The organism is Serratia sp. NA_112.1, assembly GCF_052691715.1.
The window spans coordinates 287,820-345,490 of the sequence record NZ_JBQZFO010000004.1; the positions used below are offsets into that span (position 1 = coordinate 287,820).

The 57,671-nt window shown below is 56.0% G+C and carries 47 protein-coding genes (2 of these 47 cut by a window edge); 26 read left to right on the forward strand and 21 right to left on the reverse strand.

Annotated features, from left to right (window positions below; translation table 11 throughout):
* The 5 genes from apaG to lptD form a co-directional block, all read right to left on the reverse strand.
* Nucleotides 1-56 carry the 5' portion of a Co2+/Mg2+ efflux protein ApaG gene (gene apaG / locus ACUTQ5_RS11480; protein ID WP_012005174.1) on the reverse strand. The gene continues 322 nt to the left of window position 1, outside the view, so the window shows 56 of its 378 coding nt (coding positions 1-56); its start codon is at nucleotides 54-56; its stop codon lies beyond the left edge, outside the window.
* 12 nt (nucleotides 57-68) lie between these two features.
* Nucleotides 69-887: a 16S rRNA (adenine(1518)-N(6)/adenine(1519)-N(6))-dimethyltransferase RsmA gene (gene rsmA / locus ACUTQ5_RS11485; RefSeq protein ID WP_445651351.1), complete on the reverse strand. Its 819-nt coding sequence runs from the start codon at nucleotides 885-887 to the stop codon at nucleotides 69-71.
* Nucleotides 880-1,872, reverse strand: coding sequence for a 4-hydroxythreonine-4-phosphate dehydrogenase PdxA (pdxA, locus tag ACUTQ5_RS11490; protein ID WP_445651352.1), 993 nt, complete (start codon nucleotides 1,870-1,872; stop codon nucleotides 880-882). Before pdxA ends, rsmA begins: the two co-directional genes overlap by 8 nt.
* The gene (surA, locus tag ACUTQ5_RS11495) at nucleotides 1,859-3,157 is read right to left on the reverse strand and encodes a peptidylprolyl isomerase SurA (RefSeq protein ID WP_445651353.1); all 1,299 of its coding nucleotides are present in this window, start codon (nucleotides 3,155-3,157) and stop codon (nucleotides 1,859-1,861) included. The genes pdxA and surA overlap by 14 nt, the downstream gene beginning before the upstream one ends.
* Before the next feature lie 65 nt (nucleotides 3,158-3,222).
* On the reverse strand, nucleotides 3,223-5,601 hold the full coding sequence (gene lptD / locus ACUTQ5_RS11500) for an LPS assembly protein LptD (protein ID WP_445651354.1): 2,379 nt from the start codon (nucleotides 5,599-5,601) through the stop codon (nucleotides 3,223-3,225).
* A 228-nt stretch (nucleotides 5,602-5,829) separates the two neighbouring features.
* On the opposite strand from lptD, the gene djlA reads away from it, so the two are divergent.
* Entirely contained in the window at nucleotides 5,830-6,636 is an 807-nt protein-coding gene (djlA, locus tag ACUTQ5_RS11505) for a co-chaperone DjlA (RefSeq protein ID WP_445651355.1), read from the forward strand.
* Nucleotides 6,637-6,828: 192 nt separating this feature from the next.
* On the opposite strand, the gene rluA is transcribed toward djlA, so the two are convergent.
* The 3 genes from rluA to ACUTQ5_RS11520 all read right to left on the reverse strand — a co-directional run bounded on the left by rluA (nucleotide 6,829) and on the right by ACUTQ5_RS11520 (nucleotide 13,072).
* Nucleotides 6,829-7,479, reverse strand: a complete 651-nt coding sequence (rluA, locus tag ACUTQ5_RS11510) for a bifunctional tRNA pseudouridine(32) synthase/23S rRNA pseudouridine(746) synthase RluA (protein ID WP_445651356.1) — start codon at nucleotides 7,477-7,479, stop codon at nucleotides 6,829-6,831.
* A gap of 56 nt (nucleotides 7,480-7,535) precedes the next feature.
* Nucleotides 7,536-10,442, reverse strand: coding sequence for an RNA polymerase-associated protein RapA (rapA, locus tag ACUTQ5_RS11515; RefSeq protein WP_445651357.1), 2,907 nt, complete (start codon nucleotides 10,440-10,442; stop codon nucleotides 7,536-7,538).
* Between the two features lie 266 nt (nucleotides 10,443-10,708).
* Nucleotides 10,709-13,072 carry a DNA polymerase II gene (locus tag ACUTQ5_RS11520; RefSeq protein ID WP_445651358.1) on the reverse strand — a complete coding sequence of 788 codons (2,364 nt, stop codon included), beginning with the start codon at nucleotides 13,070-13,072 and terminating at the stop codon, nucleotides 10,709-10,711.
* A 464-nt stretch (nucleotides 13,073-13,536) separates the two neighbouring features.
* Between ACUTQ5_RS11520 and ACUTQ5_RS11525 the strand changes: the two genes are divergently transcribed.
* The gene (locus tag ACUTQ5_RS11525) at nucleotides 13,537-14,307 is read left to right on the forward strand and encodes a DedA family protein (protein ID WP_445651359.1); all 771 of its coding nucleotides are present in this window, start codon (nucleotides 13,537-13,539) and stop codon (nucleotides 14,305-14,307) included.
* A 27-nt stretch (nucleotides 14,308-14,334) separates the two neighbouring features.
* On the opposite strand, the gene ilvN (ACUTQ5_RS11530) is transcribed toward ACUTQ5_RS11525, so the two are convergent.
* From ilvN (ACUTQ5_RS11530) to sgrR, 7 genes are all read right to left on the reverse strand, one after another.
* Nucleotides 14,335-14,628 (reverse strand): acetolactate synthase small subunit, encoded by a 294-nt coding sequence (gene ilvN, locus ACUTQ5_RS11530; RefSeq protein ID WP_174354249.1) that lies wholly within the window; start codon nucleotides 14,626-14,628, stop codon nucleotides 14,335-14,337.
* A gap of 3 nt (nucleotides 14,629-14,631) precedes the next feature.
* On the reverse strand, nucleotides 14,632-16,326 hold the full coding sequence (ilvB, locus tag ACUTQ5_RS11535; RefSeq protein ID WP_445651360.1) for an acetolactate synthase large subunit: 1,695 nt from the start codon (nucleotides 16,324-16,326) through the stop codon (nucleotides 14,632-14,634).
* A 110-nt stretch (nucleotides 16,327-16,436) separates the two neighbouring features.
* On the reverse strand, nucleotides 16,437-16,553 hold the full coding sequence (ivbL, locus tag ACUTQ5_RS11540) for an ilvB operon leader peptide IvbL (RefSeq protein ID WP_208295193.1): 117 nt from the start codon (nucleotides 16,551-16,553) through the stop codon (nucleotides 16,437-16,439).
* Between the two features lie 87 nt (nucleotides 16,554-16,640).
* The gene (thiQ, locus tag ACUTQ5_RS11545; protein ID WP_445651361.1) at nucleotides 16,641-17,345 is read right to left on the reverse strand and encodes a thiamine ABC transporter ATP-binding protein ThiQ; all 705 of its coding nucleotides are present in this window, start codon (nucleotides 17,343-17,345) and stop codon (nucleotides 16,641-16,643) included.
* Entirely contained in the window at nucleotides 17,332-18,939 is a 1,608-nt protein-coding gene (gene thiP, locus ACUTQ5_RS11550; RefSeq protein WP_445651362.1) for a thiamine/thiamine pyrophosphate ABC transporter permease ThiP, read from the reverse strand. Before thiP ends, thiQ begins: the two co-directional genes overlap by 14 nt.
* Nucleotides 18,915-19,901: a thiamine ABC transporter substrate binding subunit gene (gene thiB, locus ACUTQ5_RS11555; RefSeq protein ID WP_445651363.1), complete on the reverse strand. Its 987-nt coding sequence runs from the start codon at nucleotides 19,899-19,901 to the stop codon at nucleotides 18,915-18,917. The genes thiP and thiB overlap by 25 nt, the downstream gene beginning before the upstream one ends.
* 295 nt (nucleotides 19,902-20,196) lie before the next feature.
* Nucleotides 20,197-21,882 (reverse strand): HTH-type transcriptional regulator SgrR, encoded by a 1,686-nt coding sequence (gene sgrR, locus ACUTQ5_RS11560; protein ID WP_445651364.1) that lies wholly within the window; start codon nucleotides 21,880-21,882, stop codon nucleotides 20,197-20,199.
* A gap of 91 nt (nucleotides 21,883-21,973) precedes the next feature.
* On the opposite strand from sgrR, the gene sgrT reads away from it, so the two are divergent.
* From sgrT to ACUTQ5_RS11575, 3 genes are all read left to right on the forward strand, one after another.
* A complete protein-coding gene (gene sgrT, locus ACUTQ5_RS11565; protein WP_445651365.1) occupies nucleotides 21,974-22,147 on the forward strand; it encodes a glucose uptake inhibitor SgrT in 174 nt (57 codons plus the stop codon).
* Nucleotides 22,148-22,303: 156 nt separating this feature from the next.
* A complete protein-coding gene (locus ACUTQ5_RS11570; protein ID WP_445651366.1) occupies nucleotides 22,304-23,503 on the forward strand; it encodes a sugar efflux transporter in 1,200 nt (399 codons plus the stop codon).
* A 141-nt stretch (nucleotides 23,504-23,644) separates the two neighbouring features.
* Nucleotides 23,645-25,117 (forward strand): DASS family sodium-coupled anion symporter, encoded by a 1,473-nt coding sequence (locus tag ACUTQ5_RS11575; protein WP_445651367.1) that lies wholly within the window; start codon nucleotides 23,645-23,647, stop codon nucleotides 25,115-25,117.
* Between the two features lie 208 nt (nucleotides 25,118-25,325).
* Here the strand turns inward: ACUTQ5_RS11575 and leuD are convergent, their stop codons facing one another.
* Genes leuD through leuA form a run of 4 tightly spaced genes read right to left on the reverse strand, consistent with a single transcriptional unit; the run spans nucleotide 25,326 to nucleotide 30,010 of the window.
* The gene (gene leuD, locus ACUTQ5_RS11580) at nucleotides 25,326-25,928 is read right to left on the reverse strand and encodes a 3-isopropylmalate dehydratase small subunit (RefSeq protein ID WP_445651368.1); all 603 of its coding nucleotides are present in this window, start codon (nucleotides 25,926-25,928) and stop codon (nucleotides 25,326-25,328) included.
* An 11-nt stretch (nucleotides 25,929-25,939) separates the two neighbouring features.
* A complete protein-coding gene (leuC, locus tag ACUTQ5_RS11585; RefSeq protein WP_445651369.1) occupies nucleotides 25,940-27,340 on the reverse strand; it encodes a 3-isopropylmalate dehydratase large subunit in 1,401 nt (466 codons plus the stop codon).
* A 1-nt stretch (nucleotide 27,341) separates the two neighbouring features.
* Nucleotides 27,342-28,433, reverse strand: coding sequence for a 3-isopropylmalate dehydrogenase (leuB, locus tag ACUTQ5_RS11590; protein ID WP_445651370.1), 1,092 nt, complete (start codon nucleotides 28,431-28,433; stop codon nucleotides 27,342-27,344).
* Nucleotides 28,434-28,435: 2 nt separating this feature from the next.
* Nucleotides 28,436-30,010 carry a 2-isopropylmalate synthase gene (leuA, locus tag ACUTQ5_RS11595; RefSeq protein ID WP_445651371.1) on the reverse strand — a complete coding sequence of 525 codons (1,575 nt, stop codon included), beginning with the start codon at nucleotides 30,008-30,010 and terminating at the stop codon, nucleotides 28,436-28,438.
* Nucleotides 30,011-30,897: 887 nt separating this feature from the next.
* Between leuA and leuO the strand changes: the two genes are divergently transcribed.
* From leuO to cra, 5 genes are all read left to right on the forward strand, one after another.
* Entirely contained in the window at nucleotides 30,898-31,845 is a 948-nt protein-coding gene (leuO, locus tag ACUTQ5_RS11600; protein ID WP_445651372.1) for a transcriptional regulator LeuO, read from the forward strand.
* Nucleotides 31,846-32,309: 464 nt separating this feature from the next.
* Nucleotides 32,310-34,118, forward strand: a complete 1,809-nt coding sequence (locus ACUTQ5_RS11605) for an AMP-dependent synthetase/ligase (protein ID WP_445651373.1) — start codon at nucleotides 32,310-32,312, stop codon at nucleotides 34,116-34,118.
* 317 nt (nucleotides 34,119-34,435) lie between these two features.
* The gene (ilvI, locus tag ACUTQ5_RS11610) at nucleotides 34,436-36,154 is read left to right on the forward strand and encodes an acetolactate synthase 3 large subunit (protein WP_445651374.1); all 1,719 of its coding nucleotides are present in this window, start codon (nucleotides 34,436-34,438) and stop codon (nucleotides 36,152-36,154) included.
* Nucleotides 36,155-36,156: 2 nt separating this feature from the next.
* Nucleotides 36,157-36,648: an acetolactate synthase small subunit gene (gene ilvN / locus ACUTQ5_RS11615; RefSeq protein WP_004932806.1), complete on the forward strand. Its 492-nt coding sequence runs from the start codon at nucleotides 36,157-36,159 to the stop codon at nucleotides 36,646-36,648.
* A gap of 216 nt (nucleotides 36,649-36,864) precedes the next feature.
* Entirely contained in the window at nucleotides 36,865-37,869 is a 1,005-nt protein-coding gene (cra, locus tag ACUTQ5_RS11620) for a catabolite repressor/activator (RefSeq protein ID WP_012005200.1), read from the forward strand.
* Nucleotides 37,870-37,902: 33 nt separating this feature from the next.
* On the opposite strand, the gene ACUTQ5_RS11625 is transcribed toward cra, so the two are convergent.
* Entirely contained in the window at nucleotides 37,903-38,343 is a 441-nt protein-coding gene (locus tag ACUTQ5_RS11625) for an L-alanine exporter AlaE (RefSeq protein WP_445651375.1), read from the reverse strand.
* 871 nt (nucleotides 38,344-39,214) lie between these two features.
* Between ACUTQ5_RS11625 and mraZ the strand changes: the two genes are divergently transcribed.
* The 16 genes from mraZ to lpxC all read left to right on the forward strand — a co-directional run bounded on the left by mraZ (nucleotide 39,215) and on the right by lpxC (nucleotide 57,065).
* Nucleotides 39,215-39,673 (forward strand): division/cell wall cluster transcriptional repressor MraZ, encoded by a 459-nt coding sequence (gene mraZ / locus ACUTQ5_RS11630; RefSeq protein WP_135315101.1) that lies wholly within the window; start codon nucleotides 39,215-39,217, stop codon nucleotides 39,671-39,673.
* A 2-nt stretch (nucleotides 39,674-39,675) separates the two neighbouring features.
* A complete protein-coding gene (gene rsmH / locus ACUTQ5_RS11635) occupies nucleotides 39,676-40,617 on the forward strand; it encodes a 16S rRNA (cytosine(1402)-N(4))-methyltransferase RsmH (RefSeq protein ID WP_445651376.1) in 942 nt (313 codons plus the stop codon).
* Entirely contained in the window at nucleotides 40,614-40,934 is a 321-nt protein-coding gene (gene ftsL / locus ACUTQ5_RS11640; protein ID WP_012005204.1) for a cell division protein FtsL, read from the forward strand. Before rsmH ends, ftsL begins: the two co-directional genes overlap by 4 nt.
* A gap of 42 nt (nucleotides 40,935-40,976) precedes the next feature.
* A complete protein-coding gene (locus ACUTQ5_RS11645; RefSeq protein WP_445651377.1) occupies nucleotides 40,977-42,740 on the forward strand; it encodes a peptidoglycan glycosyltransferase FtsI in 1,764 nt (587 codons plus the stop codon).
* Nucleotides 42,727-44,214, forward strand: coding sequence for a UDP-N-acetylmuramoyl-L-alanyl-D-glutamate--2,6-diaminopimelate ligase (gene murE / locus ACUTQ5_RS11650; RefSeq protein WP_445651378.1), 1,488 nt, complete (start codon nucleotides 42,727-42,729; stop codon nucleotides 44,212-44,214). Before ACUTQ5_RS11645 ends, murE begins: the two co-directional genes overlap by 14 nt.
* Nucleotides 44,211-45,572 (forward strand): UDP-N-acetylmuramoyl-tripeptide--D-alanyl-D-alanine ligase, encoded by a 1,362-nt coding sequence (gene murF, locus ACUTQ5_RS11655; RefSeq protein ID WP_445651379.1) that lies wholly within the window; start codon nucleotides 44,211-44,213, stop codon nucleotides 45,570-45,572. The genes murE and murF overlap by 4 nt, the downstream gene beginning before the upstream one ends.
* Nucleotides 45,566-46,648, forward strand: coding sequence for a phospho-N-acetylmuramoyl-pentapeptide-transferase (gene mraY / locus ACUTQ5_RS11660; RefSeq protein WP_012005208.1), 1,083 nt, complete (start codon nucleotides 45,566-45,568; stop codon nucleotides 46,646-46,648). Before murF ends, mraY begins: the two co-directional genes overlap by 7 nt.
* A 2-nt stretch (nucleotides 46,649-46,650) precedes the next feature.
* Entirely contained in the window at nucleotides 46,651-47,970 is a 1,320-nt protein-coding gene (gene murD / locus ACUTQ5_RS11665) for a UDP-N-acetylmuramoyl-L-alanine--D-glutamate ligase (RefSeq protein WP_445651380.1), read from the forward strand.
* The gene (gene ftsW, locus ACUTQ5_RS11670; protein ID WP_037426050.1) at nucleotides 47,967-49,169 is read left to right on the forward strand and encodes a cell division protein FtsW; all 1,203 of its coding nucleotides are present in this window, start codon (nucleotides 47,967-47,969) and stop codon (nucleotides 49,167-49,169) included. Before murD ends, ftsW begins: the two co-directional genes overlap by 4 nt.
* A gap of 3 nt (nucleotides 49,170-49,172) precedes the next feature.
* Entirely contained in the window at nucleotides 49,173-50,237 is a 1,065-nt protein-coding gene (gene murG / locus ACUTQ5_RS11675) for an undecaprenyldiphospho-muramoylpentapeptide beta-N-acetylglucosaminyltransferase (RefSeq protein WP_445651381.1), read from the forward strand.
* 83 nt (nucleotides 50,238-50,320) lie between these two features.
* Nucleotides 50,321-51,799 carry a UDP-N-acetylmuramate--L-alanine ligase gene (gene murC, locus ACUTQ5_RS11680; protein WP_445651382.1) on the forward strand — a complete coding sequence of 493 codons (1,479 nt, stop codon included), beginning with the start codon at nucleotides 50,321-50,323 and terminating at the stop codon, nucleotides 51,797-51,799.
* A complete protein-coding gene (locus tag ACUTQ5_RS11685) occupies nucleotides 51,789-52,709 on the forward strand; it encodes a D-alanine--D-alanine ligase (RefSeq protein ID WP_445651383.1) in 921 nt (306 codons plus the stop codon). Before murC ends, ACUTQ5_RS11685 begins: the two co-directional genes overlap by 11 nt.
* A gap of 1 nt (nucleotide 52,710) precedes the next feature.
* Complete coding sequence (gene ftsQ / locus ACUTQ5_RS11690) at nucleotides 52,711-53,562, forward strand: cell division protein FtsQ (protein ID WP_099063078.1); 852 nt, start codon at nucleotides 52,711-52,713, stop codon at nucleotides 53,560-53,562.
* Entirely contained in the window at nucleotides 53,559-54,815 is a 1,257-nt protein-coding gene (gene ftsA / locus ACUTQ5_RS11695) for a cell division protein FtsA (RefSeq protein ID WP_445651384.1), read from the forward strand. Before ftsQ ends, ftsA begins: the two co-directional genes overlap by 4 nt.
* 74 nt (nucleotides 54,816-54,889) lie before the next feature.
* Entirely contained in the window at nucleotides 54,890-56,044 is a 1,155-nt protein-coding gene (gene ftsZ, locus ACUTQ5_RS11700) for a cell division protein FtsZ (RefSeq protein ID WP_004950150.1), read from the forward strand.
* A 103-nt stretch (nucleotides 56,045-56,147) separates the two neighbouring features.
* Nucleotides 56,148-57,065 (forward strand): UDP-3-O-acyl-N-acetylglucosamine deacetylase, encoded by a 918-nt coding sequence (gene lpxC, locus ACUTQ5_RS11705; protein ID WP_017891607.1) that lies wholly within the window; start codon nucleotides 56,148-56,150, stop codon nucleotides 57,063-57,065.
* A 139-nt stretch (nucleotides 57,066-57,204) separates the two neighbouring features.
* Here lpxC and ACUTQ5_RS11710 read toward each other — a convergent pair whose 3' ends face one another.
* Nucleotides 57,205-57,671, reverse strand: partial view of a DUF721 domain-containing protein gene (locus ACUTQ5_RS11710; RefSeq protein ID WP_445651385.1) — the 3' portion only. Its footprint extends 58 nt past the window's final position; 467 of the gene's 525 nt are visible here — the last part of the coding sequence; its start codon lies off the right edge, out of view; it ends in the stop codon at nucleotides 57,205-57,207.

The following is a 57,671-nucleotide window of genomic DNA, read 5'->3' on the forward strand; positions in this document are numbered from 1 at the left end:
TGTGATTCCACATAGACACTTTGTACCTGAATACATACGCGGGGCGAATCAATCATGACCACTACTCCTTATTGCTGCGGCGCGGGATTGGCTGAAAGCCAGTTGGCCAGCTTACAGTATTGCGCCACAGAAATATTCTCTGCTCTCAGTATCGGATCGATACCCAACTCCGTCAGTTGCTCTGGGGTGAACAGGTCGCCCAGGCTGTTACGGACGGTTTTCCGGCGTTGGTTGAACGCCTGAGTGGTAATACGGCTCAGCATGCGCACGTCGCCAACCGGGTTCGGGTTCACCCGATGTGGCACCAGACGCACCACGGCGGAATCCACTTTCGGTGCCGGGGTGAAGGAGGTCGGTGGCACTTCCAGCACCGGAATAACGTTGCAGTAGTACTGTGCCATTACGGTCAAACGCCCGTAGGCCTTGCTGTTCGGGCCGGCAACCAGGCGGTTAACCACTTCTTTCTGCAACATAAAGTGCATGTCGCGAATGGCCTGAGTATAGCTGAAAAGGTGGAACATCAGCGGCGTCGAAATGTTATACGGCAGGTTACCAAACACACGCAGCGGCTGGCCAGCCTGTTCGGCCATTTCGGCAAAGTTCACCGTCATGGCATCTTGCTGGTGAATGGTCAGTTTGTCTTTCAGCTGTGGGTGATTTTCCAGGCGGGCCGCCAGGTCGCGGTCCAGCTCAATCACCGTCATGCGATCCATACGTGCGCCGACCGGCTCGGTCAGTGCGCCCAGGCCGGGGCCGATTTCAACCACCGCCTCACCCGGCATCGGGTGAATGGCGGAGACAATGCTGTCGATGACAAACTGATCGGTTAAAAAGTTCTGTCCAAAGCGTTTGCGGGCAAAGTGCCCTTGGTGGACTTTATTATTCATTACAATTAATTATCATTTTAATGGCGAGATTCAAGGCCGTTTTAAAACTGCCTGCATCGGCGGTGCCGGTGCCGGCCAGTTCCAAAGCGGTACCGTGGTCGACCGAGGTACGGATAAAAGGCAAACCGAGGGTAATATTTACCGCCCGGCCGAACCCTTGGTATTTTAGCACCGGCAGACCTTGATCGTGATACATCGCCAGCACCGCATCGGCATGTTGCAGATACTTGGGCTGGAACAGGGTGTCTGCCGGCAGTGGGCCGATAAGAGTGATACCTTCAGCACGCAGCGCGTCGAGCGCCGGGATGATGGTGTCAATCTCTTCACGCCCCATATGGCCGCCTTCCCCGGCATGCGGGTTCAAGCCGCAGACATAGATCTGCGGTTGGGCGAGGCCAAATTTGGTTTTCAGGTCGTGGTCGAGAATGCGGATGACTTCATGCAGGCTTTGCCGGGTGATAGCGCCAGGCACCGCCAGTAAAGGCAGGTGGGTGGTCGCCAGCGCCACGCGCAGCTCTTCGGTCGCCAACATCATCACCACGCGATCGCAACCGCTGCGATCGGCAAAGAATTCGGTATGGCCAATGAACGGCACGCCGGCGTCGTTGATTACGCCCTTGTTCACCGGGCCAGTTATCAACGCGGCGAATTCACCGTTCAGACAACCGTCGCAGGCACGCGCCAAAGTTTCTACCACATAGGCGCTGTTGCCTACGTTCAACTCACCAGCGACTACCGGATAAGCGGTAGTGACCGGTAATACCGTCAAGGTACCCGCACGCTGCGGCTGAGCAGGTTGTTGTGGCTGATAGGTGCGCAGTTGCAGCGGCAGGTCTAACTGCCGGGCGCGTTCAAGCAACAAGGCCGGATCCGCGCACACCACCAGTTCAACAGGCCAATCCTGTTGCGCCAGCGCTGCCACCAAATCCGGCCCAACCCCGGCAGGCTCGCCGGGGGTGATTACGATGCGATTATTGTTGTGCATTACCGTCAAGGATCTTCACGTAAGCCTGAGCACGTTGTTCCTGCATCCAGGTCTGCGCTTCTTCAGCAAACTTGCGATTAAACAGCATGCGGTAAGCGCGATCTTTCTGCGCCGCATCGGTTTTGTCTACCTGACGCGTATCCAGCAACTGAATCAGGTGCCAGCCGAAGGAAGAGTGAACCGGTTGGCTGACTTCGCCTTTGCTCAGTTTCATCAACGCGTCGCGGAAGGCCGGATCATAGATATCTGGAGAAGCCCAGCCCAGATCGCCGCCCTGCAATGCAGAACCCGGATCCTGAGAAAGCTGTTTGGCTTCGTCAGCAAACTTGGCGCGGCCGTTCTTGATGGCTTCGGCCACCTCTTGCAACTTGGCACGTGCCTGATCGTCGGTCAGCACCACAGAAGGTTTCAGCAGAATGTGACGAGCGTGAATTTCGGTAACTGATACCGACTGGCTGGCACCACGGATATCATTCACTTTCAGGATGTGGAAGCCGACGCCGGAGCGGATTGGCCCAACCACGTTGCCTTTTTTGGCGTTAACCAGTCTTTCGGCGAACAGGGTCGGGATTTCCTGCAGCTTGCCCCAGCCCATGTTGCCGCCTTTCAGCGCCTGGGAATCGGCAGAGTAGGAGATTGCCAGTTTGCCGAAGTCGGCACCGCCGTTGATTTCGCCCATCAATTTTCTAGCCAGGGCTTCCGCGTCGTCTACCTGCGCCTGCGACGGGTTTTCCGCCAGCGGGATCAGGATGTGACTGATGTTCATTTCGGTATCGCTACCGTTCTGAGCGCCAACCTGAGCGGCCAGTGAGTCCACTTCCTGAGGCAGGATAGTGACGCGGCGGCGCACTTCATTGTTACGCACCTCAGAAATCAGCATTTCCTTGCGGATCTGCGAACGGTAGGTGTTGTAGTTCAGGCCTTCATACGCCAGACGGCTGCGCATCTGATCGAGGCTCATTTTGTTCTGTGCGGCGATGTTGCCGATGGCTTTGTCCAGATCGGCGTCAGAAACGTTGATCCCCATTTTCTTGGCCATCTGCAGCTGGATGTTATCCATAATCAGACGCTCAAGGATCTGGTGACGAAGCGTTTTGTCATCCGGCAATTGCTGGCCGGCCTGCTGTGCATTGAGTTTCACCGACTGCAACAGGGTGCTTACGTCGCTCTCAAGGACCACGCCGTTATCCACGACGGCGGCGACTTTATCCACTTCTTGGGGTGCTGCGAACGCGGTATTGGCACAAACCACCAATCCGAGAATAAGCGTTCTCCAGTTCTTCATACATTTCCCATTATGTAATCCGCAAATGCGGGTTAAAGTTCTCGTTTTCAAAGTGTTACAAAGCATCAAAATGCACGCTGGTAAGGCAGAATGCCGGAACGCAACATTTCCGCGGAGCCCAGACTGTGATCGCTGCTCAGGCCACGCAGTTCGACGTTGAACGAAACTTTGTTGTCATAAACGCTGGTATTGTTGCTGCCATTCCAGTCGGTGATCTTACGCTCATAACCCAAGGTCACTGCCCAGCAGCAGGTGTTGTACTTCACACCGAGCAACTGATCGGCAGACTGTTTGGCTCGGGTGTCGTAGTAATAAGCCCCAACGACGGCCCAACGATCGGCGATTGGCCAACTGCCGGTGACGCCCACCTGCGAAATGCCGTCCTGATAGGCCGGAACCTGCTTGGTGTTCAGTGCCGTTTCAATATACTCCGGCGTGGCATAACGGTAGTTCAACTGCAGGACGCGTTCAGAATCCTGACGGTATTCCAGTACGCCGTTGCCCAATGAAATGCTATTGAGGCGCGTGTCATACTGCAGGCCGCCACGTAGGCCCCAACGATCGTCAATCTTCCAATAGGTATCGCCGGCCCATGCCAGGCTACCTGTATCGTCATTGTTATCGTACCTGCTTGCCTGGTCGCCGGTGCGTGAACGGCTGAAGTAGTAGATTTGACCCACGGAAGCGTTAAAACGTTCAACCAGCGCGTCATCATAAATTCGCGTGGTTAAACCGGTGGAAACACGGTTTTGCGAAGCGATGCGATCCAGGCCGCTGTAAGTACGGTCGCGGAACAGGCCGGAGTAGTCGGTTTGCAGCAGGGTGGTGTCGTAGGTGTAGATGTTGCTCTGGTCGCGATACGGCACATACAGGTACTGCACGCGCGGCTCCAGGGTTTGGGTCGCACCTTCCGACCAGACCATCGGGCGTTCGAACACCAGCTTGCCGTCGACCTTGAACTGCGGCAATACGCGGTTGACCGAATCCTCGAGATCCGGCGCGGTAACAACGTTACCCGGAGGGCTTTTACGAGCTGAGTAGTTAGCTGCGAAGCCGTCAGGAATATCCTGCTGATAATGGGTAGCCAGCAGTTTGGCTTCGGTGTTCAGGCTGGCCCAGCCGTTGGTCAACGGCAGGCTGAGCGTCGGTTCCATATGCAGACGAGTGGCGTCCGGGCTGTACGGGTTGACGCTGGTGAACTTGGCCGCCTGGCCGTAGATGCGGAAATCGAACGGGCCAAGATCATCTTTATAGTAGTTCAGGTCCAACTGTGGCTGAACTTTATACGAATCTGACTGGCTGCGATCGGTATCGCCGTAGATCTGGAACTGCTTGGAGCTTAAGGTGGCATCCCAGTTGTCAATGGCGTAGCCGAGGCTGAATTTCTGCGTTGCGTAACCGTCGGTGGTAGAGCCATATTTCGAGTCCAGATCGGTAAAGTATTTGGAATCGCTGACTTTGGTGTAATCGGCGTTAAAGCGCCACACCTGGTCCATCACCCCATTGTGGTTCCAGTAGAACAACCAACGTTTACTGTCGTCAGGGTTGTCCTTGCTGTATTCCTTGTCGTTCGGCAACCAGTCGAACTCCATCAGGCCCAGGCCCGGCTGCACCAGATAGCGGAATTCGTTCTGCAACTGCAGGCCGCGTCGAGACATGTAGTGCGGTGTGATGGTGGCGTCGAAGTTCGGCGCAATGTTCCAGTAATACGGCAGCATAAATTCAAAGCCATTGCTGCTGCCATATTTTGCGTTCGGGATCAGGAAACCGGAGCGACGTTTATCACCGACCGGCAATTGCAGATACGGGCTGTAAAAAACCGGCACGCCGCCAATTTTAAAGCGGGCATTCCAGATTTCCGCCACCTGCTCCTCGCGGTCGTGGATCACTTCGGTACCGACCACGCTCCAGCTGTTGTCGCCCGGCAGACAGGAGGTAAAGGTGCCGTTTTCCAAAATGGTGTAACGGTTGGCACCGCGCATCTTCATCTTGTCGGCGTCGCCGCGCCCCTGACGGCCTACCATTTGGTAGTCGCCTTCATAGACGTCGGTATCTTTGTTGTTCAGGTTCGACCAGGCTTTCGGGCCTTTCAGCTTGATCTGATTGTCGCTGTAGTGAACGTCACCGGTAGCGGTCACGGTGCGCACTGGATCGGTCTGCCCCGGATTTTGCGTCTGGTTCAGTTCCACTTGCTTGGCGGTCAGGGTGCTGTTGCCTTGTTCGATATTCACGTTGCCGGTGAACAGGGCGCTTTTCGGATAGTCCGCTTTGGAGTCATCCGCATGGATGGTGACCGGCAGGCTGTTCGGATCGCCGCTGACCAGCGGTTTGTCATAAACAGGAACGCCAAGCATACATTGCTCAGCAAGGTCAGCCAGGGCGTGCTGGCTGTAGAGTGCCGTCCAAATTAGTGTGGCCAGCAGTGTTGGGAAACTTTTTTTCATACGCGGTTTTGGTGTTCCGTCATCAGAGGCGTCATGTCCGGCAAACGGTCAGAGACTATATTACTCATCTGCGTTGCGCTAGTGTTAAATCCGGCCGTTTACTTGCGTCGTCGATAGGCGCAAAGATAAATGACAGGTATGATAATCCAAATCCTGAGAAAAATCGCCTTAACCCTTACCTAAGACGAAAGGGAGCAGTCGGCTTTCGGCATGATAATTGAGGAGTATATGCAGTATTGGGGAAAACTGCTCGGGGTCATCGTGGCCATTTGGGCTGGCGCGGGATTCTGGGGTGTAGTTTTGGGGCTGATTGTCGGTCATATGATCGATACTGCGCGCAGTAATAAGCGTAGCCGGGGCTTTTTCGCCGGTCAGCAAACGCGGCAAACGCTGTTTTTCCGCACCACTTTTCAGGTGATGGGTCACCTGACCAAATCAAAAGGACGCGTTACCGAGGCGGATATTCAGATCGCCAGCCTGTTCATGGATCGTCTGCAGCTGCACGGAGAAGCCCGTACCGCGGCGCAGCAGGCATTTCGTGAAGGCAAACAGAGCCAGTTTCCGCTGAGAGAAACGCTGCAGCAGTTCCGCAGCATTTGTTTCGGCCGTTTTGACCTGATTCGGATGTTTCTGGAAATTCAAATCCAGGCGGCATTCGCCGACGGTTCGTTGCATCCCAACGAGCGGCAGGTGCTGTATGTGATTGCTGAAGAGCTGGGTATTTCGCGTGCGCAGTTCGATCAATTCCTCAGCATGATGGAAGGCGGGCGCCAGTTTGGCGGCGGTCAGCAGGGTGGTTTCCAGCAGGCGCAACGTGGGCCAACGCTGGACGATGCTTGCAAAGTGCTGGGTGTCAGCAGCAGCGACGATGCCACCACCATCAAGCGCGCTTACCGCAAGCTGATGAGCGAACACCATCCGGATAAGCTGGTGGCGAAAGGCTTGCCGCCGCAAATGATGGAAATGGCCAAGCAGAAAGCGCAGGAAATTCAGGCGGCGTACGATCTGATCAAACGCGAGAAAGGCTTCAAATAACCTTCCCCGTCATACTTGGCGCTGCCTCTTTGTTGGCTGTACCTGCTCACCCCGGTCACATAGTTGCCTATGCTCCCGGGGATTTGCAGGCTTGCCGCCGCGATGCAACCCCAATTATTTAGGGGAAAGAGCGTAAGTATTTCGGGGGGAGTACCCAGGGGCCCGACATGCTGGGCCCGTTTAACAGGCGATTCAGAAATCCGGTTCGGCGCGAAAGTGCATCGGCGTCTGGAACGCCGGGTGGGTAATACGCAGTTCCTGGGCATGCAGCTGCAACCTGTGCGCCATGGCTTTGACTTCCGGCGGGGCGTAGAAACCGTCACCAAGGATCGGGTGACCCAGCGCCAACATATGCACGCGTAACTGATGCGAGCGGCCGGTAATCGGCATCAGTTTTACCCGCGTGCTGCCATCGGCGTCGCGTGACAACACTAGATACTCGGTTTGCGCCGCTTTGCCCGTCTCGAAACACACCTTCTGCAACGGCCGGTTTGGCCAGTCACAAATCAGCGGTAAATCCACCAGGCCTTCATCGTGCTTCAGATGGCCCGATACGCGGGCGATATAAGACTTCTTCGGCTCGCGATCGCGGAACTGGCGCTTAAGCTCACGCTCCGCCGCCTTGTTCAGCGCCACCACAATCACACCACTGGTCGCCATATCCAGGCGATGCACCGATTCTGCCGCCGGGTAATCCGCGAGGATGCGCGTCATCAGGCTGTCTTTATTTTCCGGGGCGCGGCCGGGTACCGACAACAGGCCACTCGGTTTGTTGACCACCATAATGTGCTCATCCTGATACAGAATATGCATCGGGCCTTGCGGGGGATTGTAGGGTTCCATCTTGTTGGCTCCGCTGAAAGTCACAACAGGGGAACCGAAGTTCCCCAATGCGCAGGTTACTGGTGAGTTACTACCACCAGACGGATAGCATCCAGACGCCATCCTGCTTCATTGAGGTTAACCAGCACCTGCTTGCGATTGAACTCCAGCGCTTCGACTTCGTCATCACGGATGTTCGGATTGACCGCCTTCAGGGCTTCCAGACGCGCCAGCTCGGTGCTGAGTTTGTCATCCGCTTCCTGTTTCGCCTGCTCTATCAATGCACGAGCCTGCTCTTCAACCAGGCTTTCCGCCTGTTGCAGCATGGCATGCACATCCTGTTGTACCGCATTGACCAGTTTACTGGAGGTATGGCGGTTAACCGCGTTCAACTGACGGTTGAAGCTTTCGAATTCAACCTGTGCTGCCAGATTGGTCCCTTTGCGATCCATCAGCATACGGATTGGTGTTGGTGGCAGGAAGCGGGTCAGTTGCAGGTGCTTCGGTGCCTGCGCCTCAACCACGTAGACCAGTTCGACCAGCAGGGTACCGACCGGCAGCGCTTTGTTTTTCAACAGGGAAACTGCACAGCTGCCGGTATCGCCGGACAGGATCAGATCCAGGCCGTTGCGAATAATTGGGTGTTCCCAACTGACGAATTGCGCATCTTCACGCGACAAGGCCTGCTCGCGATCGAAGGTCACGGTACAACCGTCCTGAGGCAGACCCGGGAAGTCTGGCACCAGCATGTGGTCGGATGGCGTCAGGACAATCAGGTTATCGCTGCGATCGTCCTGGTTGATGCCGACGATATCGAACAGGTTAAGCGCAAAGCCCACCAGATTGACGTCGTTGTCCTGATTGGCGATGGCCTCTGCCAGCGCTTGCGCTTTCTCGCCGCCGTTGGAGTGCATTTCCAGCAGGCGGTCACGGCCCTGCTCCAGTTGCACTTTCAGGTGGTCGTGCTGCTGACGGCAGTGGTGAATGAACTCATCCAGCCCTTCCTGCTCGGTCGGTACCGCCAGGAAGCCAATCAGTTGCTCGTAACCGTTGTCATAAATGGTGCGGCCGGTCGGGCAGGTATGCTCGAAGGCATCCAGCCCTTCGTGGAACCAACGACCCAGCACCGCCTGAGCGGTGTTTTCCAGATAAGGCACCATGATTTGAATGTCATGCATCTGGCCAATACGGTCCAGACGGCCGATACGCTGTTCCAGCAGATCCGGGTTGAACGGTAGGTCGAACATCACCAGATGGCTGGCGAACTGGAAGTTGCGGCCTTCTGAGCCGATCTCCGAGCATAGCAGCACCTGGGCGCCATCTTCTTCAGAGGCGAAGTAAGCGGCGGCGCGGTCGCGTTCGATAATCGACAGGCCTTCGTGGAATACGGCGGCACGGATCGCTTCACGTTCACGTAGCACTTGTTCAAGCTGCAGCGCGGTGGCGGCATGAGCGCAGATCACCAGCACTTTTTCGTGGCGGTTGGCCACCAGGTAATTCAGCAGCCACTCAACGCGCGGATCGAAGTTCCACCAGGTGGCGTTCTCGCCTTCGAATTCCTGATAGATTTGCTCCGGGTACAGCATATCGCGTGCGCGCGCCTCAACGGTTTTCTTCGCGCCCATGATGCCGGACACTTTAATCGCGGTCTGGTACTGGGTCGGCAACGGCAGTTTGATCTGGTGCAGGAAACGGTGCGGGAAACCTTTGACGCCGTTACGGGTGTTACGGAACAGCACGCGGCTGGTACCGTGGCGGTCCATCAGCATGGTGACCAGTTCCTGACGCGCCTGCTCACTGTTGTCGCTGTCGCTGTTGGCCGCTTTCAGCAGCGGTTCGATATCCTGCTCGTCGATCAGCTCACCCAGCAGGTTCAGCTTGTCATCGGCCAGGCGTTCACCGCTCAGCAGCAGGGTAACGGCATCGGCTACCGGGCGATATTTCTGCTGTTCGGCGACAAAGTCCTGGTAGTCGTGGAAACGGTTCGGATCCAGCAGGCGCAAGCGGGCGAAGTGGCTTTGTTGGCCGAGCTGTTCCGGAGTGGCGGTTAGCAGCAGCACGCCGGGAATGTGCTCAGCCAGTTGCTCGATGACCTGATACTCGCGGCTGGGTGCCTCTTCGCTCCAGGCCAGATGGTGGGCTTCATCGACCACCAGCAGGTCCCACTGGGCGTCGGCCAGTTCTTCCAGACGCAGCTTGTTACGACGGACGAAGTCCAGCGAGCAGATCACCAACTGTTCGGTTTCAAACGGGTTGCTGCTGTCGAGCTTGGCCTCGGAGTAACGGCTGTCGTCGAACAGTGAGAAATACAGGTTGAAGCGGCGCATCATTTCGACCAGCCACTGGTGCTGCAGGGTTTCCGGCACCACGATCAGTACACGCTCGGCGCGGCCTGCCAGCAATTGCTGGTGAATGATCATCCCGGCTTCGATGGTTTTACCCAGGCCCACCTCATCCGCCAACAGCACGCGCGGCGCATGGCGCTGGCCGACTTCATAGGCGATGTGTAACTGATGCGGGATCAGGCTGGCTCGCATGCCGCGCAGACCGGCGAACGGCAGACGATACTGCTCGCTCTGGTATTTGCGCGCACGGAAACGCAGGGCGAAACGGTCCATACGGTCGATCTGCCCGGCAAATAGACGGTCCTGCGGCTTGCTGAAGGTCAGTTTGCTGTCCAGCAGCACTTCACGCATAGCCACACCGCTTTCCTGAGTATCCAGGCGGGTGCCAATATAGGTCAGCAGGCCGTTTTCCTCTTTGACCTCTTCCACCTGCAACTCCCAGCCTTCGTGGTTGCTGATGGTGTCGCCCGGGTTGAACATCACGCGGGTGATTGGCGAGTCATTTCTGGCATACAGGCGGTTTTCGCCGGTGGCGGGGAAAAGCAGGGTAATCATGCGCGTATCCAGCGCTACGACGGTTCCCAGTCCTAATTCGCTTTCCGTATCGCTGATCCAGCGTTGACCAAGTGTAAAAGGCATATATTGTCGGCTCGATTCTTTAAGTAAGTCTTGTTACCGGGCGAGAGGGCCGCGGCACCCGTATCAAACGTCTGCTAATCCCGATTTATTTTAATATGGCGGGCAATAGCTATTCATCCCATGCATACATCGTGAGACGGCATGGGTGGAGTGTGGTCCAGAATTTGGGAAGGGCGCTATGGTAATGGAAGGCGGCGCGTTCGTCACCTGCAAAACCCGATGAATTTTCTTAACCCTTCGCCAACGCCCGCAGGGCGGGCTGAATGCTAAAACAGGCCCATCTGCCCGGTCACCAGCGTAGTAAAATCGTCATGCAAAAATGGCAGTATGGCGTCAGCCACCGGTTCCAACTGGCGATCCAGATAATGGGGGTAATCAATCGCCGACTGCTGGGTTTCCAGCGGCTCCGGCCCGGCCACTGTCATCACATAGCTGATCCAACCGCCGTTCTGGTATTGCAGCGGTCGCCCCTGCTGACGATTATAGTCGTCGGCGATGCGGGCTGCGCGGACATGTGGCGGGACATTGCGTTGATATTCGTCCAGCTTTCTGCGCAGGCGCTTGCGGTAGACCAGCCGATCGTCGAAATCGCCGTTAAGCGTTTGGCTAACGTATTCACGCACAAAATCCTGATACGGCTGGCGTTTGAAAATGCGTTGGTAAAGCTGTTGTTGGAACTGCTGCGCCAGCGGTGTCCAGTCGGTGCGCACCGTTTCCAGCCCCTTGTACACCATTTCTTCACTGCCGTCCGGTCTGGCGATCAGTCCGGCATAACGCTTTTTACTGCCCTGTTCGGCACCGCGAATGGTGGGCATCAAGAAACGTGAGTAATGGGTTTCGAACTCCAGTTCCAGCGCATTCTCCAACCCGTACTGTTGCTGCAAATGCTGTTGCCACCATTGGTTTACCTGTTCGACCAATCTCCGGCCTATTTGCGACGCCTGCTGTTCGTCATGCGGCTGTTTGAGCCAGACGAAGGTGGAGTCGGTATCGCCGTAGATCACCTGATAACCCTGAGCTTCGATCAGTTCGCGCGTCTGGCGCATGATCTCATGGCCACGCAGGGTGATTGACGAGGCCAGCCGGGGATCGAAAAAGCGGCAGCCGCTCGATCCCAGTACGCCGTACAGCGCGTTCATAATGATCTTCAATGCCTGGGATAATGCTTTGTTCTGCTGACGTTTAGCCGCTTCGCGGCCCTGCCAGATCTGCTCGACGATCGCCGGCAGGCAGTGTTTGCTGCGCGAGAAACGGGCGTTGCGGAAACCGGGCACCGAATCGGCATCGCCGGGGTGCTGCATGCCTTCCACCAGTCCGACCGGGTCGATCAGAAAGGTACGGATGATCGACGGGTACAGGCTCTTGTAATCGAGCACCAGCACCGAGTCATAGAGGCCGGGCTGTGAATCCATCACAAAGCCGCCGGGACTGTGTTCTTCCGGCTGCTCGCCAAGGTTGGGCGCGACAAAACCCAGCCGGTGCATACGCGGCATATACAGATTGCTGAAAGCGGCCACCGAGCCGCCGCTGCGATCGGCTGCCAGCCCGGTCACCGTGGCGCGCTCCAGCAAGAAGGTCAGCAGATCGGTTTTGGCAAAGATTCGGGTGACCAGCTCGCAGTCCTTCAGGTTGTAACGCGCCAGTGCCGGTTTATCTTCGGCAAAGCGCCGGTCGATTTCCGCCATTCGTTGGTAGGGATTGTCGATCGACTTGCCTTCTCCCAACAGCGTCTGTGACACATGTTCGAGGCTGAAAGAAGGGAAGTTCCAGGTGGCGGATTTGAGCGCCTCGATACCGTCGATAATCAACCGCCCGGCGGCGGAGGCGAAAAAGTGATTTTGCTTGAAGCCGTGTTCACGCCATTCAAGCAGATTGCCCCCGCGACCCAGTTTTAACGGGATCTGGTAACGCTCAGCGTGCTTTTGCAATACCCGTAAATCGAACTGCACCAGGTTCCAGCCGATGATGGCGTCGGGATCGTGCTGCTCCAGCCACTGATTCAGCCGTTCCAGCATTTGCGGGCGGCTGACGCAGTACTTCAGGTCAAAATCCAGCGGTTCATTGCCACCGTTGGCCGGCCCGAGCATGTAGACCTGGCGCTGACCGCAACCTTCCAGCGCAATCGAGTACAGCTCACCGTGGACGGTGGTTTCAATGTCCAGCGAGACCAGTTTCAAGGTCGGGCGGTATTCCGGTGCCGGTTTCATTTGGCCGTTGATCAACGGGCCATTGCCGTTGGCCTGGCCGCTGAACCAGACCGGCGCGGTGATAAAACGTTCCATCAGGTAGCGTTCCGGCGGGCGAATATCGGCCTCATAGAGGTTAACGCCGCCGTCTTTCAGCAGCCTTTCCAGTTTGATCAACTGGCGGTGCTGACGGCAATACAGCCCTAGCACCGGGCGATGATGAAAATCGGTCAGCGGCAGCGGTTTTAGCTCCCATTGCCGCTCTTCCCGCAGCAACAGCTCGGCGCGTTGGCGCTGTTCGGCCGGGATAAAGGCGACCGAAGTCTGCGGTGCCAGGCGAAGTTGCTGCGGGCCGTTCTCAGTCGCCAGCCAAAACTCCACCTCGGTGCCGGTGGGCGTATCACGCCAGTGGCGGGTGAGCAAGAAACCCTGTTGGAGTGACATCTATACCCTTCGTCTTTCAAGCTGCAGCGTTGTTGGCTGCGTGCGTTCACCCCAGTCACTTACTGGTGTAAGCTCCTGGGGATTCTCTTTCTTGCCGCCTAGCTGCAACGTGAAATCCATTGGGTATACCCTTATTTTCGAGCTGCAGCGTTGTTGGCTGCGTGCGTTCACCCCAGTCACTTACTGGTGTAAGCTCCTGGGGATTCTCTTTCTTGCCGCCTGGCTGCAACGTGAAATCCATTGGGTATACCCTTATTTTCAAGCTGCAGCGTTGTTGGCTGCGTACGGGGAAAGCCAACGTACCTACAGCTTAAAGTATGATGAGTATAGTATGGGTTTTTATACAGTAATTGTCCATTGCCGCACAGTTCTGCCAAAAAACCATACAATTCACCGGTTGACTCGTTCCCGGCCGCACCTGACAATCCCACGCCCACGCGCTTTGGATAACCAACAGAGGTTTAATGGAAGCCTATTTACAGCATTTGATTACCCAGTCTTTGGCTTTCACTCTGATGGTCGTCATGTTCGTCGCGTTTCTGGAATCACTGGCGCTGGTAGGGCTGTTGCTGCCCGGTACGGTGATGATGGCCAGCATCGGCGCGCTGATCGGCAGCGGTCAGGTCGACTTCTATTATGCCTGGGCGGCGGGGAGCGTCGGTTGCCTGCTGGGGGACTGGATCTCCTACTTTATCGGCCGCGCATTCAAGGGGCCGCTGCACCGCTGGTCGTTCCTGAAAAAGAACAAGGCGATGCTCGACAAGACTGAGCATGCGCTCCATCAGCACAGTATGGCGACCATTCTGATTGGTCGTTTTATCGGCCCGACGCGTCCGCTGGTGCCAATGGTGGCCGGGATGCTGGACTTACCGCCGTACAAATTCGCATTGCCGAACATTATCGGCTGTATCACCTGGCCACCGGTCTATTTCTTCCCAGGTATTCTGGCCGGCGTGGCCATCGACATTCCTGCCAGTGCCAACAGCGCCTTATTCAAATGGCTGTTGTTTGCCGTGGCGATGCTGATTTGGCTGGCCGCCTGGCTGAGCTGGCGCTGGTGGCGTGAAGGTAAACGCAGCGCCGACCGCTTGAGCAACTTGTTGTCGCCGCTGCGGCTGCGGATAGCCTGCGTGCTGAGCTGGATCCTGGCGATCGGCACCTTTTATTACCTGTCCCAACAGCCGCTGATGCCGGTTTACCGGCATTTACTTTGGAAGGTGCTGGCAGGGCAGTAACAAGGGGGCGTAACGCCCCTTTGTACATTACTGGAAGAATGCTTCCAACTGTTCGAACACCCGCACGTCCTCGCTGTGGCGTTTTACCTGCAGTACATCTTCGAGTTTTTCTACCTGGCTAATCATCTGCACCAGCCGTTGATCATCCGCCACCAATAGCCAGATACGACTTTGTTTGCCGTCTTTCAGCGGCAGACACAAAATACCCTCTACGTTGAAGGCGCGGCGGGCAAACAGACCGCATACGTGAGACATCACGCCGGGATGGTTACGTACCGTCAGTTCCAGGATCACCTGTGGATTATTGAATTGTTCTGACATGGCTTATTCTCCAATCATGTCGATGTTGGCGGCACCCGGCGGCACCATTGGGAAGACTTTTTCATTGATATCAATCAGCGCATGGATCAGACAAGGACCAGGCCGTTGGATCGCCTCGGCCAGCGCGGCTTGTGGATCTTCTGCGGCGTTCAAATCACAGGTGTCCAGCCCGAAACCGGCGGCAATCTTGATAAAGTCGGTACGCTTGGGATAGGCGGCGGCAAAGATGCGCTGCTGGTAGAACAGCGTCTGCTGCTGATGCACCAGCCCCAACGCCTGGTTGTTCATCAGGATAATCTTCACATCCAGATCATGCTCGACGGCGGTGGCCATTTCCTGAATGTTCATCATCAGGCTGCCGTCACCGGAGAAGCACAGTACCTTGCGCTGCGGTTCGGCCAAGGCTGCGCCTATCGCTGCCGGCAGACCGAAGCCCATGGTGCCCAATCCGCCAGAAGTCAGCCACTGACGCGGACGGCTCAGTGGGTAGGCCTGCGCCACCCACATCTGATGCTGGCCCACGTCGGTGGTGATAATGGCGCTTTCGTCCACGCAGCGCGCAGCAGCCAGCACCAACCCGTAATGACTCAACGGATCTTCGGCATCCGGCATGTTGAACGGGAACTCGCGCTTCAGGCCGTTGACGGTGTCCAGCCATTCGCTGCGCGGCTGTGCCTCAATCTGTGGTAACAGCTGTTGTAATACCTGGCCAACGTCGGCATGAATGGCAATGTTGGCCTGTTTTACCTTGCCCAGTTCGGCACGGTCGATATCCACGTGGATGATGGCGGCGTTCGGGCAGAACTGCTCGGTTTTGCCAATCGCCCGATCGTCAAAGCGGGCGCCCAGTACGATCAGCAGATCGGCCTCTTGCAGAATAAAGTTGGTGCTGCGTGCTGCATGCATCCCCAGCATGCCCAGCGACAGCGGGTGCTGCACCGGCATCGCACCTAACGCCATCAGCGTCATGGTGGTCGGCAGGTTGGCGCGTTCCGCCAGCTCAATCGCCTGTTGGTAAGCATTGGCGCAGATGATGCCGCCACCCAGATACAGCACCGGCTGTTTGGCCTGGTTGATCATCGCAGCGGCCTGGGTTACGGCAGCGCCTTCAAAGGCCGGTGCCGCGTCGGGAATAGCGATCGGCGGCAACTCATCCAGAGTGATCACTGCGGTTTGCACGTCTTTAGGTACGTCGATCCACACCGGGCCAGGGCGGCCGGATTCGGCAATACGGAACGCGTCGCAGATCACCTGCGGCAGTTCACGGATATCGCGAACCAAATGGTTGTGCTTGGTGATAGGAATCGAGATGCCGTAGGTATCAACTTCCTGGAAGGCGTCGGTACCGATCATTGAAGAGGGTACCTGGCCGGTGATACATACCAGCGGGATGGAATCGAGCTTGGCGTCGGCGATGGCGGTGATCAGGTTGGTGGCACCCGGACCGCTGGAGGCGATGCACACCGCCGCCTTGCCATTGGCGCGTGCCATGCCCTGCGCCATAAAGCCCGCGCCCTGTTCGTGGCGTGCCAGTACGTGATGAATGCGGGGGCTTTGGCTCAGTGCGTCATACAGCGGCAGCGCAGCGCCGCCGGGAATGCCGGCAACGGTGGTAATACCCTGACGTTCCAACAGATGGACGATCAACTGTGCGCCGGTGAAGCTGTTGCCTTGCTGTGGCGTGCCCGAAATTGCCATGTTCCTATCCTTTCTCAAGGCCGGTTCGCTTTTCTGGGCAGGGGCTGAAACTAAAAACCCCGCCCGGTTTGCGCCGGCGGGGTTTGGGAATCGATGCGTTGATTCGGACCCTACGGCGCATTGCCGACGACCACCACCACACGCACGACGACCATCACCGCGGCTGGTAGCGCGGTAACTAGTAGGGTCGAAGTTAACGAGGATGCGATCACAGGGAACCTTATCATCAGTAAAAAAGTCAGGATTTTATAAAACCACAGGCGCAAAATTCGCACAACAGGTTTATTTGCGCAGCATAAAAAACGCGCTGCAGATCACGGTTTGTGTGAAATGCCCAGTACCCTGGCTTCGGGTGCGCTGCCGTCCAGTAGCGCCTGCGTTGGGCCGTCGTAAAAAATGCGGCCATCGACCACCAGTAGGGTACGCGGGGCGATACGCGCGGCGTCATCCAGATTGTGCGATACCATCAGCAGCGTCAGGTTACGTTGGTCGCACACCTCCTGCAGCAGTTGCAGCATCTCATTGCGTAATGCCGGGTCGAGCGCCGAAAAAGGTTCGTCGAGCAGCAGGATCGGCCGCTGGCGGATCAGACAGCGCGCCAGTGCGGCACGCTGGCGCTGGCCACCAGAGAGCTGAGACGGCAGACGCGGCAGATGCTCTTCCAACCCCACCTGGCGGGCAATCTGTGCCAACTGCAGCTTTTGCTGCTCATTAAGCCGCAGCCCCGGATCCAGACCCAGCCCGATATTCTGTTCTACCGTCAGGTGAGCAAACAGGTTGTTTTCCTGAAACAGCATCGAAACCGGGCGTTTGGCCGGTGGCGTGGCAGTGTGATCGCTGCCGTCGAGCCGCAACCTGCCGCTGGCAGCCGGCAGGAAACCGGCAATCAGGCTGAGCAGCGTGCTTTTGCCTGCACCGCTTGGGCCAAGCACCGCAACACGTTCGCCCGGCGCAATGCGCAGGTCAAAGCGCATCGGCAGGTGTTCATACAGGTAGGTCAGTTTTTCAAGCTCTATCATGGCGGCCCGGTAAGCGTTCGATCAGGGTAAACAGCAGGAAACACAACAGTAGCAACAACAGGGCGGTGACCGCGCCATCATTGCTGCGATAGGCACCGATCTGTTGATACAGGTAGTAAGGCAGAGTGCGGAAGTGCTCGTTGCCAAACAGGGCGACGACGCCGAAATCGCCAATCGACAGTACGCAGGCGAAGGCCAGCGCCTGGGCCAGTGGGCGGCGCAATGCTTTCAGTTCGATCAGCCGCAGTCGCTGCCAGCCGTGGATATCCAGTGACAGGCACAGCGGGTTGTAGCGTTCGGCCAGGTCACGCATCGGATTTTCCAGCACTTTCAGCGCGTAGGGCACCGCCATCAGTGCATTGGTGAGGATCACCAGCGCATACGGCGACTGCGGCAGCCCGACGGTATCGCTCAACAGCAGGAAGAAACCGGTCGCCAGCACGATGCCCGGCATTGCCAGGATCACCATACCGCTCAGCTCAAGTCGCTGGCCCCAGCTCAGCTGCTGTTGCAACTTCAGCTCACGGCTGCTCCACAGCAGCATCATGGTCAGTACCACGCAAAGCGCACCGGCACCGAGAGCAAGACGTAACGAGGTGAATAACGCCTGCCACAGCACCCGTTGTTGCAGCACGCTGACCAGGCTTTGGTTGGCACCGTCGGCAATCACCGCCAGCAGCGGGGGTAACAGCAGCAGCAGGGCGGCAGCAATCAGCAAAAAATCGCTAACGCGGCGCCACAGGCTGTCTTCCGGATCACGCCAGATGTGGGCGTGAGTATTACCTACGGGGAGTGCCTGGCTTAACCGCTGGCTGAGCACCACCAGCCCCAGGCAGCAGACCAGTTGGATCAGCGCCAGCAGCGCGGCGCGGCTGAGATCGTAGTCATAGCTGAGCGCCTGATAGATCGCCAGTTCGATGGTGGTGGCCTGCGGCCCGCCGCCCAGCGACAACACGGTGGCGAAGCTGGCAAAGCACAGCATAAAGATCAGCGCGCCGCTCGGCAGGATCTGGCGGCGAAGCGCCGGCCATTCGACAAAGCGGAACTGCTGTCGCCCGTTCATGCCAAGCTGCGCCGCCAGTTGGCGTTGTTCGACCGGAATGTTTTCCAGCGCCTGTAACAGTAGGCGGGTCGCTAGCGGCAGGTTGAAGAACATGTGCGCCAGCAGAATGCCCTGCAGGCCATAGGGGGAGATACTGTAGTTAATGCCGAGCCAACCGCATAGTGCGGCTAGCCAGCCTTGTCGGCCATACACGCTGAGCAGGCCGAATACCGCCACCAGAACCGGCAGCACCAGCGTCATGGCGCACAGCCGCAGCAGTAACTGGCGGCCTGGGAAACGGCGGCGGAACAGCGCTCGCGCCAGCAGGATAGCGGGCAGCACCGAGATCAGTGCCGACAGCAACGCCTGCCAGAAGGTGAAACGCACCACATGCCACAGGTAGCTGTCCTGCCACAGACCCTGCCAGTCGCTTTCCGGCGCGTGTCGCCACAGCGAACCCATCGCCAGTACGGCGATGGTCAGGATCAGACCGGAAGCCAGCAGCCCCGGCCATAGCCTGCGTGGGATCAGTGGCTGACGGCGGTTTGCCATGCCCGGATCCAGTTGCCGCGTTGTTTGGCCACTTCTTCAGCGCTGTATTGCAACGCAGTCTGCGGTACGGTCATTTGCTCAAACCCGGCCGGTAGTTGGGTTTTGATCACCGGATACATCCAGTTGCCGGTGGGAATGCTGTTCTGGAACGCCGGGGTCACCATAAATTGCATAAAGCGCTCTGCCAATGCCGGCTGTTTGCTGGCCTTGAGTTTGCTTGCCACCTCGACCTGCAGATAGTGGCCTTCGCTGAAGTTAGCGGCGGCGTAGCTGTCTTTCTTCTCTTCAATCAGATGGTAGGCCGGAGAGGTGGTGTAGCTGAGTACCAGGTCGCCTTCGCCTTTCAGGAACAGACCGTAGGCTTCACTCCAGCCTTTGGTCACGGTAACGGTTTTCTTCGCCAGCTTTTGCCAGGCTTCGGTGGCCTTGTCGCCATAGACTTTCTGCATCCACAACAGCAGGCCGAGGCCCGGCGTGCTGGTACGCGGATCTTCGTAAATCACCTTCCAGTTCTGGTTACTGTCGACCAGTTCCTGCAGGCTTTTGGGTGGGTTCTTCAGCTTTTCTTTGTTGTAAACGAAGGCAAAATAGCCGTAGTCATAAGGCACGAAGGTTTTATCCTGCCAGCCACCGGGGACGCTCAGCTTGGTGCTGTCGACGTTGCTCGGCTCGAATAAACCGGTTTGTTGCGCGGCCTGCAGCAAATTGTTGTCCAGCCCCAACACCACGTCGGCGGCGCTGTTTTTTCCTTCCATGCGCAGGCGGTTAAGCAGCGAAACGCCGTCTTCCAGCGCAACAAACTTCAGCTCACAGTCGCACTGGGCTTCAAAGGCTTTTTTTACCGCTGGGCCAGGGCCCCAGTCGGCAGCGAAGGAGTCATAGGTGTAGACCGTCAGCACCGGTTTGGCGAACACCGGTGCAGCGCACAACAACAGTAATAAGGGCAGGTTTTTCTTAACCACTTTGCACTCCTGAAAATTTAGGGGGGCAAGGGTATCTGAGGGGGCGAGCGGCGGCTGCCGGTTCGCTGGGCTCAAATCCCTCCGCCGGTATTGACCGGATCAGGTTCGACGGGTTTATCCCCTTCATACTTGAAGTTGTAGCGGTGTTGGCTTCACTCTCACCCTAGTCACATAGGAATTATATGTTCTTGGGGATTCGTTCGGTTGCCGCCTACCTGCAACTCCAATTATTTTGGGTATATCTCAGCAATAAATCGTTTTTTTGCACCCCGTTGAGACGGCGCCATTGTAAAGACTAACGGGCGTCGGTGAAAGGCGCTTCTGCTTCCGGCGGCGCAAACCAGGCAGATTTAAAATCAAACCAGCCCAGGGTATTCATCCGCACGCCGCGCATGCTGCGCTGGCCATGCAGTTGCAACCAGTGGTGGAACAGCGGGTGTAACTGATGATGGCTGACCAGGCGCTGGCAAAAATCGGCCAGCGGCAGGCTATTGGCGCGCCACAGTGCGGCGTCCTCAGCGAGATCTTCATTCATACAGTGCTGCATCAACGGCAGTTCATACAGGGTGGCGAACAGCGAGAACTCCAGCGGCAGATAGAAGTTGGCGCTGCCGAGCCACAGATCGCTGCTGGCTTCGCCTTTATGCCAGGTGTCGTAATCCACGACTTGTATCTTCAGCTTGATTCCCTGCTGCGCCAGCAGGGGTTCGATCGCCAACTGAATGGCGTGGAACTCCGAGTGCTCGCTGTAGTAAGTCAGCGTCAGTTCGGCCAGCCCGTCAGGTTTGGGTAGTTGCGCCAGTGCGCGGTTGTGATGCCAGCGCGGCAGAAGGCCGTAGGCCGGTGACCAATAGCGTTGATAAACCGGTCCGGCATTGCTCAGCAGCGCAATAGGGTTGATCAACTCGCATAGCCAACTGCGAATGGCCGGATCGGCCGCCAGAGGCGAACGCTGATCGAACAGCAGGAAATAACAGCCTTCTTCCAGCCGGCTTTCCAGTTCGTTTTTACCCGTGTCGTCGGCCTGCAACTGGACGCCGGAATGCACCAGTTCTTCGGTCACTTCCGGCAGTACCCAGATATTCACCTCATCGATCAGCGCGCGGTAGCCAAAGTAATCGTCAAAGGCGTGGATTGTCATCTGGCTGCGGTGGTTGCGTACCACGCTATATGGCCCGGTACCCACCGGGTGGCGTGAGAAATCCGGCAGGCTCTGCCATTCGCGCGGCAGGATCATCGCGGGCACGCTACCCAGCAGCCACGGCAGCCAGTAATCGGGACTGTGCAGATGCACGTCGATCACATAAGGCGTCGGTGAGGTCGCGCGTTCAATATGGGAAAACAACGGCTGCGGCATCAATCGATTGAGCGAACTGATGACATCCTCCATTTCCAGCTCGCGCCCATGGTGAAAATGAATCGCCGGGCGCAGATAAAAACGCCAGTGCAGCGGGGTTAAAGCCTGCCAATGATGCGAAAGGTCAGACTCCAGTTCCCCGTTTTCCTCATTTATGCGCGTCAGGCCGCTGAAAATCTGCCGTGCCAGATGGGTTTCCGAGCGCCGCAGCGCCGAACCGGGCAGCAGGTTATACAACTGGCGATAGTAGAGCACCCGCAGGATGTGTTTCCCCTGACGAAAGCTGCGTCCCAGTTGGGACAACAACATCTGGCGCACGACGTTTTTATCGCCGACCAGTTGCACCAGTTGATCGATATGGTCTTGCTCCAGCAATTCCTCCGCCCGTTGCTGTTGCAGTGCCAGACCGGTGTAGTGAAAGGTGAGCCGCGAACGCTTGCCGCGCCCGGACTCGGCCTGCCAGGTTAACCAGCCCTGGTGCTGCATGGCACCCAGTAGCGAACGCACATGGCGGCGCGAACAGCTGAGCACTTCGGCCAGCTCCTGCAGGGTGGTTTCGGTCGGCTCGCCGTGGCAGCGCTGCCACAGGCGAATGAACTGCAGTTGCAATCTGGAGGTGGACATAAAAGAGGAACGCTCCGGCATCAACCCATCAATTTATCTTTCCCTATATTACGCCGATAATTTTCCTCAATGAAAGGGGGGAGGGCGACGGATGAAAGTTTTCTTGTCAAAACAGTTCTATCAGCGCTATTTCAGCGCGGTACGTCGCCAGCGGGCCGATTGGTTGAAGCTGGTGCCTGAACAGGTGCGGCTGGAGATGCTGGCCCATCTGACCCAGTGGGACATCCACTCCATGACGGATAAGCAATACCGTGAGCACCTGTGAGGCTCAGGTAGAAAAGGTTTCTGAGTAATGGTGTTGTTCACCAGCCAGTGGGGTCATACCCACTGGTTTTTTTATTCTCGGCCGCGGGGATGTTCTTGCAATTTTGTCACCGTAGCCTAAGGTTCTGTCTTCCGCTTTAGGGTCAGGAACGAAGAGATGAAACGTCAGCGCTGGCTGCCACGCCGCTTTAATCCAGTCTTTGCCGCATTCCTGCTGATTGCCTTTCTTTCCGGCATTGCCGGCGCGCTTTTGGCGCCGACGCTGAGCCTGTTCCTGACCACAGAGGTTAAGGTGCGGCCGCTGTGGGTTGGTCTGTTTTATACCGTTAACGCAATTGTCGGCATTGCGGTCAGTTTCCTGTTGGCCAAGCGTTCGGATACGCGCGGCGATCGACGTAAATTGATTTTGCTGTGCTGCCTGATGGCGGTTGGTAACTGCCTGCTGTTTGCCTTTAACCGTGACTACCTGACGCTGATCACCGCCGGGGTCTTGCTGTCGGCGATTGCCAATACCGCGATGCCGCAGATTTTTGCGCTGGCACGAGAATATGCCGACAGTTCGGCGCGCGAAGTGGTGATGTTCAGCTCGGTGATGCGTGCGCAGCTGTCGCTGGCCTGGGTGATTGGCCCGCCGCTGTCGTTTACGCTGGCGCTGAACTACGGATTTACCGTGATGTTCATGATTGCCGCTGCGACCTTCGCGATTTGTGCATTGCTGGTGTGGTTTACCCTGCCTTCGGTGCCACGTGCGGAGCAGAGTAGTACGGCGTTGAACGCTACTGCTTCGGCTCCGATTGCCCCCGTCAGCACCTGGCGCAACCGTGATGTACGTCGTTTGTTTATTGCCTCGATGCTGATGTGGACCTGCAATACCATGTATATCATCGATATGCCGCTGTATATCACCGCCGATCTGGGTCTGCCGGAAAACCTTGCCGGGCTGCTGATGGGCACGGCCGCCGGGCTGGAGATCCCGGCGATGTTGCTGGCGGGTTATTACGTAAAAAAGTTCGGCAAGCGCAATATGATGCTGTTTGCCGTGGTGGCCGGTATCCTGTTTTATGCCGGATTGGTGGTGTTTAAATTTAAGCTGGCGCTGATGGTGCTACAGCTGTTCAACGCCATATTTATTGGCATCATCGCCGGTATTGGCATGCTCTATTTCCAGGACCTGATGCCGGGGCGACCGGGCGCGGCAACCACGCTGTTTACCAACAGTATTTCCACCGGGGTGATCCTGGCCGGGGTGCTGCAGGGGGGGCTGGTGGAGAACCTAGGGCACTATGCGGTTTACTGGTTGGCGACTCTGCTGGCGGTAGCGGCGCTGTGGATGAGTGCCCGCGTGCGGGAAGTGTGAGCTTAAACGTCACCATCCTTGACGCATGTCATTGAGAACATTACGCCAGTCCCCCAAACTGAACGGACCCGGAACGCGATGAGCGCGTTCCCGCCCATCTTGCAGCCAAGATGCCGATCCGTTTAGAAAAGTGGGTATGTTATGGATAAACTAACGCCGCTCAAGTCCGTCCCTTCTCTGTGTGCCGTCGTCGCCGCTTTGCTTATCTGGTTTGTGATCCCCGTTCCCGAAGGCGTGGACCCCAATGCCTGGCATCTGCTGGCGCTGTTTATCGGTACTATCATCGCCATCATCGGTAAAGCCATGCCTATCGGTGCTGTTTCGGTAGTGGCGATCGCGCTGGTGGCGGTAACCGGCGTCACCAACCCCGGCAAACCCGGTGCTGCGCTCAATGATGCGCTCAGCGGATTTTCCAACCAGTTGATCTGGCTGATTGGTTTTTCGATCATGATCTCACTCAGCCTGAACAAAACCGGGCTGGGGGCGCGTATCGGTTATTACTTTATCTCGCTGTTCGGTAAAAAGACGCTGGGGATCGCCTATGCATTGACGCTGGCGGAAACCACACTGGCGCCGGTGACCCCAAGTAACACCGCGCGTGGCGGCGGGATTATCCATCCAATCATGAAGTCGATTGCCGACAGCTTCGGCTCCAAACCCGAGCTCAATACCTCCGGCAAGATTGGTCGCTATCTGTCGCTGGTAAATTACAATATCAACCCGATCACTTCGGCGATGTTTATCACTGCTACCGCGCCGAACCCATTGATCGTCAGCCTGATTGCCAAGGGTACCCATGGCAACTTCGAGCTGTCCTGGTCAATGTGGGCGGTGGCGGCACTGGTGCCGGGATTGTGCTCATTGATTGTCATGCCATTGGTGATTTACCTAATCTATCCGCCGGAGGTGAAAAGCACCCCGGACGCGCCGCGTTTCGCCCGTGAAAAGCTCCAGGCCCTGGGGCCGGTAACGCTGCCGGAGAAAATCACTCTGGCGGTGTTTGCTCTGCTGCTGGTGCTGTGGGCCGGTATTCCGGCGATGTTCTTCGGCCCGGCGCTGGCGGTCAACCCAACCACGGCGGCGCTGATTGGGTTGGCGGTGCTGCTGGCGACCGGGGTGTTGAGCTGGGAAGATGTACTCAAACACAAGGGAGCCTGGGACACGGTGGTGTGGTTCTCCGCGCTGGTGATGATGGCCAGCTTCCTCGGCAAGTTGGGGTTGATCGGCTGGCTGTCACAAACCGTGGGCAGTGGGATTGATCATATGGGGATGAGTTGGGTTGGCGGCACTATCCTGCTGACCCTCATCTATCTGTATTCGCATTACTTCTTCGCCAGCACCACTGCGCACGTCACCGCCATGTTTGCCGCGTTCTTTGCCGCAGGGATTGCACTCGGTGCTCCGCCTGCGTTGCTGGGCCTGATTCTGGCATTCTCTTCCTCGCTGATGATGTCGCTGACCCACTATGGTACCGGCACGGCACCGATTGTCTTTGGCTCCGGCTATGCGACCTTGGGTGAGTGGTGGAAAGCCGGTTTTGTGATGAGCGTGGTCAACCTGCTGATTTGGATATTGATTGGCGGGGCATGGTGGAAGTGGCTGGGGTACTGGTAATCCCCGTCATACTTGAAGCTGCCGCCGTGTTGGCTGCGTAAGTGCACCCCCGTCACTTGGGTTAGCCAAGCTCCGGGGGATTATGAGCCTCGTCCCTGAGGCTCACCCTTCAGGCCAGCGCAAGCGCTGTTCAAATCGGTTCCCGACCGATTTGTCACAAACTTGCCGCCTTGCCACAGCTCCAATTATTTAGGGTATTAGAAGATGATTAGTTCAGAAACGCGGGCTGCTGCGCCTCGTAGCGGGAAATATCCGCTTCGTGCTGCAGCGTCAGGCCGATACTGTCCAGCCCGTTAATCATGCAGTGGCGGCGGAAGCTGTCGATCTCGAACGGATAGCTTTTGCCACCGGCCTTGACCGTCTGGTTTTCCAAATCAACTTCAAATTCAATGCCTTCATTGCCAGCTACCAGCTGGAACAGCGTTTCCACATCCTGTTCGTTCAGCTTAACCGGCAGCAGCTGGTTGTTGAGTGAGTTGCCGTAGAAGATATCGGCAAAGCTGGGGGCAATCACCACTCTAAAGCCGTAGTCGGTCAGCGCCCAGGGCGCGTGCTCGCGTGATGAGCCGCAGCCGAAGTTTTCACGGGCCAGCAAAATGCTGGCACCTTTGTAGCGTGGTTTGTTCAGTACAAACTCCGGGTTTGGCTGCTGGCCGGCATCGTCCAGAAAACGCCAGTCGTTAAACAGGTGTTTACCAAAACCGGTGCGCGTCACCTTCTGCAAAAACTGTTTTGGAATAATGGCATCGGTATCGACGTTCGCCGCATCCAAAGGCACCACTAAACCAGTATGTTGAGTAAATTTAGCCACGGTAGCCTTCCTTAGTGAATATCACGGATATCGGCGAAATGACCGGCAATAGCAGCCGCTGCGGCCATTGCTGGGCTGACCAGGTGAGTACGCCCACCGCGGCCCTGACGCCCTTCAAAGTTACGGTTGCTGGTGGAGGCACAGCGTTCGCCGGGGTTCAGGCGGTCATTGTTCATCGCCAGACACATCGAACAGCCCGGCAGGCGCCATTCAAAACCGGCATCGATAAAGATTTTATCCAGGCCTTCGGCTTCCGCCTGCGCTTTTACCGGGCCGGAGCCTGGCACCACGATGGCCTGAACACCGCTGGCAACCTTGCGGCCTTTGGCGATGGCCGCCGCTGCACGTAAGTCTTCAATGCGTGAGTTGGTGCAGGAACCGATGAAGACTTTATCGATCGGTACCTCTGTCAGTTTGATGCCCGGTTTCAGATCCATATAGGCCAGGGCTTTTTCGGCCGAGGCACGCTCTCCCGGATCGCTGAACGACTCAGGGGCGGGGATGGTCTGGTTGACGGCGATAACCTGCCCAGGGTTGGTGCCCCAGGTCACCTGTGGCGCGATGTCTTCCGCGCGCAGGGTGACAACGGTATCGAATTTGGCATCGTCATCGGATTTCAGCGTGCGCCAGGAGGCAACGGCCTGTTCCCAGTTGTCGCCGGTGGGGGCAAACTGACGGCCCTTCAGGTAATCAAATGTGGTGTCGTCCGGCGCAACCAACCCGGCTTTGGCACCCATTTCGATCGCCATATTGCACAGCGTCATACGCCCTTCCATGCTCAACGCCTGAATGGCCTTGCCACAGAATTCCACTACGTGGCCGGTGCCGCCGGCACTGCCGGTTTTGCCGATCACTGCCAACACGATGTCTTTGGCGGTGATGCCATCGGCCGCGTCGCCGGTTACTTCAATTTTCATGGTCTTGGCGCGGCCCTGCTTCAGGGTTTGGGTTGCCAACACGTGCTCCACTTCGGAGGTGCCGATACCAAACGCCAGCGAACCGAAAGCCCCGTGAGTCGCGGTGTGGGAGTCGCCGCAGACGATGGTCATACCCGGCAGCGTCATGCCCTGTTCCGGACCGATCACGTGCACGATGCCTTGGTACGGGTGGTTCAGGTCATACAGCAATACGCCAAACTCTTCGCAGTTCTTGATCAGTTCCTGCATCTGAATGCGTGCCATCTCGCCGCTGGCGTTGATGTCTTTGGTTTGGGTAGAGACGTTGTGGTCCATGGTGGCAAAAGTCTTGCCCGGCTGACGCACTTTTCGGCCCATGGCGCGCAGACCGTCGAAGGCCTGCGGTGAAGTCACTTCGTGTACCAGGTGGCGATCGATATACAACAGCGGGGTTTCTTCCGGCGCTGAGTAGACCACGTGGGCATCGTATAATTTCTGATATAAAGTTTTAGACATGTTATGCCCCCTGAGCGACAAAGCGGGCGATGATGTCACCCATTTCATCGGTGCTGATAGCTGGGCCGACACCGGCCAGATCGGCGGTGCGGTAACCTTGTTCCAGTGCCTGATTGATGGCTTGCTCAACGGCGTCGGCCGCCTCAGTAGCGCCCAGGCTGTAACGCAGCAGCAGGGTGGCAGACAGGATCTGGGCTATCGGGTTGGCAATGCCTTTACCCGCGATATCCGGCGCTGAGCCACCGGCCGGCTCGTACAGACCAAAGCCCTGTTCGTTCAGGCTGGCGGAAGGCAGCATGCCCATCGAGCCGGTGATCATCGCGCATTCGTCGGACAGAATGTCGCCGAACAGGTTGGAACACAGCAGAACGTCGAACTGGGACGGATCTTTTATTAACTGCATGGTGGCGTTGTCGATGTACATATGTGACAGCGACACGTCCGGGTAATCCTGGGCGACCTGATTAACCACTTCGCGCCACAAAATGGAGCTTTGCAGTACGTTGGCTTTATCAATCGAGGTCACTTTGTTGCGGCGCTTGCGGGCAGACTCGAAGGCGATGCGGGCAATACGCTCGATCTCGAAGCGGTGATACACCTCGGTATCGAAGGCGCGTTCCTGCTGGCCCTGGCCTTCGCGGCCTTTCGGCTGGCCAAAGTAGATGCCGCCGGTCAGTTCACGCACGCACAGAATATCGAAACCGCGGGCGGCGATATCGGCGCGCAGTGGACAGAATTCTTCCAGCCCCTGATACAAACGGGCAGGGCGCAGGTTGCTGAACAATTTGAAGTGCTTACGCAACGGCAGCAAAGCGCCACGCTCAGGCTGCTCCGCCGGCGGCAGGTGTTCCCACTTCGGGCCACCGACCGAGCCGAACAGGATGGCGTCGGCCTGCTCGCAACCGGCGAGGGTGGCCGGGGGCAGCGGGCTGCCATGGCGATCGATGGCGATGCCACCGACGTCATACTCTGCTTCGGTGATGCGGATATCAAAGCGCTGACGCACTGCGTTCAACACTTTACGCGCCTGGACCATTACTTCCGGGCCGATTCCGTCTCCGGGCAAGACGGCAATGTGGTAAGTCTTCGTCATGTTCACACCGTTTCCTGATTATTTTGATGTTTGCTTTGCTGCAGGCGCTGTTTTGCTTTTTCTACTTGCTGGGAGCGCCAAATGTTGTTCAATACGTGCACCATCGCCTTGGCGGAGGATTCCACGATGTCGGTCGCCAGACCCACGCCGTGGAAGCGGCGGCCGTTGTAGGACACCACGATATCCACCTGGCCCAGTGCGTCACGGCCCTGGCCTTTGGCGGTTAACTGGTACTTCACCAGTTCGATGGGATAACCGGTAATGCGGTTGATGGCCTGATAAACTGCGTCAACCGGCCCATTGCCAGTGGCCGCTTCGGCTTTTTCTTCTTCGCCACAGATCAGTTTCACCGATGCGGTGGCCATGATGCTGCTGCCTGACTGCACGCTGAAGTAGTCCAGGCTGAAATGCTCGGGCTCTTCCTGCTGCTTATTAATGAAAGCCAGAGCTTCCAGATCGTAATCGAATACCTGACCTTTCTTATCGGCCAGTTTCAGGAAGGCGGCGTACAGATTGTCCAGGTTGTAGTCTTGTTCTTGGTAGCCCATCTCTTCCATTCGGTGTTTCACCGCAGCGCGGCCGGAACGAGAGGTCAGGTTCAACTGCACATCTTTCAGACCGATGGTCTGTGGCGACATTATTTCGTAGTTCTCACGATTTTTCAGCACGCCGTCCTGATGAATGCCAGAGGAGTGGGCGAAGGCATTGGAACCCACGATAGCCTTGTTGGCCGGGATCGGCATGTTGCACAGCTGGCTGACGATTTGGCTGGTGCGGAAGATTTCCTGATGGTTGATGTTGGTATGCACGTTCATGATGTCCTGGCGCACTTTGATCGCCATGATCACTTCTTCCAGCGAGGTATTGCCTGCGCGTTCACCAATGCCGTTCAAGGTGCCTTCTACCTGGCGAGCACCTGCCTGCACCGCGGCGATGGAGTTGCCGACCGCCATACCCAGGTCGTCGTGGCAGTGCACAGAGATAATGGCTTTATCGATATTCGGTACGCGGTCATACAGGGTAGTGATAATGCCACCAAACTGGTTCGGCGTGGTGTAACCCACGGTATCAGGAATGTTAATGGTGGTGGCACCGGCATTGATGGCGGCTTCTACCACGCGGCACAGGTTATCGATTGGTGTACGGCCAGCGTCTTCACAAGAGAATTCTACGTCGTCGGTGTAATTACGGGCGCGTTTCACCGAGCGGATCGCCATCTCCAGCACTTCGTCGAACGAGCGCTTCAATTTTGATTCAATATGCAGGGTTGAGGTGGCCAAGAACACGTGAATACGGAAGGCTTCGGCTACGCGCAACGCTTCGGCTGCGACGTCGATATCTTTATCCACACAACGGGCAAGGCCACATACGCGGCTGTTTTTAATCTGGCGGGCGATGGTTTGCACAGATTCAAAATCGCCCGGCGAGGAGACCGGGAAGCCGACTTCCATGACGTCGACACCCATTCTTTCCAGCGCCATCGCGATCTGAATCTTCTCTTTCACGCTCAGGCTGGCTTGCAGAGCTTGTTCACCATCACGCAGCGTTGTATCGAAAATAATGACTTGTTGGCTCATCAGGGTGGTTCCTTATCGTGTTTATTTCACGCTAAGCGGGTAAAAAAAAACCCGCGCAGTAGCGCGGGTTTGTTATGAGGTGGGCTGAATCAGTTCTGAACTGCGTCCACCGGCATACCGCGCAAACAAGATGCGTTGAGTAGTAGGCCTAGTAGACGGAAAGTAGAGTTCATGGCGGTTCAGCTCTCTAAAATAGTTTCGTTGCCTAATTTGATACGTTATTGGCTTGGTGATGTCAACACCTGATTGAAAATGAGGGTACTCCTTTACCTTCAGATTAACGGGGATTATGAACAGAGGATAGTTCGGTAAAAAATGGCATTGTCAGATAAAAAGTAAGGAAGGATTTGCGAGCCTGTTAGCATAAATTAAATGAATATATAACGCCGCAATTGCTTCTGATGTTGATTTGGTTAAAATTAAAGATGCAAATCTGCTGAAGGCGTGCTAGCCAAAAACTAAAAGTGTTGGTTTCGTATTCTCGGCGTCAATGTGTTGTTGTAAGTTATGTATTTTATGAATCATTAATAATGCTGACCGGTTGTTGGAAAACTATGGGGTGCTAATAAATAGGGTGTGATTATGCAGGTTGTTTTTTGCCTAACGATTAAATATAAATGATTACGTGCTAAGTGATAGTGTGGTGATGGGCTATTGCACAGGATTTATTTTTATGATGTGCGAAATCACTCGCAGGTAGAAAAAATAAACTTGATATGTATTATAAAAAATATTAACCATGTTTTTATATAGGATGATTCTTGAGCTCGGTTTTAAATGAATGGAGCAAGAGATAACTAATTCTACCGTGCGAAATTTATCTGGCGATGTCTTGTCATTTTATTACACGCGGGGAATTATCTACACAGGACTTAGTGGAGTGGGATATGTCGGAATGTAATTCAGAAGTTGTTATCGATAAAGAAACCAGCGAACTGCATTTGCGCAGTGTCGATCTGAATTTGCTCACCGTGTTTGATGCCGTTATGCAGATGCAGAACATTACCCGGGCGGCGAGCTTTTTGGGGATGTCGCAGCCGGCAGTGAGCAACGCCGTTGCACGTTTAAAGCTGATGTTTAATGACGAGTTGTTCGTCCGCTGTGGGCGTGGGATCCAGCCCACAGTGCGGGCTAAGCAACTGTTTGGGCCGGTTCGTCAGGCGTTGCAGCTGGTGCAAAATGAGTTGCCCGGCGCGGAGTTTGAACCCTTTACCAGTGAGCGAGTCTTCTCCATCGCCATTTGCAGTCCGCTTGATTTGCGTTTGGGGGCTACCATAATCAATCACATGAGGGAAATTGCGCCTCATACCCATTTAAAAATAAAGTCATATATAACCAATAACATCGATAACCAATTGCGCTACCAGGAGGTTGAGTTCGTTGTTGGCTATGCCAGCTTTGAGTCTTCAGAGTTTAAAAGTATGGCGCTTTTTGATGACGAGTTGGTGCTGGTGCTTTCTAGGAAACATCCGAGGATAGAAAAGTCCATCACGCCGGAACAAATCCTGGCGGAGCAACATGCGGTGGTTTCACTCGAGAGTTTTTATTCTTTCAGTAAACCCTACTATATAGAAGAAGCCATGCAACAAGTCGTGGCTCAACAATGTACTGATTTATACAGCGTACTGAATATAGTATCCAGTACTGACATGATCGCCATTGTTCCAGCCTGGCTTGCTCGACAGCAGGCTGAATCCTTGCAGCTGCGTTTTATTCCTTTACCCTGGAATGAAAACAAGGTGACCTGTTATCTGTCCTGGCATGAGTCGGTTGAACGGGATAAGGGACATCAATGGATGAAAGTGATGCTTGGCCAGTCTGATTTGACTGAATAAATCAGCCTATTATTACCCCCGAGGTGGTATTTTTTCCATTGGGGGAATAATTTTTCCGTACGTTTTTTAAGAATTGTCTTGGTTTTTTTCTAAGATAAATCTTGGCTTACCTGTGCTAAATTAACCGCTTCCGAAAGATTTCGATAGTTTCATTAAAAAATATCATTATAAAATTATCTGCTGAGATATTTATTCCATCTGGTTTTTTTATCTGTTTACCTCGCTGCCTGTCGAGCACCCATTTTGTGAGCTAAATAAAACCTTTTCATCGCCCCTCTGTCCAACTGGAGGATGCGGTGAAAATAACCTGATTTTTAGCTCACACTTCTACGCTGAAATCTCTTTTCCCGCCGCCGCGGAGTAGGTAGACTGCGCGAAAAAAAGTAAGCACGTGTAAGCTGAGATGCAGAGCCAGATGTCCTGCTCAACGCTAACTGTTTGATTCATTTCAGGCTCAGGGCGCTATGATCAATAATCTGCTGCAATACCATTTAACTCACCGTATACAGCACCAAATTTCCCAGCGTGCCGACCGCACAGCTTTTCGCCAATGGTCTCCCAGCGGCGAGAGCCAACTGACCTGGCGACAGGTCGATACGCATATCAACCGTATCGTCAGTGCGCTGCTGGCTTTGGGGACCGACGTGCAGGAACGTATCGCGATCTTTGCCAATAACTGCATGGCTTGGTCGTTGGCGGATTTGGCCGTGCTGCGGTTACGTGGGGTCAGCGTACCGCTGTATGCCACCAATACGCCGGCTCAGGCGGCTTTTATCATTAATGACGCCGATATCCGCATTCTGTTCGTTGGCGAGCAGGCTCAAGTGGACGCCGCCATCGCGTTGCGCGGTGTCTGCCCGCAACTGCTCCACATTATTGTATTTGATGACGCCGCCGATCTGCGCGGTTGTGAGATTGCTCAACACCTGAGTACTTTTGAGCGCGAAGCAGATCTGGCGGCGTTTGAATCGCAGTTACAGCAACGCATTGCCGATTGCTGCCTGCAGGATCTGTTTACGCTGATCTATACCTCCGGTACCACCGGCGAACCCAAAGGGGTAATGCTGGATTACCGTAACCTAGCGGCACAGCTTTATCTGCACGATGAGCGGCTGACGGTAAATGAAGAAGATGTCTCTCTCAGTTTCCTGCCGATGTCGCATGTTTTCGAACGTGCCTGGAGCTTCTTCATTATGCATTCCGGCGCGCAAAACGTGTTTTTGCCGAATACCGATTGGGTGCGTGAAGCCATGACGGCGGTACGTCCGACGCTGATGTGCGCGGTACCGCGTTTCTATGAAAAAATCTTCAGTGCGGTGCACGAGAAAGTTGCGCGAGCCCCCTGGTTGCGTCGGGCTCTGTTCCATTGGGCGATTGTCTGTGGTGAACGCAAGTTTTTACAGGAACGCGCCGGTAAACCACTGGGCAAGCTGTTTGATCTTTCCTACCGCTGGGCCGACAAACTGGTACTGAGCAAACTGCGCGGGATCCTCGGTGGGCGGGTGCGCTTTTTGCCGGCCGCCGGTGCCAAACTGGACGACAACGTCATTCTGTTTTTCCAGGCGATGGGCATTAACATCAAATATGGCTATGGCATGACCGAGACCTGCGCCACCGTTTCCTGCTGGGAAGAGAGCAATTTCCGCTTTGGCTCGATTGGTAAACCGCTGCCAGGGGTTGAGGTGCGTATTGGCGAGGAAAATGAAATTCAGGTGCGTGGCCTGGTGGTGATGCGCGGTTATTTCAATAAGCCGCTGGAAACCGCCGCCTCCTTTACTGCAGATGGCTGGTTGAAGACCGGTGACGCCGGTGCCATAGATGAAGGGGGAAATCTGTTTATCACCGAGCGTCTTAAGGATCTGATGAAAACCTCCGGCGGCAAGTATATTGCGCCGCAGATGCTTGAAGGCACGCTGGCGCAGGATCGCTTTATCGAACAGGTGGCGATTATCGCGGATGCCCGCAAATTTGTCTCCGCTTTGATTGTGCCCAGTTTTGAATCGCTGGAAGAATATGCCAAATCCATCAACCTGAAATACCAGGATCGGCTTGAATTGCTGCGCCACAGCCATATTCTGGAAATGTTCGAAAGCCGTCTGCGTGAGATGCAAAAAGAGTTGGCACGGTTCGAACAGGTGAAGAAGTTTACCCTGCTGCCGGCGGCCTTTTCGATGGAGTTGGGTGAGCTGACGCCAACGCTAAAGCTGCGTCGTAAGGTGATTTTGCAGCGCTACCAGAGTGAGATTGACTCGATGTACCAGGATAAGACTTAATTCTTTTGCCGGGGCAGATAATCCGGTTAAAAAATCAACATCATTCTTGCCTGATATAGTTCTGTAATTCTCCACCTGACTGAAACAATGCCTAGCCCGATTTGCCGGCGGCTAGTGCATTGTTTTTGTAAATCCCCGATCCCCAGCCCGTTGCTAGTAACCTTTCTTTTGTTGTGCCATTTTGCCGTTTGCCTGCCTTATCTTCTGACGTTATGTTAATGGGTTATAGTCAATCCATAAAAATTTTGGGGTATTGCCCCACAACAGGTGCCACGTTCCGGTGCCAGATAAGAATAAGTTAGCCTGGAGGCAAACCCATGGAGATGTTGTCAGGAGCCGAGATGGTCGTCCGATCGTTGATCGATCAAGGCGTTAAGCATGTATTCGGTTATCCGGGCGGGGCGGTACTCGATATCTACGACGCCCTGCATACGGTCGGAGGGATCGACCACATATTGGTGCGCCATGAGCAAGGTGCGGTGCATATGGCCGATGGCTATGCGCGTGCGACCGGTGAGGTGGGGGTAGTGCTGGTGACTTCTGGCCCTGGAGCGACCAATGCGATCACCGGTATTGCAACCGCCTATATGGACTCCATTCCGATGGTGGTGCTTTCCGGTCAGGTTCCCAGCTCGCTGATTGGCTATGATGCCTTCCAGGAGTGCGACATGGTCGGGATTTCTCGCCCGGTGGTGAAACACAGCTTCTTGGTCAAACGTACCGAAGATATTCCCGGCATACTGAAAAAGGCTTTTTATCTGGCCTCAACCGGCCGCCCTGGACCGGTGGTGATCGACTTGCCGAAAGACATCGTGGGCCCGGCAGTGAGAATGCCTTACGCCTATCCGCAGGAAGTGAGCATGCGTTCCTATAACCCGACGGTGCAAGGGCACCGCGGGCAGATCAAGCGAGCACTGCACACCATTCTGACGGCTAAAAAGCCTGTTATGTACGTCGGTGGCGGGGCGATCAACTCGGCCTGTGACGCTGAGCTGCTGGAACTGGCGGAGAAGCTGAATCTGCCGGTCACCTGTACCCTGATGGGGTTAGGCGCCTTCCCCGGCACGCATCGGCAGAGCGTAGGAATGCTCGGCATGCATGGGACTTATGAAGCCAACAAAACCATGCATAATTCTGACGTGATCTTTGCCGTCGGCGTGCGTTTTGACGATCGCACCACCAACAACCTGGCCAAATACTGCCCGAACGCTACCGTGTTGCACATCGACATCGACCCTACCTCAATTTCCAAGACGGTAGACGCCGATATTCCGATTGTCGGTGACGCCAAACAGGTGTTGACCCAGATGTTGGAGCTGCTGGCGCAGGAAGATAAAGCGCAGGACCACGATGCGTTGCGCGACTGGTGGCAGTCTATCGAACAGTGGCGTGCGCGTGATTGCCTGGGCTACGACAAAAACAGCGGCACCATTAAGCCGCAGGCAGTGATCGAAACCCTGCATCGGTTGACCAAGGGGGGCGCTTATGTCACCTCCGATGTCGGTCAGCACCAGATGTTCGCGGCACTCTATTACCCGTTCGACAAACCACGCCGCTGGATCAACTCCGGCGGATTGGGCACCATGGGCTTTGGTCTGCCAGCGGCGCTGGGCGTGAAGCTGGCGCTACCTGACGAAACCGTGGTCTGTGTCACCGGCGACGGCAGTATCCAGATGAACATTCAGGAACTGTCCACCGCGCTGCAATACAACCTGCCGGTGATCGTAGTGAATCTTAATAACCGCTATCTGGGCATGGTGAAGCAGTGGCAGGACATGATTTATTCCGGCCGTCACTCCCAGTCTTATATGGATTCCTTGCCGGACTTCGTCAAACTGGCCGAGGCTTACGGCCACGTGGGCATCGCCATTCGCACGCCGGATGAACTGGAAAGCAAACTGGCTCAGGCGCTGGCCGAGAAAGAGCGCCTGGTATTTGTCGACGTGACCGTCGATGAAACCGAACATGTTTACCCAATGCAGATTCGTGGTGGAAGCATGGACGAAATGTGGTTAAGCAAAACGGAGAGGACCTGATCATGCGCCGTATTTTATCTGTATTGCTGGAAAATGAATCCGGTGCGTTATCGCGTGTGGTGGGTTTGTTCTCTCAGCGCGGTTACAACATTGAAAGCCTGACGGTAGCACCGACCGACGACCCCACTCTGTCACGTATGACGATTCAAACCGTCGGCGATGAGAAGGTATTGGAGCAGATCGAAAAACAGCTGCACAAGCTGGTGGACGTGCTGCGCGTTAGTGAACTGGTCCAGGGTGCTCACGTTGAGCGTGAAATCATGCTGGTGAAGCTGCAGGCCAGCGGTTATGGCAGGGAAGAGGTGAAACGCTGCGCCGACATTTTCCGCGGTCAAATTGTTGACGTCACGGCCACGCTGTACACCGTTCAGCTGGCGGGCACCAGCGACAAGCTGGATGCGTTCCTGAGCGCGGTGCGTGAAGTGGCCGAAATTGTTGAAGTGGCACGTTCCGGTGTGGTCGGCGTGTCGCGCGGCGATAAAATCATGCGCTGAGGCGTGATATTGGCATAATCTAAGGGCGCGGCTAGGCTGCGCCCTTTGTTTTTCGGGGTTTTTTGCCCGTTTGCTGGCACCTTTCGGCAAAAGCGGTTGCTAGGTAGTGTTTTCTGCGGTTAGATCGCAGAGGCTGGATTGAATAACCGCACAGGATGCGATGGTTAATCCGAGCATGATTTTCACTTCTATTTTCAGCGTCATTAAGGGGTTAACGTGAAACTGGATGAAATCGCCCGTCTCGCAGGCGTTTCGCGCACCACGGCCAGTTATGTCATCAACGGCAAGGCGAAGCAGTATCGTGTCAGCGATAAAACCGTCGAAAAAGTGATGGCCGTGGTCAGGGAGCACAACTATCACCCGAATGCCGTCGCGGCAGGGCTGCGCGCAGGGCGAACTCGTTCAATCGGTCTGGTGATACCGGATCTGGAAAACACCAGCTACACCCGCATCGCCAATTATCTGGAGCGTCAGGCCCGTCAGCGTGGTTATCAACTGTTGATTGCCTGTTCGGAAGATCAGCCGGATAACGAAATGCGCTGTATTGAGCATCTGCTGCAACGCCAGGTCGACGCGTTAATCGTTTCTACCGCCTTGCCGCCGGAGCATCCGTTCTATCAGCGCTGGGCCAATGATCCGCTGCCAATTATCGCACTGGATCGGGCGCTGGATCGCGAGCATTTCATCAGCGTGGTAGGGGCCGACCAAGAGGATTCCTTCGCACTGGCGCAAGAACTTCGCACCTTCCCGGCGGAGTCGGTACTGTATCTGGGAGCATTGCCGGAGCTTTCCGTCAGCTTCCTGCGTGAGCAGGGCTTCCGCGAAGCCTGGCAGGATGACGAACGACCTGTCGACTATCTGTATGCCAACAGCTATGAGCGTGAGGCGGCCGGCGTGCTGTTTGCCGAATGGCTGAAAACCCATCCGATGCCCCAGGCGTTGTTCACTACCTCATTCTCTTTACTGCAAGGTGTGATGGATGTGACGCTGAAGCAACGTGGCCGTTTGCCGACCGACCTGGCGATCGCCACCTTCGGCGATCACGAGCTGCTGGACTTCCTCGAGTGTCCGGTTCTGGCGGTCGCTCAGCGCCACCGTGACGTGGCTGAGCGGGTACTTGAACTGGTACTGGCCAGCCTGGATGAGCCGCGTAAACCCAAACCGGGTCTGACGCGTATCCGCCGTAATTTGTTCCGCCGCGGCAGCCTTAGCCGGAAGTAAACCCAAACAGGAGCGCCCCGTTGCGCTCCTGCTTCACACGTAGCCCGCCACCCTGAACAACTTTCTGCAGTATTCGAGAAAATAGCCATACACCACGCCCATTCCCATTGATACCACGGCGTTGCTGATCACCGCCGTGATGATTTGTTGCCCATCGGCACCGACGCTCCACAAGATGGCGGCATAGACCGGTGATTGGAAACTGACATAGGCCAACAGATCGGCCAGGTTACGCAGTAAAAAGGGTTGGCGATGGAAGCGCCTGGCGACACGGAGAAACAGATCGCGATAGCGCCCATAAGGCCAGGCGATCAGGATATTTACCGGGATCGACAGCAAACGGGATGAGAGTGATTGTTGAAAGTTCATACCGGACACCAGCATTTCTATCGCCATGCCGGCGATGAAGCAGTACACCACCAGTGCAAAAGTATCGGCAGCGGCGCTGCGCCAGTGAGCAACAGGCGAAAGCATGATGCAATCTCCATGATTTTTTGTTAATGTTTTGTTTATTTTTTGTTTTTTGGTTGTTAATTTTTATTTTTTCTTCTTCTTGTAGTTTACGATTCTGACTTTAATTGGATAAGTAGCTTAATATTTTTATTTAAAGGCGTTGCGTGGTTTTTGTGCTGAGCTCTGGCTGAGGAATATGGCGCGAAGGGATTAAAAGTGGATGATTTCAAACTATTCAATTAAAAACAATGAGTTGCATTATTTTTTGCGAGGGGGCGCTTTTTCACAGTAAAAATTGTGGGAATAAATGATGTAAGGAAATGAAACCATAATTGTAAACAGGTGTTTTGAGAATAATCTCAATAAATTGATTTAAATCGAAATTAGCTCCCTTCGTAATATCCGAGCCATTTATTTTTTCAGTGAACTTATCACCGAGGCTTTAATTGAAGTAAAATAGCGGCCGGCCTGTAGCCTAATAACCGTTGAGTGTTATTAACTCAATGGCTTAAGCCCTGGTTCGGCTTTAGGGCGAGTTTGCGCCGAGCCTTGTCCGGTGCGGGTCGCACCGGGTTACAGGGATGTGATTGCCGAGCTAAAAAATGAGACATCGATTGCAGAAGGAAGTATTGAGTTAATTAATCGCCAATTTGTCAGGTTTTTAATCACGCTCTTTCCGCTTAGAAATTTCTCCCCGTTTATCATGGTGTTAATTTTTAATCATCTAATAAATAGCGTTCCTTTCGCGAGCCAGATCCCAAAATGGCCGAAGAAATATTGCCAAAGCGCTGGCGCTCTGGCTTGACAAGGTTTTCATACCCTCCGTAAACTCCATTATGTGGGAATTTGTGGGGTAAAGTGGTGAAAACGGTCGTGGAGGGGTAGCTCAGGCATGTTCCGTGGAGCAACGATGGTTAATCTCGACAGCAAAGGGCGGCTTGCCGTACCTACCCGTTACCGGGAATTGCTGAACGAGCAATCTCTAGGCCAAATGGTTTGTACCATTGACCTCCATCAGCCCTGCCTACTGCTTTACCCACTGCCCGAATGGGAAATTATTGAGCAAAAGTTATCCCGTCTGTCGAGTATGAATCCCGCCGAGCGCCGCGTTCAGCGTTTGCTGTTGGGACATGCCAGTGAGTGTCAGATGGATAGCGCCGGTCGGTTGCTGTTAGCGACAACGCTACGCCAACACGCCGGGCTTACCAAAGAAGTGATGCTGGTCGGGCAGTTCAACAAGTTTGAACTGTGGGATGAACAGACCTGGTATCAACAAGTCAAGGATGATATTGACGCAGAACAGTCGACTCAGGAACCGTTGTCTGAGCGGCTACAGGACTTGTCGCTATAAGCATGTTGGAAAATTATAAACACACCACCGTACTGTTGGATGAGGCAGTTAACGGCCTTAATATTCGCAGTAACGGCACATATATCGACGGTACTTTTGGCCGCGGTGGCCATTCGCGTCTGATTCTGTCCCAGTTGGGGCCGGAAGGGCGTTTGCTGGCAATTGACCGCGACCCACAGGCGATTGCAGCCGCCAAGTCTATTGAAGATCCTCGTTTTAGCATCGTACACGGCCCTTTTTCTGATTTGTCACACTATGTGCGGGAACGCGAACTTGTGGGGCAGATTGACGGTATTTTACTCGATCTGGGCGTTTCGTCGCCGCAGTTGGATGACGCAGAGCGCGGTTTCTCCTTCATGCGTGATGGGCCGCTGGATATGCGTATGGACTCCTCAAGCGGTCAGTCCGCCTCCGAGTGGCTAATGAAAGCGGAAGCCGACGACATTGCCTGGGTGCTGAAAACCTTTGGTGAAGAGCGTTTTGCCAAGCGTATCGCTCGCGCCATCGTGGAAAGAAATCAGGTCGACCCGATGACTCGCACCAAACAGCTGGCCGATTTGATCGCCAACGCCAGCCCGTTCCGGGACAAGCACAAGCACCCGGCAACCCGCAGTTTCCAGGCGATCCGCATCTACATCAACAGTGAGTTGGAAGAGATCGAACGTGCGCTGGACGGCGCGCTGGAAGTGCTGGCTCCGCAGGGGCGCCTGTCGGTGATCAGTTTCCACTCGCTGGAAGACCGTATCGTTAAACGCTTTATGCGCCACCACAGCCGTGGTGCTCAGGTGCCGGCCGGTATTCCGCTGACCGAAGCGCAATTGCGCAGTATGGGCGGTCGCACGCTGAAAGCGCTGGGCAAGATGATGCCTGGGGATGCTGAAGTGGCGGAAAACCCGCGCGCACGTAGCTCGGTGCTGCGTATTGCCGAGAGGATGTCCGCGTGATTGGTAACGAGCGTCATGGCCTGGTCGGGGTGATTGGCGGCGATCTGCTGCGTAACGCCAAGATCCCGTTGATTTTACTGATTGCCTCGTTGGTGTCAGCGGTGTTTGTGGTGACTACCGCGCACCGCACCCGTTTGCTCACCGCCGAGCGCGAGCAGCTGGTTTTAGAGCGAGATGCTCTGGACATTGAGTGGCGCAACCTGATTCTGGAAGAGAATGCTCTTGGGGACCACAGTCGGGTAGAGCGCATTGCTACTGAAAAACTGCAGATGCAACATGTTGATCCATCGCAGGAAAATATCATCGTTAAACAATGAATGATTTAACTGAAATCACTACACGGAGTAGAAAGGGAACGCATGAAAGCAGCACGGCCCGGTAAGTTGAAACGCCAGGAAGATCAGGCCAGCTTTGTAAGCTGGCGTTTTGCGTTGCTGTGCGGCTGTATTTTGCTGGCGTTGGTTGGGTTGATGCTGCGTGTGGCTTATCTGCAGGTGATTAATCCGGACCGCCTGGTGAAAGAAGGCGACATGCGTTCACTGCGCGTGCAGGAAGTGCCCACTTCGCGCGGCATGATCAGCGATCGCTCAGGGCGGCCGCTGGCGGTGAGTGTGCCGGTGAACGCCATTTGGGCCGATCCGAAAGAGCTCAATGAGCGCGGCGGCATAACGCTGGACAGCCGCTGGAAGGCGCTGTCTGATGCGCTGAATATCCCGCTGGATCAGCTTTCCACTCGCATTAACGCCAACCCAAAAGGGCGCTTTGTCTACCTGGCGCGCCAGGTGAACCCGGCGATTGGCGACTATATCCACAAGCTGAAACTGCCGGGGATTTACCTGCGTCAGGAGTCTCGCCGTTACTATCCATCCGGCCAGGTGACCTCGCATATCATCGGCGTGACCAACATCGACGGTCAGGGGATTGAAGGCGTAGAGAAGAGCTTCGACCGCTGGCTGACCGGGCAACCGGGCGAAAGAACCGTACGTAAAGACCGTTTTGGCAGGGTGATCGAGGACATCTCTTCGGTCGACAGCCAGGCGGCGCATAACCTGGTGCTGAGCGTCGACGAACGTCTGCAGGCGCTGGTTTATCGTGAGCTGAACAACGCCGTGGCGTTCAACAAGGCTGAATCCGGTACTGCGGTACTGGTGGACGTGAACACCGGGGAAGTGTTGGCGATGGCCAACAGCCCGTCTTACAACCCGAACAATATGGCCGGTACGCCGAAAGAAACCATGCGTAACCGTGCTATCACCGATATTTTTGAACCCGGCTCCACCGTAAAACCTATGGTGGTCATGACGGCATTACAGCACGGCATTGTGAAAGAAAACAGCGTGCTCAATACCGTCCCTTACCGTATCAACGGCAAGGAAATCAGGGACGTTGCGCGTTATGCGGAACTCTCCCTGACCGGGGTCTTGCAGAAGTCGAGTAACGTCGGTGTTTCACGACTGGCGTTATCGATGCCGTCCTCAGCGTTAGTAGATACTTACTCTCGTTTTGGATTGGGAAAAGCGACCAATTTGGGGCTGGTCGGAGAAAGCAGTGGCATATACCCAAAAAAACAACGGTGGTCTGACATAGAGAGGGCCACCTTCTCTTTCGGCTATGGGCTAATGGTAACCCCGTTACAGTTAGCGCGAGTCTACGCCACGATCGGCAGCCTGGGCGTTTATCGTCCGCTGTCGATTACCAAGGTTGACCCACCGGTTGCCGGTGAGCGCGTGTTCCCTGAACCTCTGGTGCGCACCGTGGTGCACATGATGGAAAGCGTTGCCCTGCCGGGCGGCGGTGGGGTGAAAGCCGCGATCAAGGGCTACCGAATTGCCATCAAAACCGGTACTGCCAAAAAGGTGGGGCCGGACGGCAAATACGTCAATAGATACATCGCTTATACCGCCGGCGTTGCGCCGGCAAGTAATCCCCGTTTTGCTCTGGTGGTGGTCATCAATGACCCGCAGGGTGGGAAATACTACGGTGGTGCGATCTCCGCACCGGTATTTGGCGCCATCATGGGCGGCGTGTTGCGCACCATGAACGTCGAACCGGACGCGTTACCTACCGGTGAGAAAAGCGATTTTGTAATTAACAGAAAAGAGGGTTCAGGTGGCCGATCGTAATTTGCGCGACTTACTCGCTCCGTGGGTGCCAACGGCACCCGGGTGCGCGCTGCGGGAAATGACATTAGACAGCCGTATTGCGGCTGCCGGGGATCTGTTTGTCGCCGTTGTTGGCCATCAGGCAGATGGACGTCGCTATATTCCGCAGGCTATCGCGCAGGGCGTTGCCGCTGTGATTGCCGAAGCTGAAGGTCAGGCTGAAGACGGCGCTATGACTGAAATGCACGGCGTGCCGGTGATTTATCTGAGCCAGCTCAATCAGCGTCTTTCCGCGCTGGCCGGTCGTTTTTACCAGGAGCCGTCAGAGCGTCTGCGTCTGGTCGGCGTCACCGGAACCAACGGCAAGACCACCACCACTCAATTGCTGGCACAATGGGGCCAACTGCTCGGTGAAACCAGCGCAGTGATGGGCACCGTGGGCAACGGTCTGCTGGGTCAGGTATGCCCAACCGAGAATACCACCGGTTCTGCGGTAGATATTCAGCACGTGCTAAACGAACTGGTTGATCAGGGCGCGACCCTTGCCGCGATGGAAGTCTCTTCCCACGGCCTGGTGCAACACCGTGTGGCGGCGTTGCCGTTTGCCGCTGCCGTGTTTACCAATCTGAGCCGCGACCATCTTGATTACCACGGTGACATGGCCAATTACGAAGCGGCCAAGTGGTCGCTGTTCGCCGGTCACGAAGTGGGCCAGGCGATTATCAATGCCGATGACGAAGTCGGTCAGCGCTGGTTAAGCAAATTGCCGGATGCGGTGGCCGTCACCATGCAGGATAACCTGCAACCAGGCTGCCATGGTCGCTGGCTGAAGACTACCGCGGTCAACTATCACGATAACGGCGCCACTATCCACTTCAGCTCAAGTTGGGGCGACGGCGAGATTGAAAGCCGTCTGATGGGGGCGTTCAACGTCAGCAATCTGCTGCTGGCACTGGCGACGCTGCTGTCGTTGGGTTATCCGCTGGCTAAATTGGTTGCCACCGGCAATCAGCTGCAGCCGGTCTGTGGCCGCATGGAAGTGTTCAACGCGCCGGGTAAACCGACGGTAGTGGTCGATTACGCCCACACCCCGGACGCGCTGGAAAAAGCATTGGAAGCCGCGCGTCTGCACTGCGTGGGGCAGTTGTGGTGCGTGTTTGGCTGCGGCGGCGATCGTGATAAAGGCAAACGTCCGTTGATGGGCGGTATCGCTGAACAGTTCGCCGATCGCGTGGTCGTGACCGACGATAACCCTCGTACCGAGGAACCGCAGGCGATTATCGCCGATATCCTTACTGGCCTGCTGGACGCCGGACGCGCTCTGGTGATCCACGGTCGTGCGGAAGCGGTAACCAGCGCCATCATGCAAGCTAAAGAACAAGACGTGGTACTGGTGGCAGGTAAAGGCCACGAGGACTACCAACTGGTGGGGAATCGCCGTCTGGATTACTCCGATCGCACCACCGTCGCGCGTCTGCTGGGGGTAGTAGCATGATCCCTGTCTCTCTGCGGACACTGGCCGATGTATTGGACGCTGAGTTGCTCGGCGCCGATTGCCAAATCGTTGAGGTGACGACAGATACCCGTCAGGTAACCGCAGGTTGCCTGTTTGTGGCATTGAAAGGCGAGCGTTTCGACGCTCACGATTTTGCTGTTGATGCGATAGCTGCTGGCGCCGGGGCACTGCTGGTAAGTAAGCGCTTATTGGTGGAGGTTCCGCAACTGGTGGTGAAAGACACCCGTTTGGCGCTGGGACAGTTTGCTGCCTGGGTTCGCCAGCAGGTTCCAACTCGCGTAGTGGCGTTAACCGGTTCATCGGGCAAAACCTCGGTGAAGGAAATGGCCGCGGCCATTCTGCGTGAATGCGGTGAAGTGCTGTATACCGCCGGCAACTTCAACAACGATATCGGCGTGCCGCTGACGTTGTTGCGTTTACAGCCGCAGCATGACTTTGCCGTGATTGAGCTGGGCGCCAACCATATTGGCGAGATTGCTTACACCACCGCATTAACCCGTCCGCAAACCGCCCTGGTGAATAACCTGGCGGCCGCCCACCTGGAAGGCTTTGGCTCTTTGGCCGGTGTCGCTCAGGCGAAAGGCGAAATTTTTTCCGGTTTACCGGCTGACGGCGTGGCGATCCTCAACGCCGACAACAACGACTGGCCGCACTGGCAGAGCATGCTGGACGGCAAAATAGTCTGGCGCTTCTCGCCGCAGGCGGCGGAAGGCGTTGATTTCTTTGCCAGCGATGTGCAGGTGAATGGTAAGGGCACGCAGTTTAGGCTGCACAGTCCGTTCGGCACTGCGGAGATTGCACTACCGTTGCCGGGTCGTCATAACGTAGCCAATGCGTTGGCCGCTGCGGCGCTGGCCATGTCGGCCGGGGCATCGCTGGAGGCCGTGCGTCAGGGTCTCAAGCAATTGCAGGCGGTGCCGGGGCGTTTGTTCCCGATTGCGCTTTCTGACCATCAACTGCTGCTGGATGACAGCTATAACGCCAACGTCGGTTCAATGACCGCCGCCGCACAGGTACTGGCGGAAATGCCTGGCTACCGCGTGATGGTGGTGGGCGACATGGCTGAGTTGGGGGCAGAAGCCGAAGAGTGTCACCGTCAGGTGGGTGAAGCCGCCCGGTTGGCCGGGGTCGACAAGGTATTGGGCGTCGGCCCGTTAAGCCAGGTGCTGATTGAAGCTTCGAGTAATGGCGAACATTTTCAGGATAAGGCAGCAGTGATCGCGCGCGTGGCGGAATTACTGTCGGAACATGCGGTAATTACCGTGTTAATTAAGGGTTCACGTAGTGCCGCAATGGAGCAGGTAGTACGCGCGTTACAGGAGAAAGCACCATGTTAGTTTGGCTGGCCGAACATTTGGTCAAATATTATTCCGGCTTCAACGTCTTTTCCTACCTGACGTTCCGAGCCATTGTCAGCCTGCTGACCGCGCTGTTCCTCTCCTTGTGGATGGGGCCGCGGGTGATTAAACGCCTGCAGGAGATGTCCTTCGGCCAGGTGGTGCGTAACGACGGTCCAGAGTCGCATTTCAGCAAGCGCGGCACGCCGACCATGGGCGGCATCATGATCCTGACCTCCATCACCGTTTCGGTGCTGATGTGGGCCTATCCGTCCAACCCTTACGTGTGGTGCGTACTGTTTGTCCTGGTGGGCTACGGCATCGTCGGTTTCGTAGATGACTACCGCAAGGTGGTTCGCAAAGACACCAAGGGGCTGATTGCCCGCTGGAAATATTTCTGGCAGTCGGTGATTGCGCTGGTGGTTGCTTTCGCCATGTATGCCGTAGGAAAAGACACGCCAGCCACCGAGCTGGTTGTGCCGTTCTTTAAGGACATCATGCCGCAGCTGGGCCTGTTATACGTGCTGTTGGCGTACTTTGTGATTGTCGGCACCAGTAACGCGGTCAACCTGACCGACGGGCTGGATGGCCTGGCGATTATGCCAACGGTGTTCGTGGCGGCGGGATTTGCGCTGGTGGCCTGGGCGACCGGTAACATGAACTTCGCCAACTACCTGCACATTCCTTATCTGCGTCACGCCGGTGAACTGGTGATTGTCTGTACCGCCATCGTGGGTGCCGGTCTGGGCTTCCTGTGGTTCAACACCTACCCGGCCCAGGTCTTTATGGGCGATGTTGGCTCACTGGCACTGGGCGGCGCGCTGGGCACTATCGCGGTGCTGCTGCGCCAAGAGTTTTTACTGTTGATTATGGGCGGCGTGTTCGTGGTTGAAACGCTGTCGGTCATTTTGCAGGTGGGGTCGTTCAAGCTGCGCGGACAACGTATTTTCCGCATGGCACCGATTCACCACCACTATGAATTGAAGGGCTGGCCAGAGCCGCGTGTGATCGTGCGCTTCTGGATTATTTCGCTGATGCTGGTGCTGATTGGCCTGGCGACGCTGAAGGTGCGGTAATTATGGCGGATTATCAGGGTAAAAAAGTGGTCATCATCGGGCTGGGCCTTACCGGCCTGTCCTGTGTTGATTTCTTTATGGCGCGCGGCGTGACGCCACGCGTTATGGATACCCGCATCTCACCGTCAGGGCTGGACAAGCTGCCTGAAAGCGTTGAGCGCCATCTGGGCGATTTGAATCAGGACTGGCTGTTGGCGGCTGATTTGATCGTTGCCAGCCCGGGTATGGCGCTGGCCACCCCGGCATTAAGCGCCGCAGCGGATGCCGGCGTGGAAATTGTCGGCGACGTCGAGCTGTTCTGCCGCGAAGCACAGGCACCGATCGTAGCCATCACCGGCTCTAATGGCAAAAGCACCGTCACTACCCTGGTGGGGGAGATGGCGAAAGCAGCCGGTTGGGCGGTGGGCGTGGGCGGCAATATCGGCCTGCCTGCGCTGAGTTTGTTACGTCAGGAGTGCCAACTGTACGTGCTGGAGCTATCAAGTTTCCAACTGGAAACCACCTTCAGCCTGCATGCGGCCGCGGCGACCATTTTGAACGTCACCGAAGATCACATGGACCGCTATCCGTTTGGCCTGCAGCAGTATCGTGCAGCCAAACTGCGTGTTTATGAAAATGCTGAAGTCTGCGTAGTCAATGCGGATGATGCGCTGACCATGCCGGTTCGCGGTGCCGATGAGCGCTGCATCAGCTTCGGTGCCGATGTGGGCGACTACCATTTGAACCGCCAACTGGGTGAAACCTGGCTGCGCGTTCGTGGCGAGAAAATCCTCAATACCCGCGAGATGAAGCTGACCGGCCGTCACAACTACACCAATGCGCTGGCGGCGTTGGCATTGGCCGATGCGGTGAATATCCCGCGCGCCTCCAGCCTGAAAGCGCTCACCACTTTTACCGGCCTGGCGCATCGCTTCCAACTGGCGTGGGAACATAACGGCGTACGCTGGATTAACGATTCCAAAGCCACCAACGTTGGCAGCACCGAAGCGGCGTTGAATGGTTTGCAGGTTAACGGCACGCTGCATTTGCTGCTGGGCGGCGACGGCAAGTCTGCCGACTTTTCCCCGCTGGCGCAGTATCTGCAGGGCGATAACGTCCGCCTTTACTGTTTTGGCCGTGATGGCGAACAGCTGGCGCAGCTGCGACCGGAGGTCGCAACTCTGACAGAGACCATGGAACAGGCGATGCAGGTGATAGCCGGTCGGGTGCAGTCCGGCGATATGGTGTTGCTGTCACCGGCATGCGCCAGTCTGGATCAGTTCCGTAATTTTGAAGTGCGTGGCGACGAGTTCGCCCGCCTGGCACAGGAGCTCGGCGGATGAGACTACGCTTGCCGAACTTCGGGCTGACCGAACTGTTTAAAAACTGGGTCGCGGGATCGCGCGATAACGACTCGGTCAATATGGTGCTGTACGATCGCACCTTACTGTGGCTGACCTTTGGGTTGGCCATTATCGGTTTTGTGATGGTGACCTCGGCATCGATGCCGATCGGTCAGCGCCTGGCGGACGATCCTTTCCTGTTCGCCAAACGTGATGCGCTTTACCTCGGCCTGGCGTTCGGCCTGTCGATGGTGACGCTGCGCATTCCGATGGAAGTCTGGCAGCGCTACAGCAACGTCATGCTGCTGATGTCGATTGTGATGTTGTTGATCGTATTGGTGGTCGGCAGCTCGGTAAATGGCGCATCGCGCTGGATCGCGCTGGGCCCGTTGCGTATTCAGCCGGCAGAGCTGTCCAAGCTGTCGCTGTTCTGCTACCTGGCAAGTTATCTGGTGCGCAAGGTTGAAGAAGTGCGCTCCAACTTTTGGGGGTTCTGCAAGCCAATGGGTGTAATGGTGGTGCTGGCGGTATTGCTGCTGGCCCAGCCTGACCTCGGTACCGTGGTCGTGCTGTTCATTACTACGCTGGCGATGCTGTTCCTGGCCGGTGCCAAAATGTGGCAGTTCCTGGCGATTATCGGCTCCGGTGCTTTCGCGGTGGTGCTGTTGATCATTGCCGAACCTTACCGTATGCGCCGCGTGACCTCGTTCTGGAATCCATGGGCCGATCCGTTCGGCAGCGGCTACCAGTTGACCCAGTCGCTGATGGCCTTTGGCCGCGGTGAGTTCTGGGGACAGGGGTTGGGGAACTCGGTACAGAAACTCGAGTATTTACCGGAAGCGCACACCGACTTTATCTTCTCGATTTTAGGAGAAGAACTGGGCTATATCGGTGTGGTTTTTGCATTGTTAATGGTATTCTGCGTCGCTTTTCGTGCCATGTCGATTGGCCGCCGTGCGCTGGAGCTGGATCAACGTTTTTCCGGCTTTTTGGCCTGCTCAATTGGTGTGTGGTTTAGCTTCCAGGCGCTGGTTAACGTCGGTGCCGCGGCAGGTATGTTGCCGACCAAAGGTCTGACGCTTCCATTGATAAGCTACGGCGGCTCGAGCCTGCTGATTATGTCGACGGCGATCGTGTTGTTATTGCGTATTGATTATGAAACGCGTCTGGCTAAAGCCCAGGCGTTTGTGAAGAGGTAAGGGATGAGCGGGAAACCTAAGCGTTTAATGGTGATGGCAGGCGGTACCGGTGGACACGTGTTCCCGGGACTGGCGGTCGCACATCATCTGATGGCGCAGGGCTGGCAGGTGCGCTGGCTTGGAACCGCAGACCGAATGGAAGCCGATCTGGTGCCAAAGCACGGGATCGAGATTGATTTCATCCGTATTTCCGGCCTGCGCGGCAAAGGGCTGAAGGCCCAGTTGAGCGCCCCGTTGCGTATCTGGCACGCGGTACGCCAGGCGAAGGCGATAATGCGCAACTATCAGCCGGACGTGGTGCTGGGCATGGGCGGTTATGTTTCCGGCCCTGGCGGTTTGGCGGCATGGTTGTGCGGTATCCCGGTGGTTTTGCACGAACAAAACGGTATTGCCGGGCTGACCAACCGTTGGCTGGCGCGTATTGCCAAAACCGTTTTGCAGGCATTCCCTGGCGCGTTCCCGAACGCGGCGGTGGTGGGTAATCCGGTTCGTACCGATGTACTGGCGTTACCGCTACCGGCAGAACGTTTGATCGGGCGTGAAGGGCCTCTCCGTGTGTTGGTGATTGGCGGAAGTCAGGGGGCGCGGGTACTGAATCAGACAGTTCCTGAAGTCGCGGCGAGATTGGGCGATAAAATAACGCTCTGGCATCAGGTAGGTAAAGGTGCGCTGGAAAATGTGCTGCGCGACTACGAGAGGGTAGGGCAGACACAGCACAAGGTGGCCGAGTTTATTGATGACATGGCTGCCGCCTACGCCTGGGCTGATGTGGTGGTGTGCCGCTCTGGTGCTCTGACCGTCAGTGAGATCGCAGCAGCAGGTCTGCCAGCGATCTTTGTGCCATTCCAGCACAAAGACCGTCAGCAATATTGGAATGCTCGTCCGCTGGAGGAAGCCGGTGCGGCGAAGATTATCGAACAGCCGCAGTTTAACGCCGATGTGGTGGCTGAACTGCTGGCCAGTTGGGATCGTCCAACGCTGTTGGCAATGGCTGAAAAGGCGCGCGCTGTAGCCATCCCGGATGCTACCGAGCGTGTGGCGGCGGAGCTGGTGCGGGTCGCCAAATAATTTGCAGGGGTTCGGTACGCTGGGCCTGAATTAAAGAATGTCATACAGGGGCCCGGTATGCCGGACCCGGATTAGAGAGAGTGATGAATACACAACAACTGGCGAAACTACGTACTATCGTGCCTGAGATGCGACGCGTCCGGCACATTCACTTTGTCGGCATCGGTGGCGCCGGCATGGGTGGTATCGCCGAAGTGTTGGCTAACGAAGGTTATCAAATCAGCGGTTCCGATCTGGCACCGAATCCGGTAACCCAACAGTTGAGCGCGCTCGGGGCGACGATTTACTTCCATCACCGCCCGGAAAACGTGCTGGATGCCAGCGTAGTGGTGGTTTCTACCGCCATTTCCGCCGACAACCCGGAGCTTGTCGCCGCCCGGGAGGCGCGTATCCCGGTGATCCGTCGCGCAGAGATGCTGGCCGAACTGATGCGCTTCCGCCACGGTATCGCCGTTGCCGGTACGCACGGCAAAACCACCACCACGGCGATGGTGTCGAGCATTTATGCCGAAGCCGGTCTGGACCCGACCTTTGTCAACGGCGGACTGGTGAAGGCAGCGGGTACCCATGCGCGTTTGGGTTCCAGCCGTTACCTGATTGCGGAAGCGGATGAGAGCGATGCATCGTTCCTGCATTTGCAGCCGATGGTGGCGATTGTCACCAATATCGAAGCCGACCATATGGAAACCTACCAAGGCGACTTTGAAAATCTGAAGCAGACGTTTATCAACTTTTTGCACAACCTGCCGTTCTATGGCCGTGCAGTGATGTGTGTTGATGACCCGGTGGTGCGCGAACTGCTGCCACGGGTGGGCCGCCATATTACCACCTACGGTTTCAGTGACGATGCCGACGTACGCATCGAGAGCTACCGCCAGGTTGGGCCGCAGGGCCACTTTACGCTGAGCCGTCAGGACAAACCGTTAATGACGGTAACCCTGAACGCACCGGGCCGTCACAACGCGTTGAACGCCGCGGCGGCAGTGGCAGTGGCAACAGAGGAAGGCATCGACGACGCAGATATCCTGCGTGCGCTGGCCGGCTTCCAAGGTACAGGTCGCCGCTTTGATTCCCTCGGCGAATTCCCGTTGGAGCCGGTAAACGGCAAAAGTGGCAGCGCGATGTTGGTCGACGACTATGGTCACCATCCGACCGAGGTTGACGCAACGCTGAAAGCGGCGCGCGCCGGTTGGCCGGACAAGCGTCTGGTGATGATTTTTCAGCCGCACCGTTACACCCGTACGCGCGATCTGTATGACGACTTCGCCAACGTGCTGTCGCAGGTGGACGTGCTGCTGATGTTGGACGTGTATTCCGCAGGTGAAACGGCGATCCCAGGGGCGGACAGCCGCTCGCTGTGCCGCACCATCCGCAGCCGCGGCAAGCTGGATCCGATTTTGGTTTCCGATGCGGATACCGTGCCGGAAACCCTGGCGCAGTTGCTGCAGGCCGACGATTTGGTGCTGGTGCAAGGTGCCGGTAACGTGGGTAAAGTTGCCCGCAAACTGGCTGAACTAAAGCTGCAGCCACAGAAAAAAGAGGAGGAACACCATGGCAGATAAAGTTGCCGTACTGCTGGGTGGCACCTCTGCTGAACGTGAAGTGTCATTGCAATCCGGCGCCGCCGTGCTGGCCGGGTTGCGTGAAGCTGGCATCGATGCCCACGGCATTGATATCCGTGATTTCCCGGTGACCCAACTGAAAGAACACGGGTTTACCAAAGTCTTTATCGCATTGCACGGTCGCGGTGGCGAAGACGGCACCCTGCAAGGGATGCTGGAGTTCCTCGAGCTGCCTTATACCGGTAGCGGCGTGATGGCTTCGGCGCTGACCATGGACAAATGGCGTACCAAAATGGTGTGGCAGTCGATGGGTTTGCCGGTGGCACCTTATGTAGCGCTGAACCGCAAGCAGTATGCCGGTGCAGAGAAAGCGGCGCTGATTGCCCGCGTGGTAGCTCTGGGCCTGCCGTTAATCGTCAAGCCGAGCCGTGAAGGTTCTAGCGTCGGCATGAGCAAAGTCACTGAGCGCGATGCGCTTGAAGCGGCGTTGGAAGAAGGTTTCCGCCATGACGACGACGTGCTGGTGGAGAAGTGGCTGAGCGGCCCGGAATACACGGTAGCCATGCTGGGCGACCAGGTGCTGCCTTCGATCCGCATTCAGCCGGCAGGCGTATTTTACGACTACCAAGCCAAGTACATTTCGGACGATACCCAGTATTTCTGTCCAAGTGGCCTGAGCGCGGAACAAGAGGCCGAAATGGCCGCATTGGCCTTACGTGCCTACTGTGGGCTGGACTGCAGCGGGTGGGGCCGCGTGGATGTAATGCAGGATAGCGATGGCAGCTTCTATCTGCTTGAGGTGAATACCTCGCCGGGCATGACCAGTCATAGCCTGGTGCCGATGGCAGCGCGCCAGTCTGGTTTAAGCTTCTCGCAGCTGGTAGCGAGAATTTTGGAGTTGGCCGACTGATATGTCGCAAGCTGCCCTGAATGCGCGTGAACGCGAGGTGGATAACAACCCGCGCCGCAGCAATGGAACCCAGTTGGCGGGAATGGTTTTCCTGCTGATGGTGTTGGGAACGGTCCTGTGGAGTGGCTGGGCGGTGATTGGCTGGATGAAAGACGCCAGCCGCCTGCCGCTGTCGCGACTGGTGGTGACCGGTGAACGCCATTACACCACCAACGACGATATTCGCCAGGCGATCCTGGCGCTGGGATCGCCGGGTACTTTCATGACGCAGGATGTCGATATCATCCAGCAACAGATTGAACGCCTACCGTGGATCAAGCAGGCCAGCGTACGCAAGCAGTGGCCGGACGAGCTGAAAATCCACCTGGTGGAATATGTTCCGGTAGCGCGCTGGAATGATTTGCACATGGTGGACGCCGAAGGCAAATCCTTCAGCGTGCCGGCAGAACGAATTGGCAAACAGAAGTTGCCGTTGCTTTATGGCCCGGAAGGGAGCGAACAGGATGTTCTGGACGGATATCGGACCATGAGCAGCATGTTAGCGGCCAGCAAATATACGCTGAAAATGGCAGCCATGAGTGCTCGCCACTCCTGGCAGCTGGCTTTGGATAATGATGTTCGGCTGGAGCTGGGACGCGACGATCGCACCGGACGTCTGCAGCGCTTTATCGAGCTTTATCCGGTATTGCAGCAGCAGGGGCAGGCAGAAAGCAAGCGAGTCAGCTATGTCGACTTACGCTATGAGGCCGGTGCATCGGTAGGTTGGGCCCCAGTGTTAATCGACCCGCAGGCAGCAGGCGATCAGCAAAACAGTAATCAGCAACAGAATCAGGCACAGGCAAAACAACAATGATCAAGTCGACGGACAGAAAACTGGTAGTTGGACTGGAGATCGGTACTGCAAAAGTCTCCGCATTGGTAGGGGAAGTTCTGCCCGATGGCATGGTCAACATTATCGGGGTGGGCAGTTGCCCGTCTCGCGGTATGGATAAGGGTGGCGTTAACGACCTGGAGTCGGTAGTGAAGTGCGTACAGCGCGCTATCGATCAGGCTGAACTGATGGCTGATTGTCAGATTTCTTCGGTTTACCTCGCATTATCGGGTAAACACATCAGCTGCCAGAACGAAATAGGGATGGTTCCTATTTCCGAAGAGGAAGTGACGCAGGACGACGTGGAGAACGTAGTGCATACCGCCAAATCGGTACGCGTACGTGATGAACACCGCATCCTGCACGTCATCCCTCAGGAATACGCTATCGATTATCAGGAAGGCATCAAAAACCCGGTTGGGTTGTCCGGCGTGCGTATGCAAGCCAAGGTGCACCTGATCACCTGTCATAACGATATGGCAAAGAACATCGTCAAGGCAGTAGAACGTTGCGGTCTGAAAGTAGACCAACTTATTTTCGCCGGTCTGGCCGCCAGCTATGCGGTACTGACCGAAGATGAGCGCGAACTCGGCGTTTGTGTGGTGGATATCGGCGGCGGCACCATGGATATGGCGGTGTACACCGGCGGTGCGTTGCGCCACACCAAAGTGATCCCTTACGCCGGGAACGTGGTCACCAGCGATATCGCCTACGCCTTCGGCACACCGCCGACAGATGCGGAAGCGATCAAGGTTCGACACGGCTGTGCGCTTGGGTCGATTGTTAGCAAGGATGAAAGTGTAGAGGTGCCAAGCGTTGGGGGGCGTCCTCCTCGTAGTCTGCAAAGACAGACACTGGCTGAAGTTATTGAGCCACGCTACACCGAACTGTTGAATCTGGTTAACGATGAGATTTTGCAATTGCAGGAGCAACTGCGTCAGCAAGGGGTGAAGCATCATCTGGCAGCGGGTATTGTGCTGACCGGTGGCGCCGCTCAGATTGATGGCCTGGCAGCTTGTGCGCAACGGGTGTTCCATACCCAGGTACGCATCGGCCAACCCTTGAACATCACGGGTCTGACGGATTATGCGCAGGAGCCTTACTACTCTACGGCGGTAGGTCTGCTGCACTATGGAAAAGAGTCTCACCTGAGCGGTGAGGCAGAAGTAGAAAAACGCGCCTCGGTGGGCAATTGGTTTAAACGTATCAATAGCTGGCTGAGAAAAGAGTTTTAATGTTTCAACAAAGAGATCATGCTGAGTAATCTTTTTATGATCTCGCAGCGACAGGCACAAAACGGAGAGAAACTATGTTTGAACCAATGGAACTAACCAATGACGCGGTGATTAAAGTCATCGGCGTCGGCGGTGGCGGTGGCAACGCCGTTGAGCACATGGTGCGCGAGCGCATCGAAGGTGTTGAATTCTTCGCCGTTAATACAGACGCTCAGGCGCTTCGTAAAACGGCAGTTGGCCAAACCATCCAGATCGGTAGCGGTATTACCAAAGGTCTGGGTGCGGGCGCGAACCCTGAAGTGGGTCGCAATTCAGCGGAAGAAGACCGTGAAGCCTTGCGTGCCGCACTCGATGGTGCAGACATGGTCTTCATTGCAGCCGGCATGGGCGGCGGTACCGGTACCGGTGCAGCGCCAGTCGTCGCAGAAGTTGCTAAAGATCTGGGTATTCTGACAGTGGCCGTGGTTACCAAGCCTTTCAATTTTGAAGGCAAGAAACGCATGGCGTTCGCTGAGCAGGGTATTGCAGAGTTGTCCAAACATGTGGACTCACTGATCACTATCCCGAACGACAAGCTGTTGAAAGTTCTGGGGCGCGGTATTTCTCTGCTGGACGCGTTCGGCGCGGCTAACGACGTGCTCAAAGGCGCGGTGCAGGGTATTGCCGAACTGATCACTCGTCCGGGCCTGATGAACGTCGACTTCGCCGACGTGCGCACCGTAATGTCCGAAATGGGCTACGCGATGATGGGTTCTGGCGTTGCCTGTGGTGAAGACCGTGCCGAAGAAGCAGCTGAAATGGCGATCTCCAGCCCACTGCTGGAAGACATCGACCTGTCCGGCGCTCGCGGCGTTCTGGTCAACATCACCGCTGGTTTCGACCTGCGTTTGGATGAGTTCGAAACCGTGGGTAACACCATTCGTGCTTTCGCTTCCGACAATGCGACCGTAGTTATCGGTACCTCGCTGGATCCGGAAATGAACGACGAACTGCGCGTGACCGTGGTTGCGACCGGTATCGGCATGGACAAACGTCCGGAAATCACTCTGGTGACCAACAAACAGGCCAGCCAGCCAGTGATGGATCATCGCTACCAGCAGCACGGCATGTCGCCGTTGCCGCAGGAAGTGAAACCTGCCGCCAAGGTAGTTAACGATCCGACTGCGCAGCCTAATAAAGAGCCCGACTATCTCGATATTCCTGCCTTCCTGCGCAAGCAGGCAGACTAAGAATATCCTGAGAATTTGGAATCTCCGCTCTTTGTGCTAAAATGTCCCGCCGGCCATGCTGTATACTTGGTCGGTAGGATTGATAACATTGCGAGATAAAACGATGATCAAACAACGGACATTAAAACGTATTGTTCAGGCGACTGGTGTCGGTTTGCATACCGGCAAGAAAGTCACGCTGACAATGCGCCCCGCGGCGGCTAATACCGGGGTCATCTATCGTCGCACTGACTTGAATCCCCCGGTTGATTTTCCGGCTGATGCAAAATCCGTGCGTGATACCATGCTCTGCACCTGCCTGGTGAACGAGCATGACGTGCGTATTTCTACCGTTGAGCATCTTAATGCCGCGCTGGCTGGCTTGGGTATCGACAACATCGTTATCGAAGTTGACGCCGCCGAAATTCCTATCATGGATGGCAGTGCCAGCCCGTTCGTCTTCCTGTTGCTGGATGCCGGCATTGAAGAACTGAACTCTGCGAAGAAATTCCTGCGTCTGAAAGACACCGTGCGTGTTGAAGATGGCGACAAGTGGGCCGAGCTGTCCCCGCATAACGGGTTCCGCCTGGACTTCACCATCGACTTCAATCACCCGGCTATCGATGCCAGTACGCAACGCTACCGCCTTGATTTCTCTGCCGACTCGTTCGTGCGTCAAATCAGCCGTGCGCGTACCTTCGGTTTTATGCGTGACATCGAGTATTTACAGTCACGTGGCCTGGCGCTGGGTGGCAGCTTTGACTGCGCTATCGTGGTGGATGATTACCGCGTTCTGAACGAAGACGGCCTGCGCTTTGAAGACGAATTCGTACGCCACAAAATGCTGGACGCCATCGGCGACCTGTTCATGTGCGGCCATAACATCATTGGCGCGTTCACCGCGTACAAGTCTGGCCATGCGCTGAACAACAAACTGCTGCAAGCGGTTCTGGCGAAACAGGAAGCGTGGGAATTTGTCACCTTCCAGGACGAAGCCGAAATGCCTTTGGCATTCAAAGCCCCGTCCACCGTATTGGCATAAGCCTATACCCACAGTAATTGGAGTTGCATCGTGGCGGCAAGTGAGCGAAACCCGATGAGCTGACTCAAGTCAGTGATTCGGGTGAGAAAACGCAGCCAACAAAGATGCAGCTTGAAGTATGAAGGGTAGATACTGCTGATTACTTATCACGACTGGTAGCGTTGGCACCTTCTCCGGCCAGCGACGCCAGTCGTTCCAATATTTTGCGCAGTTTTTCTGGGCAACGCGTTGCCAATCCCCTTAATTCCTCAGCACTTTCCTGACTCAGATGACGCATAGGTACCTTCGCCTGCGTGTTTCCTGCGGTTTTTGCGGCGTTCTGCACAAGGTTGCTCCCTTTTGCCATCAAGGCCGGATTAATCCTGATGTCGATCGACGACAATGATGGTAGAATTTGCGCTCGTAGTGCAGATAATAAAGCCGGTTGTTCGTAGCGTAGACGCATCATCCAGCTGGCATTTGCCGTTTCTAGCACTAAAATACCCTGTCGGAAATTTGCGACGCGGCACCAGGGATGCAGTTGAACCGGTAACACGCCTTTCACTGCACGGTTAAGCTTTAGCAGCGCCACTGCGCGTTGCTGGACGTTATGCAGCGGGCCTTTGT

Bases quoted from the DNA above. Each gene is read 5' to 3' on its own strand.
- rsmA (WP_445651351.1), bottom strand. From the start codon at position 887: ATGAATAATAAAGTCCACCAAGGGCACTTTGCCCGCAAACGCTTTGGA.
- pdxA (WP_445651352.1), bottom strand. From the start codon at position 1,872: ATGCACAACAATAATCGCATCGTAATCACCCCCGGCGAGCCTGCCGGG.
- surA (WP_445651353.1), bottom strand. From the start codon at position 3,157: ATGAAGAACTGGAGAACGCTTATTCTCGGATTGGTGGTTTGTGCCAAT.
- lptD (WP_445651354.1), bottom strand. From the start codon at position 5,601: ATGAAAAAAAGTTTCCCAACACTGCTGGCCACACTAATTTGGACGGCA.
- djlA (WP_445651355.1), top strand. From the start codon at position 5,830: ATGCAGTATTGGGGAAAACTGCTCGGGGTCATCGTGGCCATTTGGGCT.
- rluA (WP_445651356.1), bottom strand. From the start codon at position 7,479: ATGGAACCCTACAATCCCCCGCAAGGCCCGATGCATATTCTGTATCAG.
- rapA (WP_445651357.1), bottom strand. From the start codon at position 10,442: ATGCCTTTTACACTTGGTCAACGCTGGATCAGCGATACGGAAAGCGAA.
- ACUTQ5_RS11520 (WP_445651358.1), bottom strand. From the start codon at position 13,072: ATGTCACTCCAACAGGGTTTCTTGCTCACCCGCCACTGGCGTGATACG.
- ACUTQ5_RS11525 (WP_445651359.1), top strand. From the start codon at position 13,537: ATGGAAGCCTATTTACAGCATTTGATTACCCAGTCTTTGGCTTTCACT.
- ilvN (WP_174354249.1), bottom strand. From the start codon at position 14,628: ATGTCAGAACAATTCAATAATCCACAGGTGATCCTGGAACTGACGGTA.
- ilvB (WP_445651360.1), bottom strand. From the start codon at position 16,326: ATGGCAATTTCGGGCACGCCACAGCAAGGCAACAGCTTCACCGGCGCA.
- ivbL (WP_208295193.1), bottom strand. From the start codon at position 16,553: ATGATAAGGTTCCCTGTGATCGCATCCTCGTTAACTTCGACCCTACTA.
- thiQ (WP_445651361.1), bottom strand. From the start codon at position 17,345: ATGATAGAGCTTGAAAAACTGACCTACCTGTATGAACACCTGCCGATG.
- thiP (WP_445651362.1), bottom strand. From the start codon at position 18,939: ATGGCAAACCGCCGTCAGCCACTGATCCCACGCAGGCTATGGCCGGGG.
- sgrR (WP_445651364.1), bottom strand. From the start codon at position 21,882: ATGTCCACCTCCAGATTGCAACTGCAGTTCATTCGCCTGTGGCAGCGC.
- sgrT (WP_445651365.1), top strand. From the start codon at position 21,974: ATGAAAGTTTTCTTGTCAAAACAGTTCTATCAGCGCTATTTCAGCGCG.
- ACUTQ5_RS11570 (WP_445651366.1), top strand. From the start codon at position 22,304: ATGAAACGTCAGCGCTGGCTGCCACGCCGCTTTAATCCAGTCTTTGCC.
- ACUTQ5_RS11575 (WP_445651367.1), top strand. From the start codon at position 23,645: ATGGATAAACTAACGCCGCTCAAGTCCGTCCCTTCTCTGTGTGCCGTC.
- leuC (WP_445651369.1), bottom strand. From the start codon at position 27,340: ATGTCTAAAACTTTATATCAGAAATTATACGATGCCCACGTGGTCTAC.
- leuB (WP_445651370.1), bottom strand. From the start codon at position 28,433: ATGACGAAGACTTACCACATTGCCGTCTTGCCCGGAGACGGAATCGGC.
- leuA (WP_445651371.1), bottom strand. From the start codon at position 30,010: ATGAGCCAACAAGTCATTATTTTCGATACAACGCTGCGTGATGGTGAA.
- leuO (WP_445651372.1), top strand. From the start codon at position 30,898: ATGTCGGAATGTAATTCAGAAGTTGTTATCGATAAAGAAACCAGCGAA.
- ACUTQ5_RS11605 (WP_445651373.1), top strand. From the start codon at position 32,310: ATGATCAATAATCTGCTGCAATACCATTTAACTCACCGTATACAGCAC.
- ilvI (WP_445651374.1), top strand. From the start codon at position 34,436: ATGGAGATGTTGTCAGGAGCCGAGATGGTCGTCCGATCGTTGATCGAT.
- ilvN (WP_004932806.1), top strand. From the start codon at position 36,157: ATGCGCCGTATTTTATCTGTATTGCTGGAAAATGAATCCGGTGCGTTA.
- ACUTQ5_RS11625 (WP_445651375.1), bottom strand. From the start codon at position 38,343: ATGCTTTCGCCTGTTGCTCACTGGCGCAGCGCCGCTGCCGATACTTTT.
- mraZ (WP_135315101.1), top strand. From the start codon at position 39,215: ATGTTCCGTGGAGCAACGATGGTTAATCTCGACAGCAAAGGGCGGCTT.
- rsmH (WP_445651376.1), top strand. From the start codon at position 39,676: ATGTTGGAAAATTATAAACACACCACCGTACTGTTGGATGAGGCAGTT.
- ACUTQ5_RS11645 (WP_445651377.1), top strand. From the start codon at position 40,977: ATGAAAGCAGCACGGCCCGGTAAGTTGAAACGCCAGGAAGATCAGGCC.
- murF (WP_445651379.1), top strand. From the start codon at position 44,211: ATGATCCCTGTCTCTCTGCGGACACTGGCCGATGTATTGGACGCTGAG.
- mraY (WP_012005208.1), top strand. From the start codon at position 45,566: ATGTTAGTTTGGCTGGCCGAACATTTGGTCAAATATTATTCCGGCTTC.
- murD (WP_445651380.1), top strand. From the start codon at position 46,651: ATGGCGGATTATCAGGGTAAAAAAGTGGTCATCATCGGGCTGGGCCTT.
- ftsW (WP_037426050.1), top strand. From the start codon at position 47,967: ATGAGACTACGCTTGCCGAACTTCGGGCTGACCGAACTGTTTAAAAAC.
- murG (WP_445651381.1), top strand. From the start codon at position 49,173: ATGAGCGGGAAACCTAAGCGTTTAATGGTGATGGCAGGCGGTACCGGT.
- murC (WP_445651382.1), top strand. From the start codon at position 50,321: ATGAATACACAACAACTGGCGAAACTACGTACTATCGTGCCTGAGATG.
- ACUTQ5_RS11685 (WP_445651383.1), top strand. From the start codon at position 51,789: ATGGCAGATAAAGTTGCCGTACTGCTGGGTGGCACCTCTGCTGAACGT.
- ftsQ (WP_099063078.1), top strand. From the start codon at position 52,711: ATGTCGCAAGCTGCCCTGAATGCGCGTGAACGCGAGGTGGATAACAAC.
- ftsA (WP_445651384.1), top strand. From the start codon at position 53,559: ATGATCAAGTCGACGGACAGAAAACTGGTAGTTGGACTGGAGATCGGT.
- ftsZ (WP_004950150.1), top strand. From the start codon at position 54,890: ATGTTTGAACCAATGGAACTAACCAATGACGCGGTGATTAAAGTCATC.
- lpxC (WP_017891607.1), top strand. From the start codon at position 56,148: ATGATCAAACAACGGACATTAAAACGTATTGTTCAGGCGACTGGTGTC.